This window comes from Streptomyces sp. NPDC053474, from assembly GCF_044544845.1.
Taxonomy (GTDB): Bacteria; Actinomycetota; Actinomycetes; order Streptomycetales; family Streptomycetaceae; genus Streptomyces.
Map to the genome: position 1 here is coordinate 1 of NZ_JBITXV010000019.1, position 57002 is coordinate 57002.

Consider the following 57002-nt stretch of genomic DNA (forward strand, 5'->3'; position numbering starts at 1 on the left):
ACGCCCGGTTACATTCCGAACCCGGAAGCTAAGCCTTACAGCGCCGATGGTACTGCAGGGGGGACCCTGTGGGAGAGTAGGACGCCGCCGAACAATCTTTGGAGGACCCTTGGTCCCAGCGTTCACGCTGGGACCAAGGGTCCTTTTTGTTTTGCCGAAGGGCGCAGACTACGCGGCTGCGTCAGAATGACTGCGGTACCGAAGACTAGGAGTCACCGATGTCCACCAACTCTCCCGACGAGCGACCGGAGCGCGAGCAGCGCCGCCGGGACGGTGGTGACCGGGGCGGCTACCGAAGCGGACCGCGTCGCGACAACGACCGTGGCGGGTTCCGCCGCGATGACCGTGACCGTGGCGACCGTGGTGGCTTCCGCCGTGACGGAGACCGCCCGGCCTTCCGCCGCGATGACCGTCGTGACGATCGCCGCGATGACCGTCGTGATGACCGTGACCGTGGTGATCGCGGTGGGTTCCGTCGTGATGACAGCCGTGGTGGCGACCGGGACCGTGGGTTCCGTCGTGACGGGGACCGTCCGGCCTTCCGCCGGGACGATCGCCGCGATGACCGTGGCGACCGTGGCGGCTTCCGCCAGGACGATCGCGGTGGCTTCCGGCGCGACGACCGGCGCGATGACCGTGACCGTGGCGACCGTGGTGGCTTCCGCCGTGACGGAGACCGCCCGGCCTTCCGCCGCGATGACCGTCGTGACGATCGCCGCGATGACCGTCGTGATGACCGTGACCGTGGTGATCGCGGTGGGTTCCGTCGTGATGACAGCCGTGGTGGCGACCGGGACCGTGGGTTCCGTCGTGACGGGGACCGTCCGGCCTTCCGCCGGGACGATCGCCGCGATGACCGTGGCGACCGTGGCGGGTTCCGCCGCGACGACAACCGTGGCGGCTTCCGCGGCCGCGACGACCGGCGCGACGATCGCGATCGTGGCGGCTTCCGCCGCGATGACCGCCGTGATGACCGCGACCGTGGCGGCTTCCGCCAGGACGATCGCGGTGGCTTCCGCCGTGATGACCGTGACCGTGGCGGCTTCCGCCGCGACGGAGACCGCCCGGCCTTCCGCCGCGACGACCGCAGGGACGATCGCCGTGACGACCGGCGTGACGACCGCAGGGACGATCGCCGCGACGACCGCGACCGCGGTGACCGCGGTGGCTTCCGCCGCGACGACAACCGCGGCGGCTTCCGTGGGAACGGGCCCCGGCGCGAGGACGGCCGGGGACGTCCGGGCGGCGGCGGTTTCCGCGGCCGCGACGACCGGGGCGACCGCGGCGGCTTCCGCGGCCGTGACGACCGGCGCGATGACCGCCGTGACGACCGCGGCGACCGCGAGCCGGTCAAGCGGCTGCCGATCCCCGAGGACGTCACTGGCGAAGAGATCGACAAGGACGTGCGCCAGGAGCTCCAGAGCATGCCGAAGGGGCTCGCCGACGACGTCGCCAAGAACCTGGTGATGGTCGCCAGGCTCATCGACGAGGACCCCGAGCAGGCCTACGGCTACGCGAAGGTCGCCCTGCGGCTCGCCTCGCGCGTCGCGGCCGTACGCGAGGCCGCGGGCTTCGCCGCGTACGCGAACCAGAAGTTCAGCGAGGCGCTGGCGGAGTTCCGCACCGCCCGGCGGATGACCGGCAGCGTGGAGCTGTGGCCGGTCATGGCCGACTGCGAGCGCGGGCTCGGCAGGCCGGAGAAGGCCCTGGAGATGGCCGGTGCGCCCGAGGTGCACAAGCTGGACAAGGCCGGGCAGGTGGAAATGCGCCTCGTGGCCGCCGGAGCCCGGCGTGACATGGGGCAGCTCGACGCGGCGATCGTGACGCTGCAGAGCCCCGAGCTGGCCTCCAACTCGGTGCAGCCCTGGACTGCGCGGCTGCGGTACGCGTACGCCGACGCGCTGCTGGCCGCCGGGCGCGAGGACGAGGCGCGCGAATGGTTCGCGAAGGCCGTCGAGTCCGACAAGGACGGCAGCACCGACGCCTCCGACCGGCTCGCCGAGCTGGACGGCGTCGAGTTCGTCGACGCCCTCGTGACGGACGGCGAAGCCCCCGAGCAGCCGGTGGACGGCGACGGGCCGCAGGCCCCCGCCGAGGCCGAGGCCGACACCAAGGCCGACACCAAGGCCGACACCAAGGCCGACGTCGAGACCCCGGAGCGGGACGAGGACTGACGTCCAAGAGCAGCAAGAGCAGCACAAGAGCAGCAAGAGCAGTGAGCAACAGGGGCGGCCCTCCACACGGAGAGCCGCCCCTGCGGCGTAACGGTCGCGGCGCCCGCCGACGTCGGGCTAGAACGCCAGGTCGCGCAGGACCACGCCCGTCGCGGGCTTCGGGCCGAACGACGTCGACTTGCGGGGCATCGTGACGCCCTGCCGGGCCAGGTCGCGGACGACCTCCTCACGCACCGGGTGCATGAGGACCGCCGTGCCGCCCTCGCGCTCGGCCTTCTCGACCGTGGCCTCCGTGTGGTGGATGTACGCGATGTGCTCGGGCGCGTCCGGGATGCGCCAGATGTGGTCCAGGAGCGTGGCGTGCAGGACCGTCGCGTCGAGGGTGCGCCACGCCTCAGGACGGCCAAGGGGGACCGTCCGGGCGATCAGGTCCGGGGACGGGCGGTCGACCAGGTGGTACGAGCCGTCGCCCGCAAGGAGGAAGGCGTTGCCCTCCGAGGCGGCGTCCGCGAGAGAGTCCAGGGCCAGGCCGAGCGGGCACTCCAGGGTGCGTACCCGGAAGGAGCCGTCCAGGGCCGCCAGGGCGTCGGCGACCGGGAGGCGATGGAGGTAGCGGTGGATGGCGCGGACCCGCAGCGGATAGCGGACGGTGTCCACGAGCAGGACCAGACCGAAGTCCCACGGGCTCGGTGAGCCGTGCTCGCCGCGCAGCCGCAGATAGGTGGCCCAGCGGTGGTGGCCGTCGGCGATCAGGGCCTGGTGACGGGCCAGATCTGACCGGATCCCGGCGATCTCGGCCGGGTCGGTCACCGCCCACAGACGGTGGCTGAAACCGTCCTCCGTGGTCGTCGAGAGCAACGGCTTGTGGAGTATGGCGCGGTCTATGGCGGTGGCGGCGCCGCCCGGCGTTGCGCCGCCGCGGTAGGTCAGGAGCAGCGGTTCGAGGTTCGCCGCCGTCGCGCGCATCAGCGCTGCGCGGTCGTCGATCACGTGCGGCATGACGTCCTCGTGCGGCAGGACGACGCCTTGCGACGGCTCGGACAGGCGCAGGGCGCCGATGATGCCGCGTTGCAGGATGTCGCCGTCGTGCTGCTCGTACACGTACAGACTGGGCAGCGCGTCGGGGGCGAGGACGCCCTCGCTCAGCCACTCGTGCAGGGTGTCCGCGGCCTGCTGGTCGCGTGCGGCCTGGGTGGTGGCCTGCGGCAGGATGAGACGGACGATGTTGTGCGGGTCGGAGGACTCCAACTCCAGGAGCCCGTCGGGCCGTACCACCACGTCGTACGGAGGTGAGGTCACAGCGGCGAGACTGCCGACCTGCTGCGGGTCGTAGCGCACGCCCCGGAACGGAATCAGGTCGAGGCCTTGGACGTCCGTGTGACCCACTGTGTTCATTAGTGCATCGTAAGTGTGTCAGTGGCATGCGCGATGATCGGTGTAGTGGATCTCACGAGGAGCGATACGTAATGAGCCAGACCGGCGGTCAGAGCGTCCGGACCCGGCCCGCGGGCAGCGCGCGTGCCCTGAGCGAGGCGTACGACACGGCACTGCTCGACCTGGACGGGGTGGTGTACGCGGGCGGGCACGCGATCGCGCACGCCGTGGACTCGCTCGAAACGGCCCGCTCAGGCGGTATGCACCTCGCGTACGTGACGAACAACGCGCTGCGCACCCCGCAAGCGGTGGCGGAGCACCTGACCGAGCTCGGCATTCCCGCCGAGCCGTCGGACGTGATCACCTCGGCGCAGGCCGTGGCGCGGCTGATGAGTGACCAACTGCCCGCAGGGGCAAGGGTGTTGGTGGTCGGCGGGGAGGGCCTGAGGGTCGCTCTGCGTGAGCGCGGCCTGGAGCCCGTGGAGTCGGCGGACGACGCGCCGGTGGCGGTGGTGCAGGGGTTCGGCGGGCCCGAGCTGCCGTGGGGGCGGTTCGCGGAGGCCTGTTACGCGATCGCGCGCGGGGTGCCGTGGTTCGCCTCCAACACGGACCTGACGATCCCCAGCGCCCGGGGCATCGCGCCGGGGAACGGCGCCGCCGTGGAGGTGGTCCGCATCGCCACGGGAGCGGAGCCGCAGGTGGCGGGGAAGCCGCTGCCTCCCATGCACCGGGAGACGATCCTGCGGACCGGGGCGGAGCGGCCGCTGGTGGTGGGCGACCGGCTCGACACGGACATCGAGGGGGCGTTCAACGGCGGTGTGGACTCGCTGCTCGTCCTCACGGGCGTGACGGACGGGGCGGCGCTGCTTGCCGCGCGGCCCGAGCACCGGCCCACGTATGTCGACGCCGACCTGCGGGGGCTGCTGGGCGGGCAGCCCGAAGTGGAGCCTGCCGAGGGCGGGTTCGCGTGCGGGGGCTGGAGCGCGTCCGTGCGGGGCGACGCGCTGGCGGTGGAGGGCGAGGGGGCGGCGCTCGACGGGCTGCGGGCGCTGTGTGCGGTGGCCTGGAGCGAGGCGGGGGAGGGGACCTGCGGGCTCGACGGCGAGAAGGCGCTGGCCCGGCTGGGGTTGTGACGGGTCGCTCGCCTGCCCTCGGTGTCAGCGCTTGGGTTTCGTGGATGTGGTGACGGCCTCGGCCAGGGGTTCCAGGACCGGGGCGTGCGTGGTTCTTCTCTCAGCGGGCCAGCGGGGGGCGGAGTCAGAAGGGGTCAATGGGAGGGTAGGCTAACCTAACCTCGTGTTGGTCGACAGTCCCCCCGAACCCCGCGCGGAATCCCCGGCCGCGCCGCCCAACCGCCGCGCGCTACGCGGCATCGGGCTGCTCCTCTCCGCCGTCCTGCTGCTGGCCGTCGTGTTCGCCAGCATCGCCGTCGGCGCCAAACCGCTGTCCATGGACCAGGTCTGGCACGGCCTCTTCCAGGACTCGGGGACGTACGCCGACGTGGTCGTCGGCGAGCGGGTCGCGCGGACGCTGCTCGGAGTGCTCGCGGGACTCGCGCTCGGCCTCTCCGGGGCCGTCCTGCAAGCCCTCACCCGCAACCCGCTGGCCGACCCGGGACTGCTCGGCATCAACATGGGTGCCTCGGCCGCCGTCGTCACCGCCATCAGCTTCTTCGGCGTCACCTCGCTGAGCGGCTATGTGTGGTTCGCCTTCGCGGGGTCCGCGATCGTCGGTGTACTCGTGTACATGCTCGGCGGCACCCGCAACGCCACGCCCGTGCGGCTCGCGCTCGCCGGGACGGCCCTGACCGCGGCGCTCACCGGCTATCTCCAGGCCATGATGATCACCGACAACGCCGCGCTCGACAAGATGCGCTTCTGGACCGTGGGCTCGCTCGCCTCGGCCAAGACGGAGACCATCCAGCAGGTCCTGCCGTTCCTCGTCATTGGCGCTCTCATCGCGCTGGGCCTCGCCCGGCCGCTGAACGCGCTCGGCATGGGCGACGACACCGCCCGTGCCCTCGGCGCCCGGCTGAACCGGACCCGCGCGCTCTCCATGGCCGCCGCGACGCTGCTGTGCGGGGCCGCCACCGCCGTCTGCGGGCCCATCATGTTCGTCGGCCTGATGGTGCCGCACGTCGTGCGCTCCTTCACCGGGCCCGACATGCGCTGGATCATGCCGTACGCGGCGCTCCTCTCGCCCGTGCTGCTGCTCGGCGCGGACGTGCTCGGCCGCGTGGTGTCGCGCCCCGCGGAGCTCCAGGTCGGCATCGTCACCGCGGCCATCGGCGCCCCGGTCTTCATCTTCCTGGTACGACGGCAGAGGATGGCCCAGCTGTGAAGGCGATACGCACCAAGGGCGGGCTCTCCGTCCGCCTCGACGTCCGCACGGCCGCGGTCGTGGCGGCGCTCGTGGTCGCCGGGCTCGCCGCGAGCGTCGTGCTGATCGGCACCGGCGACTTCCCCATCCCGGCCGCCGACGTCATCCGCACGCTGCTCGGCGACGGCGACGCCGGGCAGGAGTTCATCATCAACGACCTGCGGCTGCCGCGGGTCCTCGTCGGCCTGCTCGTGGGCGCGTCCCTCGGGCTCGGCGGCGCCCTGTTCCAGTCCATCTCCCGCAATCCGCTGGGCAGCCCGGACGTGCTCGGCCTCGGGCAGGGTGCGACCGCGGGCGCGCTCCTGGTGATCGTCGTCTTCTCCGGCGGCGCGGCCCAGGTCGCGGCCGGAGCGCTCGTCGGCGGCCTCGTCACCGGCGCCGCGATGTACCTCCTCGCCTGGAAGCGGGGCGTGCACGGCTACCGGTTCGTCCTCGTGGGCATCGGCCTGAACGCCCTCGCCGTCGCCGTGAACGGCTATCTGCTCACCAAGGCCGACTTCGTCGACGCCGCGCGCGCCGTCGTGTGGATGACCGGCTCGCTCAACGGCCGCGACTGGGAGCAGGTGTGGCCCCTGTTCTGGCTGTGCGTCGTGCTGCTGCCGATCGTCGTCGCGCACGCGCGCCCGCTGCGGATGCTGGAGATGGGCGACGACGTCGCGTACGCGCTCGGCGTGCCCGTCGAGCGCACCCGCGTCGCCCTGATGGGCTCCGCCGTGCTGCTCACCGCCGCCGCGACGGCCGCCGCCGGGCCCGTCAGCTTCGTCGCCCTGACCGCGCCGCAGCTCGCCCGCCGCCTCACCCGCTCGCCGGGGCCGAACCTGCTGCCGTCGATGTGCATGGGCGCCACCCTGCTGATCGTCGCCGACTGGGCCTCGCAGCGGGCGTTCGGCGCCGACCAGCTGCCCGTCGGCGTCGTCACGGGCGTCATCGGCGGCGTCTATCTGCTGTGGCTCCTCGCCACCGAGCGCAAGGCGGGGCGCATATGAGCCGCACGGCGCGCGGCGGGGCCGCGCGGAGCCGTCCCGCGCGCGCCGGAACCGGGAAGAGCGGCACCGCGCGGACCGGCCCGCGCACCACCCCCTCGTACGAAGAAGCACACGACCAGGAGCGTGCCCCTGTGAACCGGCTCATCGCCGACGACGTGACCCTCGGCTACGACCAGCGCGTCATCGCGGAGGGGCTCTCCGTCGAGATCCCCGACAACTCCTTCACGGTCATCGTCGGCCCGAACGCCTGCGGCAAGTCCACGCTCCTGCGCGCCCTGTCCCGGATGCTCAAGCCGTCGGCCGGGCGGGTGCTCCTGGACGGCGACGTCATCCACTCGATGCCCGCCAAGAAGGTCGCGCGCACCCTGGGGCTGCTCCCGCAGTCCTCGATCGCGCCCGACGGGATCACCGTGGGCGACCTGGTGGCCCGCGGCCGCTACCCGCACCAGGGGCTGCTGCGCCAGTGGTCGGCCGACGACGAGCGGATCGTGCGCGAGTCGATGGAGTCCACCGGCGTCGCCGAACTCGCCGAGCGGTACGTCGACGAGCTCTCCGGCGGCCAGCGCCAGCGCGTGTGGATCGCGATGGCGCTCGCCCAGCAGACGCCGCTCCTGCTGCTCGACGAGCCCACCACCTTCCTCGACATCCAGCACCAGATCGACGTACTCGACCTGTGTGCCGAACTCCACGAGGAGCAGGGCCGCACGCTCGTCGCCGTGCTGCACGACCTCAACCACGCCGCCCGGTACGCCACGCACCTCATCGCGCTGCGCGACGGCAAGGTCATCGCGCAGGGCGCGCCCCGCGACATCGTTACGGCGGATCTCGTGGAGGCGGCCTTCGGTCTGTCCTGCCAGGTCATCGACGACCCCGAGACCGGGACGCCGCTCGTGGTGCCCGCGGCCCGGCGGGCGCGCGGGACCGCGGTGGCTACAGCAGCTTCCTGAGGCGCAGCAGATCGCGGAAGCCCGCCTCGACGCGGACGCGGCCCGCGGCCCAGGCCTTGGCGAAGTCCAGGCGGCCGGACACCAGGGCCACCAGGTCGTCGCCCGTCAGGGCGAGCCGGACCTCGGCCCGCTCGCGCGGCGGGCCCGGGTGGTGGCCCGCCACCTCGATCCGGCCGTTCTCGAGGCGGCCGGTGAAGGTGACGTCCAGATCCTTGATGTGGCAGCTCAGCGAGCGGTCGAGCGCCGCCGCACCGCGAACGTCGCCGTCGGCGGACGCCAGGGTCGCCGACAGCCCGTCCAGTGCGCTGCGGCACTCCGCCATGGTCGCCATCGTGATCGACAGTACCGCAGGGCTTCGATGTAGCGTCGGGGCATGAGCGACTCGACGCCGGGCCCCGAGCCCGAGGTCACAGAGGCGGACGTGCCCGTTCCGCAGCTGTCGGACGCGGCGGGGGAGGCCCTCGCCGAGCCCGTCGACCCGGCCGCGCCCGCCCCCCTGGGCGTGCCCCGCACCCCCACCGGCAACGCGGACGTGGACGCCGGACTCGACCGCCTCGGCGACGCCGACCACCTCGCCACGGATGGCCACATCGAGGTGTACGAGGATGTGCACCGGGGCCTGCGCGACGCGCTGACCGCGCTGGACGCACGCCCCGCGCCCCCGGCCCCCTCGGGGGCACCGACACCCGCGTACGACAACAGGAGCTGAACCGAACGTGGCAGGAGTGGCACGCCGCCGCCTCGACGCCGAGCTGGTGCGCCGGAAGCTCGCGCGCTCGCGCGAGCACGCGAGCCAGCTGATCGCCGCCGGTCGCGTGACCGTCGGCAAGACCGTCGCGACCAAGCCCGCGACCCAGGTGGAGACGGCCGCCGCGATCGTCGTCGCCCAGGACGACGGCGACCCCGACTACGTCTCGCGCGGCGGCCACAAGCTCGCCGGCGCCCTGAAGGCCTTCGTCCCCGAGGGCCTCGTGGTCGAGGGCCGACGCGCCCTCGACGCGGGCGCCTCCACCGGCGGCTTCACCGATGTGCTGCTGCGCTCCGGCGCCGGGCACGTCGTCGCCGTCGACGTCGGCTACGGCCAGCTCGCCTGGTCCCTGCAGAGTGACGACCGGGTCACCGTCAAGGACCGTACGAACGTACGCGAGTTGACGCTCGACCTCATCGACGGCGTCCCCGCCGACCTGGTGGTCGGTGATCTCTCCTTCATTCCGCTGGGGCTCGTGCTGCCCGCCCTGGTGCGCTGCGCGGCCCCGGACGCGGACCTCGTCCTGATGGTCAAGCCGCAGTTCGAGGTCGGCAAGGAGCGGCTGGGGACCGGCGGCGTGGTCCGCTCGCCCGAGCTGCGGGCCGAGGCCGTGCGCACCGTGGCGCACCAGGCCCACGAGCTCGGCCTCGGGGTGCGGGGCGTCACCGCGAGCCCGCTGCCCGGACCGTCCGGGAACGTCGAGTACTTTCTGTGGCTGCGCGCCGGGGCGCCGGAACTCGACCCGGCGGACGTCGACCGTGCCGTGGCGGAGGGGCCCCGTTGAGTCAGAGCCGAGCTCGTACTGTTTTTCTCCTTGCACACACCGGCCGTCCCGCGGCCATCCGCAGTGCCGAACTCGTCGTGCAGGGGCTGCTGCGCAGCGGCCTCGGCGTACGGGTCCTGGAGGCGGAGGCCGCCGACCTGCCGCTGCCGGACTCGGTGCAGACCGTCAAGGAGGCGACGCCCGCCTGCCTCGACGGGTGCGAGCTGCTCATCGTCCTCGGCGGTGACGGGACGCTGCTGCGGGGCGCGGAGTTCGCCCGCGCTTCCGGCGTGCCGATGCTCGGGGTGAACCTCGGCCGCGTCGGCTTCCTCGCCGAGGCCGAGCGCGACGACCTGGACAAGGTCGTCGACCGCGTCGTCACCAAGGCGTACGAGGTCGAGGAGCGCATGACCGTCGACGTCGTCGTGCACAGCAACGGCGATGTCGTCCACCGCGACTGGGCCCTCAACGAGGCCGCCGTGCAGAAGATGTCGGCCGAGCGGATGCTTGAGGTCGTCCTGGAGATCGACGGCCGTCCCGTCACCGGCTTCGGCTGCGACGGCATCGTGTGCGCGACCCCGACCGGCTCGACGGCCTACGCCTTCTCGGCGGGCGGGCCCGTGGTGTGGCCCGAGGTGGAGGCGCTGCTCATGGTGCCGATCAGCGCCCACGCCCTGTTCGCCAAGCCGCTGGTGACCTCGCCGGACTCGGTCCTCGCGGTCGAGGTGCAGCCGCACACACCGCACGGCGTGCTGTGGTGTGACGGGCGCCGGACCGTCGAACTGCCCGCCGGGGCGCGGGTGGAGGTGCGCCGGGGTGCGGTGCCCGTACGGCTTGCGCGGCTGCACCACGCCTCGTTCACGGACAGGCTCGTGGCGAAATTCGCCCTGCCCGTGTCCGGGTGGCGGGGAGCGCCGCACTGACGCTGCCGCTGGAGTCGCGGGGGCGGCGCGGCGGTCGCCTGCCGGTGCGCTGAGGTTGGTCGCGCCCGCGCGGCGGAGCCGCACATCGGCACGCCCCGCGTCCCTGAAGGGGCGCTCCGGCGGTGCGTGCGCGGATCAGGTGCCGTTCACCACCGCTATCGCGCGGCGGCGCAGCACCGAGGCGACCGGCAGGCCCGTGGCGGCCAGCGTCAGCAGGAGCGTGCCCGCCGCGATGCCCGCCACGACCGCACCCGGCAGATAGGGCACCGCCGAGCCGAACGCCGTACTCAGGATCGGCGCGAGCGTCGCGAGGGCTATCGCGCCGCCGACGAGCAGCGCCGTCCCGGCCACGACCACGGCCTCCCACGCCGCCATGGCCCGCACCTGGCGGCGCTGGGAGCCGACCACGCGCAGCAGCGCCAGGTCGCGTCGGCGCTCGAAGGAGATCATGGCCAGCGTGTTCGCCGAGGCTATGGCGGCGAAGCCCGCGTACAGGCCCGTGCCCAGATAGTCCAGCCAGACTTCGCCGGTGGTGCCCGCGGAGCCCGTGTGGTGCTCGGCGGTCGTATGCATCGCGATCTTGGTGACGCCGAAGCCGACGACGAGCAGCAGGGGCACCACCGCGGCCGAGAAGCGCCGGGGCTGGGAGCGGACGTTGACCATCGCGAGCCGGGCCGCGGCGCCGCCGAAGCGGCCGACCGCCGCCGACACCAGCCAGGCCGCGGGCCCGATGAGCCGCGGGCCGAGCAGCCCCGCACCCACGCAGAACAGGATCAGGACCAGGAAGGCGCCCTCGCTCGCCTCGGCCGCGTCCTGCCGGGAGAGCAGCACCGACAGGGCCACGGCACCGGCCACCGCGAGCAGCCCGAGCGGGGCCCGCAGCCAGCCGAGCCCGCGTCTCCCGGCCGTCGCCTCGGCCAGCGCGCGGGCGGGGCGCAGCAGCGAGAACCGCAGCGCCGACAGCACGGCGGCGAGCGCGGAGGTGACCACCGCGACGCCCACGCACACCGGCAGCGCCAGCCAGCTGAACCGGAAGGGCACCTCGGCCGGGACCAGGCCGTGCGCCACCATCCCCGTGAACCACACGCGGGCCAGCGCACCGCCGAGGACGAAGCCGACCAGGGCCGCCGGTATCGAGGCCGCCAGGGCCTGCCCGGCCACCGCACGGCGGACCTGCCGGGGCCTGGCGCCGATGGAGCGCACCAGGGCCAGCTCGCGGTGCTGCTGGACCACGGCCGTGCCCATGGTCGAGGCCACCACGAATATCGACATATAGATGGAGCCGATCAGGAGCACCGTGGCGATCTCGCCCACGCCGCTCTCCGTGAGGCGGTGGCGGGTCGCGGCCGGGAGCCCGGCCGTGCTCGTGCTGCGCAGCACCATCGTCGAAGCGCTCACCACCGTCGCGGCGAACAGCGCCGCCACGGCCGTGCCGATGAACGCGGGGCGGTGCGCCCGCAGCGCCGCCCGTGCCAGTCCCGTACTCATACGGACCATCGTGGGGTGCCAGGGCCACCGGCCACCATGAAGATCGCCCCAGGATTTCCTGGGGGATAACCCCACTCCCGTGGGTGACAGACGGTTCTGGGGCGGCACGCCGTGCCCGCGTCTTACCTGCGCCTTCACACAACGGCTACGCGATGACACCAGGGCACGTCGCACACCGCCGCCCTGACCTCGTATGGTCTTGTCCGTGTTGGAGGAGATGCGCATACGGTCGCTCGGAGTCATCGACGACGCCGTGGTCGAGCTGTCGCCCGGCTTCACCGCCGTGACCGGCGAGACCGGAGCGGGCAAGACGATGGTCGTCACGAGCCTCGGGCTGCTGCTCGGCGGGCGTGCCGACCCCGCGCTGGTGCGGATCGGCGCCAAGTCGGCGGTGGTGGAGGGGCGCCTCACCGTGCCCGCGGGCGCCGCCGCGGCCCTGCGCGCCGAGGAGGCCGGGGCCGAACTGGACGACGGCGCCCTCCTGATCAGCCGCACCGTCTCCGCCGAGGGCCGCTCCCGAGCCCACCTCGGCGGCCGGTCCGTGCCCGTCGGGCTGCTGGCCGAGCTCGCCGACGACCTCGTCGCCGTCCACGGCCAGAGCGACCAGCAGGGCCTGCTCAAGCCCGCCCGGCAGCGCGGCGCGCTCGACCGGTACGCGGGGGACGCCGTCGCCGGGCCGCTGGACAAGTACACGGCGGTGTACCGGCGGCTGCGGGCCGTCAACGCGGAGCTGGAGGAGATCACCACGCGCGCGCGAGAGCGTGCCCAGGAAGCCGACATGCTCCGCTTCGGCCTCGACGAGATCGCCGCCGTGGAGCCGCGCACCGGCGAGGACGTCGAACTCGCCGCCGAGGCCGAGCGGCTCGGCCACGCCGAGGCGCTCGCCTCGGCCGCCACCGCCGCGCACGCGGCGCTCGCGGGCAACCCCGAGGACCCGGAGGGCGTCGACGCCTCCACGCTCGTGGCGGGCGCGCACCGGGTCCTGGAGACCGTGCGGTCCCACGACTCCGCCCTCGCCTCCCTCGCCGAGCGCATCGGCGAGGTCGGCATCCTGCTCGCCGACGTGGCGGGCGAGCTCGCCGGGTACGCCGACGACCTGGACGCCGATCCGCTGCGGCTCGCCGCCGTCGAGGAGCGGCGGGCGGCGCTCACGCAGCTGACGCGCAAGTACGGCGAGGACGTCGGCGCCGTGCTCGCCTGGGCCGAGGCAGGGGCGGCGCGGCTCGCGGAGCTGGAGGGCGACGACGACCGGCTCGGCGACCTCACCGCCGAGCGGGACGCGCTGCGCACCGAACTCGCCGGGCTCGCGCGGGAGCTGACCGAGGCGCGCGCCGAGACGGCCGCGCGGTTCGCGGCCGCCGTCACCGAGGAGCTGGCCTCGCTGGCGATGCCGCACGCGCGCGTGACGATCGACGTACGGCAGACCGACGACTCCGACGGCGTGGAGATCGACGGGCGGACCGTCGCCTACGGCCCCTCCGGCGTCGACGAGGTCGAGCTGCTGCTCGCGCCCCACCCCGGGGCGCCGCCCCGGCCCATCGCCAAGGGCGCGTCCGGCGGTGAGCTGTCGCGCGTCATGCTCGCCGTGGAGGTCGTCTTCGCCGGGACGGACCCCGTGCCGACGTACCTCTTCGATGAGGTCGACGCGGGCGTCGGCGGCAAGGCGGCCGTCGAGATCGGCCGACGGCTCGCGAAGCTCGCGAAGTCCGCGCAGGTGGTGGTGGTCACCCACCTCCCGCAGGTGGCGGCGTTCGCGGACCGGCAGCTGCTGGTGGAGAAGACGCACGACGGGTCCGTGACGCGGTCCGGCGTACAGGTCCTCGAGGGCGAGGACCGGGTGCGCGAGCTGTCGCGGATGCTGGCGGGCCAGGAGGACTCCGAGACGGCACGGGCCCACGCGGAGGAGCTCCTCGCGGCGGCCCGGACGGACGGCTAGGGCCTGACCCATCGGACAGGCCCCAGCCCCCACGCGCCCCGGAGCCGCCCTCCAACACGCCCGGTGAGCACGTCGGATTCGTCAGAGGCTTCCGGTCGAGGGGGCGGTCTTGCGAAGATGCGGGGGCCGACGGGGGAGGGGGCGTGTGGTGGGTGGACGCCGGGGCCGGGGCGAGCGCGTGCTCATCCGTGAGAGTGATCCCTTACGCGGGGTTGTCCGGCTCCATCCGGAAGGGGGCCTTTCGGCTGTGCCGGAACGGCCGTACGGACTGGCATCCTTGGCGCGGTGACGGGCGGGGACCGACCGCCCGGACCGCCGGCGCCCACCCGTTCCGTCGGCGCGCCGCCCGCCGACCCGACCCAGGAGTCCCGGCCACGTGAGCCACGTGAGCACCCCTGTACCGCAGGGCCAGACGCCGCTGCACACCGTGCAAGTCCTGGGCGGCGGCAGCGCGGGAAGCAGCGCGCACGTCCGGTCGCTCGCCACCGGCCTCGCCGCGCGGGGCGTGCGCGTCACGGTGTGCGCCCCCGCCGAGGCCGACGAGGTCTACGACTTCGCGGGCACCGGCGCCCAGCACCTGGCGGTGCCGCGCCGCAGCGACCCCGCGTCCGTGGCCGCGCTCAGGGCGGCCTGCGCGGACGCCGACCTCGTGCACGCGCACGGGCTGCACGCCGGGCTGCGCGCCGCCATCGCCCTGACGGGGCGCCGGGTGCCGCTCGTGGTCACCTGGCATACCCGCGCCCACGCGTCCGGTCCCCGCGCCCAGGTCCTGCGCCTGCTTGAGCGGCGCGTCGCCAGGGCCGCGGCCGTGGTCCTCGGCACCTCGTCCGACCTGGTCGACCGCGCCCGCAGCCGGGGCGCGCGCGACGCCCGGCTCGCGCCGGTCGCGCTTCCCGCGCCCCGCGGCGCACGGGAAGCGGAGCATGAGCCCGAGCTGCCCCGGCACAAGGTCCGCGCCGAACTGGGTGCCGTGGACCGGCCGTTGCTGCTCGCCGTCGGGGCCCTCGAAGCGCACCGCGGCCACGACGTGCTCCTGGACGCCGCGCGGACCTGGAACGGGCTCGATCCGGTGCCGCTGCTCGTGGTCGCGGGGGAGGGCACGCGGCGGTCCGCGCTCCAGGCCCGCATCGACGCCGAGGAGCTGCCCGCGCGCCTGCTCGGGCGGCGTGACGACGTACCCGAACTGCTCGCGGCGGCCGACCTCGCGCTGCTGCCGAGCAGTTGGGAGTCGCGCTCGCTGCTCGCCCAGGAGGCCCTCCACGCGCGCGTGCCGCTCGTGGCGACCGCGGTGGGTGGCATCCCCGAGCTGGTGGGCGACGCCGCCGAGCTCGTCCCCTACGGCGACGCCCAGGCCCTCGCCGACGCCGTCGTACGGCTGCTCACCGACGACGCGCGCCGCCGGGAGCTGAGGGACCTGGGCGCGGCCCAGGCGGCCTCCTGGCCCACCGAGGACGAGACGGTCACCCAGGTCCTCAGCGTCTACGACGAGCTGACGCAGCCCCTCACGTCGTACTGAAGCCCGCGGCCCCTCAGGCCGTGCCGACCGGCGTCCCCGGCACGTGTCTGCGGGCGCGCAGGGCCAGGCTCAGGGCCAGGACCGTCTGCGGGTCGTCGAGGTCGGTGCCCAGGAGCTCGCTGATGCGGGCGAGGCGGTTGTAAAGGGTCTGGCGGTTCAGATGGAGTTCGCGGGCGGTCTCCGCCTTGCGGCCCGCGTGGGCCAGATACGTCTCGAGCGTGGGCAGCAGCGGCGGCTTGGAGCGCTGGTCGTGGGCGCGCAGCGGGCCGATCGCGCGGTCGACGAACGCCGCCAGGTCGGGGTGGGCCCGCAGCCGCCACAGGAGCAGGTCGATGTCCAGGCGCCGCGCGTCGTACCAGGGGCGTTCCGGCAGGCCCTGGGCCGCCGTCGCCGTCTCGGCCGCGTGCCGCAGTCCCGCCGACGCCGCCGCCCAGCCGCCCGCGACGCCCACCACCACGACCGGAGGCGGCGCGTCCGCTCGCTGCATGCCCGCGCGCTCCACCCCGGCTCGAAGGGCGGCGGCGACCCGGTCCGCGACCGTGGCGCGCTCCGCCTCGGACCGCAGGCCGAGCAGGAGCGGAACCCTGCCCTCTACGGGGCGCACGCCGAGCAGCACCGGCACGCCGACGGCCGTCAGCTCCTCCGCGACCGCGCGCGCGAGCACCGCCCAGCCGCTGCCGGACGGCGCCCCGGCGGCTCCGGCCAGGCGCATCACGACCGGCAGGAGCGGGCCGCGGCCCGGTTTGAAGCCGAGCACGCGGGCCTGCGCGGGCGCGTCGTCGGCGGTGATGCGGCCCTCGGCGAGGTCGGTGAGGAAGTCGCCCCGGCCGCGCGCGGCGAGCTCCTCGTCCTGGCGCGCCTGCATCAGGACCACCGCGAGACTGCCCGCGGCGCGCTCGGCCGCGATCCGGTGCACGGGAAGCAGCGCGGACTCGACGGCGAGCAGCACGAGCCGGGCCCGCACCGAGCCCGCCCCGGGGCCGCCGCCCGGCACGTCGACGAGCACCGCGCCCGCGGGCGGCTCGTCCCGGTCGGCCTGCCGCCCGCGCAGGCCCTCCCACACCTGGAGCGGGTCCGCGCACGCGCCGCCCGCCCCGGCGGCGTACAGGAGCTGTCCCTCGGCCGTCTCCAGGAAGACCGGGTTGCCGCTGAACTCCGCGAGGACGGACAAGACCTGGGGCACGCCACCGCCGCCGAGGAGCGCGTCGGTGCAGCGCCGGTGCACCTCCTCGGCGCGGCGCAGGAGCGCGTAGTGGCCGTTGACGATCTCCGTGTGCACCTCTTCGGTGACCGTCACGAACGGCACCTCGCGGTGCAGCTGCACGAGGGGCAGCCCCGCCGCGCGCGCCGTGTCCACGAGCGCGGCGGGCAGCCGGGAGAAGCGCGGCCCGAGCTCGACGACCAGGGCGGCGATGCCGCGCTCGGCCAGGTCGCGGACGAAGGCGCGCTGGTCGGCGGGGCGGGTGCCGAGGCCGAGGCCCGTGGTCAGGAGCAGCTCGCCGCCCTTGAGGAGCGAGGCGATGTTCGGCACCTCGCCCGCGTGCACCCAGCGCACCGTCCGGTGCAGCCGGTCGGCGCCCGCGAGGACCTCCGGAAGGCCGCCGCGCAGGCCCGGAAGCTCCAGTGCCCGCTGTACGGTGATGCCGCCCTGAGTGTCCTGGCTTTCCATGGGGCGGACGCTACCTGACCTGGGCCGGGGCATCGGCCGCCGTCCGGGGGCCGCGCGGGCGCCGTCCCGTCCTGTCCTGGCGGCCAGGACTTCACCCGGCCGCCATCTGCGCGTGCGGTGTCAGCCGCCGTACGCGCCCGACGCCGTGAGCCGCAGGGCCGTGTCGATGAGCGGCACGTGGCTGAACGCCTGCGGGAAGTTGCCCACTTGGCGCTTCAGGCGCGGGTCCCACTCCTCGGCGAGCAGCCCCAGGTCGTTGCGCAGGGCGAGCAGGCGCTCGAAGAGCTTGCGGGCCTCGTCCACGCGGCCGATCATCGCCAGGTCGTCGGCCATCCAGAACGAGCAGGCGAGGAACGCGCCCTCGTCGCCCTCCAGGCCGTCCACGCCCGCGTCGTCACCGGACGTCGGGTAGCGCAGGATGAACCCGTCCGGCGTGGACAGCTCGCGCTGGATGGCCTCGATGGTGCCGATGACGCGCTTGTCGTCCGGCGGCAGGAAGCCCACCTGGGGGATGAGCAGCAGGGACGCGTCCAGCTCCTTGGAGCCGTACGACTGCGTGAAGGTGTTGCGCTCCTTGTCGTAGCCCTTGTCGCAGACGTCCCGGTGGATGTCGTCGCGCAGCTCGCGCCAGCGCTCCAGGGGGCCGTCGGCGTCGCCGGACTCGATGAGCTTGATGGTGCGGTCGACGGCGACCCAGGCCATCACCTTGGAGTGCACGAAGTGGCGGCGGGGGCCGCGGACCTCCCAGATGCCCTCGTCCGGCTCGTTCCAGTGCGTCTCCAGGTAGCGGATCAGCTTGAGCTGGAGCAGCGAGGCGTAGTCGTTGCGGGCGAGGCCCGTCATGTGGGCCAGGTGCAGGGCCTCGGTGACCTCGCCGTAGACGTCGAGCTGGAGCTGGTGCGCCGCGCCGTTGCCCACGCGGACCGGGCCGGAGTTCTCGTAGCCCGGGAGCCAGTCGAGCTCGGCCTCGCCCAGCTCGCGCTCGCCCGCGATGCCGTACATGATCTGGAGGTTCTCCGGGTCGCCCGCGACGGCGCGCAGGAGCCACTCGCGCCAGGCGCGGGCCTCCTCGCGGTAGCCGGTGCGCAGGAGCGAGGAGAGGGTGATGGCCGCGTCGCGCAGCCAGGTGAAGCGGTAGTCCCAGTTGCGGGAGCCGCCGATGTCCTCCGGCAGGGAGGTGGTGGGGGCGGCGACGATGCCGCCGGTGGGCGCGTAGGTCAGGGCCTTGAGCGTGATCAGGGAGCGCACCACCGCCTCGCGGTACGGCCCGTGGTACGTACAGTGCTCGACCCATTCGCGCCAGAAGTCCTCGGTCGCCGTGAGGGCGGCCTCCGGCTCGGGGTGGGCGGGCGGCTGCTTGTGGGAGGGCTGCCAGGAGAGGGTGAAGGCGATGCGGTCGCCGGGCCCGACGGTGAAGTCCGAGTACGTCGTCAGGTCCTTGCCGAAGGTCTCGGCGGAGGTGTCGAGCCACACCGAGTCAGGACCGGCCACGGCGACCGTGCGGCCGTCGACCTTGTGCACCCAGGGCACGACGCGGCCGTAGCTGAAACGCATCCGCAGGGCCGAGCGCATCGGCACGCGGCCGCTGACGCCCTCCACGATCCGCACCAGCTGGGGGGCGTCGCTGTCCCGCGGAGGCATGAAGTCGATCACCCGGACCGTGCCGCGCGGGGTGTCCCACTCGGACTCCAGGACCAGTGAGTCCCCGCGGTAGGTCCGTCGGCTCGCGGCGTCGGGCCGCGCGCCCGCACCGTGCGCGGGGCCGAGGCGCCAGAAGCCGTGTTCCTCCGTGCCGAGGAGGCCCGCGAAGACGGCGTGGGAGTCGAAGCGGGGCAGACACAGCCAGTCGACCGTGCCGTCCCGGCAGACCAGCGCCGCGGTCTGCATGTCTCCGATCAGTGCGTAATCCTCGATGCGCCCGGCCACGTGCATCCCCATTCAAACGGCCACGTTCGCCCGCTCTCGGGGCGCTCGTTCTACGGTCAAGGGTTCGCTGCAAAGAACGAACTGCCGGGCCCGAGTGTTTCCGGTGGTCTCCAGAAATGGCGACGGGGGATGGTTCCGCCCGCGCGCGTGGGTCGGCAGTAAGTGTCCGAGCAACATACATCGGCGCCGCCGCAATCTGCCCCCTCGTCCAGCCAACGTGGCTAGGCCGAACGAGTTGCGGCACGCACATGTGTACGCGGTGAAGATCGTGTACGTGAGGTGAATGCGCGTGTCAAGGGGTGGCCGGAAGCAGGCCCCTCTTGACGCTGATACCCTGGTAGCCCGTGAGCCGGTGGTCATCGAACCCCCGAACCGCAGCGACGGCGCCTCCCTCCGAGCGGAGAAGCAAGCACGGAGCGGACGCCGGTACGCACCCCAGACCGCGACGCACGGGAGCCCCCTCTTGGCCATGCCACCCACATCCACGACGACCAAGCACATCTTCGTCACCGGGGGCGTCGCCTCCTCGCTCGGCAAGGGCCTGACGGCCTCGAGCCTGGGTGCGCTCCTCAAGGCCCGGGGCCTTCGGGTCACGATGCAGAAGCTCGACCCGTACCTGAACGTCGACCCGGGCACGATGAACCCCTTCCAGCACGGCGAGGTGTTCGTCACCAACGACGGCGCCGAGACCGACCTGGACATCGGGCACTACGAGCGCTTCCTCGACGTCGACCTCGACGGCTCGGCCAACGTCACCACCGGCCAGGTCTACTCGCAGGTCATCGCCAAGGAGCGGCGCGGCGAGTACCTCGGTGACACCGTGCAGGTCATCCCGCACATCACCAACGAGATCAAGCACCGCATCCGCCGCATGGCCACCGACGACGTCGACGTCGTCATCACGGAGGTCGGCGGCACGGTCGGCGACATCGAGTCGCTGCCCTTCCTGGAGACCGTCCGCCAGGTCCGCCACGAGGTCGGCCGCGACAACGTCTTCGTCGTGCACATCTCGCTGCTGCCCTACATCGGCCCCTCCGGCGAGCTGAAGACCAAGCCGACCCAGCACTCGGTCGCCGCCCTGCGCAACATCGGCATCCAGCCCGACGCGATCGTCCTGCGCGCCGACCGCGAGGTCCCGACCGCCATCAAGCGCAAGATCTCGCTGATGTGCGACGTCGACGAGGCCGCCGTCGTGGCCGCGATCGACGCCAAGTCGATCTACGACATCCCGAAGGTCCTGCACACCGAGGGCCTGGACGCCTACGTCGTGCGCAAGCTCGACCTGCCGTTCCGCGACGTGGACTGGTCGACCTGGGACGACCTGCTCGACCGCGTCCACAACCCCGACCACGAGGTCACGGTCGCGCTCGTCGGCAAGTACATCGACCTGCCCGACGCCTACCTCTCCATCACCGAGGCGATGCGCGCCGGCGGCTTCGCCAACCGGGCGCGCGTCAAGGTCAAGTGGGTCACCTCGGACGACTGCAAGACCCCGGCGGGCGCCAAGAAGCAGCTCGGCGACGTCGACGCGGTCCTGATCCCCGGCGGCTTCGGCGACCGCGGCGTCTCCGGCAAGGTCGGCGCGATCCAGTACGCCCGCGAGAACAAGATCCCGCTGCTCGGCATCTGCCTGGGCCTGCAGTGCATCGTGATCGAGGCCGCCCGCAACCTCGCGGACATCCCGGACGCCAACTCCACCGAGTTCGACGCCGCCACCGCCCACCCGGTCATCTCCACGATGGCCGAGCAGCTCGACATCGTCGCCGGTGAGGGCGACATGGGCGGCACGATGCGCCTGGGCATGTACCCGGCCAAGCTCGCCGAGGGCTCCATCGTGCGCGAGGTGTACGACGGCAAGGAGTACGTCGAGGAGCGCCACCGCCACCGCTACGAGGTGAACAACGCCTACCGCGCGGACCTGGAGAAGAACGCGGGCATCCAGTTCTCCGGCACCTCGCCGGACGGCAAGCTCGTCGAGTACGTCGAGTACCCGCGCGAGGTCCACCCGTACCTGGTCGCCACCCAGGCGCACCCGGAGCTGCGCTCGCGCCCGACGCGTCCGCACCCGCTCTTCGCGGGCCTGGTCAAGGCCGCGGTGGAGCGCAAGACGGGCAAGTAACACAAGAGAGATACGGTTGCCGGGGTACGGCCCTTCGGGGCGCGTGCCCCGGCTTTCGTATGGACGTGTGGAAGGGCAGGACGACATGACGATCAAGGACACCGCGGAGGAGTGGCGGATCACGGCGACGGCCACGCCGTTCGTCGGGAACAAGACCTCCGTGCGCACCGACGACGTCGTCATGCCCGACGGATCGGTCTCCCGCCGCGACTACCAGGTCCACCCCGGCTCCGTCGCCGTCCTGGCCCTCGACGACTCCGGCCGCGTCGTCCTGGTGCGCCAGTACCGCCACCCGGTGCGCCACAAGCTCTGGGAGATCCCCGCGGGCCTCCTCGACGTGCCCGGCGAGAACCCGCTGCACGCCGCCCAGCGCGAGCTCTACGAGGAAGCGCACATCAAGGCCGAGGACTGGCGGGTGCTCACCGACGTCTACACCACGCCCGGCGGCTGCGACGAGGCCGTGCGCGTCTTCCTCGCCCGCGATCTGTCCGAGGCCGAGGGCGAGCGCTTCGAGGTCGAGGAGGAGGAAGCCGACATGGAGATCGCGCGCGTGCCCCTCGACGACCTCGTCCGCGGGGTCCTGGCCGGTGAGCTGCACAACAACTGCCTGGTCGTGGGCGTCCTGTCGCTCGTGGCCGCGCAGCGCGGCGCTGGCTTGGACGGGCTTCGTCCTGCGGACGCGCCTTGGCCTGCGCGGCCCTTCGAGGTGTAGGAGGTTTGCCTGCGGGTTCGTTGTGGCTGGTCGCGCCCACGCGGCGGAGCCGCACATCGACACGGCCCCGCGCCCCTTTGGGGCGCAGCAGCGCGGGAACGTCCTACGGTGTGACCATCTCCTGATCCGATCGGGCGACTTCCGCGCGCCGTGGCACCGGGGTGGCGGCAGGGCCTGAACTAGGCTCTGCAAGCGTCCCGCCCGGAGTTCCGGCGGGCTCGTGCGCAGGCGGACGGGAGCGTTACCCGTGACGGATCAGGCGGTCGACACGGACGGTGCGGCGCGGGGTGCCGTGCCGCCGCCCACGAGCGCGGCGGCCGGTGCCGACGGGGCCCGGTTCGTGGGCCGCCACCGGGAGTTGAAGGAACTCCGCGCCGACATCGACCGCGCCGGGCTCGACACCCTCTCGGGCCGCAAGGCCCCCCGCGCCCGCGTCCTGCTCATCGCGGGCCGCCCCGGCTCGGGCCGCACCGCCCTCGCCGAGGAACTGGCCCGCCAGCTCGCCGACGCCTACCCCGACGGCATCCTGCGCGCCCGCCTCCGCGACCCCGACGGCACCCCCGTACCCACCGAGCGCACCGCCCGCGAACTCCTCGACGCGCTCGCCGTGCCCGCCCCCGCGGGCGCGGGCGAGGACGACCTGACCGCGACGCTGCGCGCGGCCCTCGCCGACCGCCGGGCGCTGCTGCTCCTGGACGACGTCGCGGAGACCGCCGCCCCGGCCCCCGCCAAGGGCGCCGACGAGAGCGGCGCCGACGCCGCCGAGGCCGCGGACGCCGCCGGAGCCGCACAGGTCGACCCGCTGCTCCCGGACACCCCCGACTGCCTGGTCGTCGCCGTGTCCGGCGGCCCCCTGACCGGCATCCCCGACGTGCGGCCCTGCACCCTCGGCGGCCTGGACACCAAGGCCGCGCTCGACCTGCTCACCCGCAGCGCGGGCTCGGTGCGCGTCACCGTCGACCCGCGCTCCGCCGAGAGCCTGGTCGAGGCCTGCGGCGGCCACCCGGCGGCCCTCGTGATCGCCGGGGGCTGGCTCGCCGCCCGGCCCAAGGCGGCCGTCGCCGACCTCGCCAAGCAGCTGCGCGAGCTCCCCGAGGACGGCGCGGCCGAATCGGGCCTCGCCCGCGTCTTCCGGCAGGCCTACGCCGGACTCCCCGGCCCCGCCGCGCGGATACTGCGCCTGCTGTGCCTCGCCCCCGCCGGGTACGTCGACCCGCACACCGCGTCCGCGCTCGCGGGCTGTTCGGTGAGCGCGGCGCGCGCCGCGCTCGACGACTTCGTCGCGCTCGGCCTGCTGCGCACCGTGGACTCGCCGCTGCCGCAGTACGACGTGCCGGGCTGTCTGGTGCCGCTGCTCCGGAAACTGATGGAGGCGCAGGACCGGCCCGGGGAGGTGCAGTTGGCGCGCGCCCGGATGCTGGAGCGGACCGTGCGGCTGCTCCAGTCCTGCCGTGCGATCACCGAGCCCGGCGACTCGGCCGCGCGCAAGAAGCTGGCCGGACTGCCCCGCGCCCTGCGCTTCCCGAACCCGCGCGCGGCCGCCGACTGGCTGCGCGTCCGCAGGCCCGCGCTGCTCGCCGCGGCCCGGCTCGCGGTCGCGGACGGCGAGCTCGACACGCTCGCGCGGCGGCTGATGTCGGCCCTGACCCGGGCGCTCGCCGCGCACTGGGGCACCGAGGCCGCGGCCCCCGACCTGTACGGCATCCACCAGCTCGTCCTCGACGTGGCCGAGCGCCGGGACCTGCCGCGCGAGCAGGCGGCCGCGCTGCTCAACCTCGCGGACCTGGACGCGCGCACCGGCCGTACGCACGAGGCCCTGGCCCGCTACCGCGCCGCCCTCGACTGCGCCCGGGCGGCGGGCGACCCTTACGCGACCGGGCGCGCGATGGAATCCGTAGGCGGCGCCTACCAGGAGCTGGGGGACTACCCCCGGGCCGCCGACTGGTACGGCAGGGCCCTCGCCGAGCGCCAGGCCCGGGACGAGCGGGCGGACGCCGCCCGGCTGCACGGCCGCATCGCCACCGCCCACACCTACGCGGGCCGCTACGGCGAGGCCCTGCGCAACTGGCGCTCGGCCGTCGCGGGCCACCGCAGGACCGGGGACCTCCCGGCCCGGGCGCGGGCCCTCGGCGAGCTGGCGCGGGTCCAGGAGTACGCGGGGCGGCCCGAGGACTGCCTGCGCACCTGCCAGGAGGCGATCGACCTGGCCCGGCAGGCGGCGGACACCCGGCTGCTCGCGGCGCTCCAGCTGCGGCTCGCGGACACCCTGGACCGGCTCGGCGACCCGGCCGCGGCCCGGCTGCACCGCGCGGCCGCCGAGCGCATGCTGGGAAGTGAGCTGAGCGGTGAGTCCGCCGAGGTCGGGAGCCCTGCCCCGGTGGATGGAGCCCCGGCCTCCGCCTACGAAATCCGTAGTGCATCCGGTCGAGATTGATGCTTTGAAAGGCTAGACAGCGAGAACTCCTTCATTAGAATGGCTCCGCCGCGTGTCTACGTGGTGTCTTCCGATGCGCTCATATGCGTACCGGTATGTAACGCTTTGCCCTAAATCCCCCTGAGCCAAGGACCGTGATCGACGTGAAGGTCGGCATCCCCCGCGAGGTCAAGAACAACGAGTTCCGGGTGGCCATCACCCCCGCCGGCGTGCACGAGCTGGTGCGCCACGGCCACCAGGTCGTCATCGAGCGCAACGCCGGTGTCGGCTCGTCGATCACGGACGAGGAGTACGTCGCCGCGGGCGCCGAGATCCTCGAGACCGCCGACGAGGTCTGGGCCTCGGCCGACCTGCTCCTGAAGGTCAAGGAGCCGATCGCGGAGGAGTACCACCGCCTCCGCAAGGACCAGACGCTCTTCACCTACCTGCACCTGGCCGCCTCCAAGGAGTGCACGGACGCGCTCCTGGAGTCGGGCACCACGGCCATCGCGTACGAGACGGTGGAGCTGCCCAGCCGCGCCCTGCCGCTGCTCGCCCCGATGTCCGAGGTCGCGGGCCGCCTCGCCCCGCAGGTCGGCGCCTACCACCTGATGCGCGCGGTCGGCGGCCGCGGCGTGCTGCCCGGCGGCGTCCCGGGCGTGGCGGCGGGCAAGGCCGTCGTCATCGGCGGTGGCGTCTCCGGTTGGAACGCCGCGCAGATCGCCATCGGCATGGGCTTCCACGTCACCCTGCTCGACCGTGACATCAACAAGCTCAGGGAGGCCGACAAGGTCTTCGGCACGAAGATCCAGACCGTCGTCTCCAACGCCTTCGAGCTGGAGAAGGCCTGCCTGGAGGCCGACCTCGTCATCGGCGCCGTCCTCATCCCGGGCGCCAAGGCCCCCAAGCTCGTCACCAACGAGCTGGTCTCGCGCATGAAGCCCGGAAGTGTTCTTGTCGACATCGCGATCGACCAGGGCGGCTGCTTCGAGGACTCGCGCCCGACCACGCACGCCGAGCCGACCTTCCCGGTGCACAACTCGGTCTTCTACTGCGTGGCCAACATGCCCGGCGCGGTGCCCAACACCTCCACGTACGCGCTGACCAACGCGACGATGCCGTACATCGTCTCGCTGGCCAACAACGGCTGGGTCGAGGCCCTGCGCCGCGACCCGGCGCTGGCCCTCGGTCTCAACACGCATGACGGCAAGGTCGTTTACAAGGAGGTCGCCGAGGCCCACGGCTACGAGCACCTGGAGCTCGCCTCCCTGCTCGGCTGATCTCGGCGAACGTCAACAAAAGTCGTCAATCTCACGCCAGCGGCCGGACCTTGCGAGGGGTCCGGCCGCCGCCGGTTCGGCGCGAACACGGTCAACTCGCCGGGAAACTTACCCTTTAACCGTTTCGCGCACCCCGGAATCGTGCCGACGAAGCGGCATACGCCCTTGACACCGGGGTGTTCCGTTGCCGACACATCGGGCCGGGTCCGGCGGATTGTGTTGCTGCGGAGCGGTGACACGCCATAGAGTCGCCAACCGTCGGCATGGTGCCACGCTGACCTATCTAGAAATTTCCTGGTCACCAAGGAGGTAAGACGACTTGTGAATGAGTCGACATTTGCTCCCGGGGGTGGTCAACCAGGAATGTCTGGACGGGGCCAGGGTCCCGTCGGGCTCGAGGCTGTCGGCTCCGTCGCTGTCCGCACCTTCGAAGCCCGCCAGAGTCCGACACCGTCAGCACCCCAGAGCATGGATGGCCAACACGTGAACGCCATGGCCGGCGACCGGAGTGGCGACAACACCACCCCTACCCCCCTCGCCGACTACGAGGAACTGCCCCAGGGTCATTTCTACGACCCCGACGCGGAGTACGAGCCCGACCCCGAGTACGCGGCCACGCTCGCCCCCGACGCCGCGCGCCAGCGCCGCGAGCGCATCGGCCCGACCGGGCGTCCGCTGCCGTACTTCCCGATCCCGGGACCCCTGACCGACCACGGCCCCGCGAAGATCATCGCGATGTGCAACCAGAAGGGCGGCGTCGGCAAGACCACGTCGACCATCAACCTGGGTGCCGCGCTCGCGGAGTACGGACGCCGGGTCCTGCTCGTCGACTTCGACCCGCAGGGCGCGCTCTCGGTCGGCCTCGGCGTGAACCCGATGGAGCTCGACCTCACGGTCTACAACCTGCTCATGGAGCGGGGCATGTCCGCCGACGAGGTGCTCCTGAAGACCGCGGTCCCCAACATGGACCTGCTGCCGAGCAACATCGACCTGTCCGCCGCCGAGGTGCAGCTCGTCAGCGAGGTCGCGCGCGAGTCCACGCTCCAGCGCGCCCTGAAGCCGCTCATGGCCGACTACGACTACATCGTGATCGACTGTCAGCCCTCGCTCGGCCTGCTCACGGTCAACGCGCTCACCGCGGCGCACAAGGTCATCGTGCCGCTGGAGTGCGAGTTCTTCGCGCTGCGCGGTGTGGCGCTGCTCACCGAGACCATCGAGAAGGTCCAGGAGCGGCTCAACCCCGACCTGGAGCTCGACGGCATCCTCGCGACGATGTACGACTCGCGCACGGTGCACAGCCGCGAGGTCCTCGCGCGCGTGGTCGAGGCGTTCGACGACCACGTCTACCACACGGTGATCGGCCGGACGGTGCGCTTCCCGGAGACCACGGTCGCCGGTGAGCCGATCACCACGTACGCCTCGAACTCGGTCGGTGCGGCCGCCTATCGCCAGCTCGCCAGGGAGGTGCTCGCCCGGTGTCACGCCGAGTGAGTCTGCCCGGGGCCGACGAACTGTTCCGTACGACCGGGGGCATGGCGCTGCAGGCCTCGACGCCGCGGCGGCAGACGAATGGCGAGGCGAGGGTGCCCGCGCCCGCGGGCGAGAGCGACGAGGCCGCCGCGGAGGAGTCGCACGCCTCCGCCGCCGCGCAGGGTGACGGCGAGTCCGCCGAGCACCCCGCGGGCGAGGCGGAGCCGGGCGGCGCACGCGGCGACGACGCCGCGCGGGGACGCCCGGCGCAGGAAGGTTCTACCAGCTCCGGCACGGGCAAGAACGCGGCCTCGACGGCCACCCAGACGCGCAAGCGCGGCCGGGCGGCCAACCGGCGCCCCAGCGGGCGCGAGCGGCACGACGAGAAGATCACCGTGTACGTCTCCGCCGAGGAACTGATGGACCTGGAGCACGCGCGGCTCGTCCTGCGCGGGGAGCACGGGCTCGCGGTGGACCGCGGGCGCATCGTGCGCGAGGCCGTCGCCGTCGTCCTCGCCGACCTGGAATCGCGGGGGGACGCGAGCATCCTCGTACGACGGCTGCGCGGGCGGTAGCGGTACCTTTCCGCGTAATGTCCACCACCTCGACGAGCAGCACGTCCGCGCCGCCGCCCGCCCGCCGACGCGCCCTGGGCCGAGGGCCGGGGACGGAGGCCGTCCCGAGCCCGCCCCCTGCCGAGAGCGGGAGCGAGCCCCCGCGCCCGCCGGACGGGCCCGCCGAGGCGCCGCAGGACGGGCCCGCCGAGGCCCCGGCGGACCCCGCGCCCGACGACGGGCGGTTCACGGTCCGGCTCGCCAACTTCGAGGGCCCCTTCGACCTGCTGCTCCAGCTCATCGCCAAGCACAAGCTGGACGTCACCGAGGTCGCGCTCTCCAAGGTGACCGACGAGTTCATGGCGCACATCCGGGCCATGGGTCCTGACTGGGACCTGGACCAGACGACCGAGTTCCTGGTGGTCGCCGCCACCCTGCTCGACCTGAAGGCCGCGCGGCTGCTGCCCGCCGCCGAGGTCGAGGACGAGGCCGACCTGGCCCTGCTCGAAGCGCGCGACCTGCTGTTCGCGCGGCTGCTCCAGTACCGCGCGTACAAGCAGATCGCCGACATCTTCAGCGGCCGCCTCGACGACGAGGCGCGCCGCTATCCGCGGACCGTCGGGCTCGAACCGCACCACGCCGAGCTGCTGCCCGAGGTCGTCATCAGCATCGGCGCCGAGGGGTTCGCCAAGCTCGCCGTCAAGGCGATGCAGCCCAGGGCCGAGCCGCAGGTGTACGTCGACCACATCCACGCGCCGCTGGTCTCCGTGCGGGAACAGGCCGCCGTGGTCGTGGCGCGGCTGCGGGAGCGCGGCGAGGCCAGCTTCCGCGGCCTGATCGAGGAGCTTGGGCCCGACGACACCCTGACCGTCGTCGCGCGCTTCCTGGCGCTCCTGGAGCTGTACCGGGAGAAGGCCGTCGCCCTGGAGCAGGAGGACGCGCTCGGCGATCTTGTGGTGCGCTGGACCGGCGGGGACGGCGACGGCGAGCCGACCGTCACCGACGAGTTCGACCGGCCCCCCGAGCCGCAGGAGGAGAAGCGTTGAGCAGCATGGAGAGCCCGGTCGGCGAGCTGCGGTCCGAGGTCGCCGAGCTCGACCTCAAGCCCGCCCTTGAGGCCGTCCTGATGGTCGTCGACGAGCCCGCCACCGAGGAGCACCTGGCGAAGGTCCTCCAGCGGCCCCGGCGGGCCGTCGCGGAGGCGCTGCGCGAGCTCGCCGACGAGTACACCGCCCAGGGCCGGGGCTTCGAGCTGCGCCTGGTGGCGGGCGGCTGGCGGTACTACACGCGGCCCGCGTACGCCCCCGCCGTGGAGGGCTTCGTGCTCGACGGGCAGCACGCCCGGCTCACCCAGGCGGCCCTGGAGACGCTCGCCGTGGTCGCCTACCGCCAGCCGGTCAGCCGCTCCCGGGTCTCCGCGGTGCGCGGAGTGAACTGCGACGGGGTCATGCGCACCCTGCTCCAGCGGGGTCTGGTGGCGGAGGCGGGCGCGGAACCCGAAACAGGTGCGATCCTGTACAGGACGACGAACTACTTCCTGGAGCGGATGGGCCTGCGCGGCCTGGACGAGCTCCCGGAGCTCGCGCCCTTCCTCCCGGAGGCGGAGGCGATCGAGGCCGAGACGCAGGAAGGACTTCCGTCGTTCGATCCGGACGCGCCCGACGCCCCGGACGAGAAGACGCAGACGACCTAAGACGGAATTTTGATGCGAAGCAGCAGCGGCAGGAACAGCAGCGGAAACAACGGCGGGAGCCGTGGTGGCAACAGCGGCGGCCGCGGCAGCAGCGGCGGCCGCCCCGGCGGTGGCGGCCGTGGCAACAGCGGTGGCCGCCCCACCGGCGGTGGCCGCGGCAGCGGCGGTGGCGGTGGCCGCGGCGACTACCGGAGTGCCAGTGGCGGTCGCGACGACCGGCAGGGCAGCGGCCGCCCCAGCAAGCCCCGCCCCGAGGAGCGCCGCTACGACGTGGGCCCGGGCGCCTCGCAGGACGGCCCGAAGTCGGGCCGCGGCGCCTCGGCGCGCGGTGGCGCCAAGGGCGGCCCCAAGCGCTCCCAGGACCAGCGCGCGCGCGGCCGCACGGCCCCCGCGCGCTCGCGCGAGTACGAGGCGCGGACGGAGGAGCGCAACCGCGACCGGTACGCGGGCAAGAAGGAGGTCAAGCTCCCCAAGACCTTCCCGGGCGCCGAGCAGGAGGGCGAGCGCCTGCAGAAGGTCCTGGCGCGCGCGGGCTACGGCTCCCGGCGCGCCTGCGAGGAGCTGATCGAGCAGGCCCGCGTCGAGGTCAACGGCGAGATCGTCCTGGAGCAGGGCCTGCGCGTGGAGCCCGAGAAGGACGAGATCAAGGTCGACGGCCTGACCGTGGCCACGCAGTCGTACCAGTTCTTCGCGCTGAACAAGCCCGCCGGTGTCGTCTCCACCATGGAGGACAACGAGGGGCGCCAGTGCCTGGGCGACTACACGAACAACCGCGAGACGCGGCTGTTCCACGTGGGGCGGCTCGACACCGAGACCGAGGGCGTCATCCTGCTCACCAACCACGGTGAGCTGGCCCACCGCCTGACGCACCCCAAGTACGGCGTGAAGAAGGTCTACCTCGCGCACATCGTCGGCCCGATCCCGCGCGACCTGGGCAAGCAGCTGAAGGACGGCATCCAGCTGGAGGACGGGTACGCGAAGGCGGATCACTTCCGGGTCGTCGAGCAGACCGGCAAGAACTACCTGGTCGAGGTCACGCTGCACGAGGGCCGCAAGCACATCGTGCGCCGCATGCTCGCCGAGGCCGGGTTCCCCGTCGACAAGCTGGTGCGGGTCGCCTTCGGCCCGATCACGCTCGGCGACCAGAAGTCGGGCTGGCTGCGCCGCCTGTCCAACACCGAGGTCGGCATGCTGATGAAGGAAGTCGACCTCTAGACCGCGCACCCCACACCGGACACGACGACGGCCGCCCCCGCCTTCCCGCGCGGGCGGCCGTCGCCGTCAGCCGCCGTTCACAGGGTGAGTTTCTCGCGTCCGGTGCGCTCTGGGATCCTTGGGGGATGACTGTGGATCTTGGGCTCGGCGGCGGCAGCGTTCCCAGGGCGGGCCTCGGCGTCGACCTCGGGTCCGTCGTGGCCGAGCAGCCCGACCCGCTGCTGTTCGCGACGGTCTCCGGGGCGCATCTGTACGGGTTCCCGTCGCGGGACTCGGACGTGGACCTGCGCGGGGTGCACCTGCTGCCGGTGGCGGGGCTCGTCGGGCTGCGGGAGCCGGAGGAGACCCGGTCGAGGATGTCCGTGCGTGACGGGGTCGAGATGGACCTCGTCACGCACGACCTGCGGAAGTTCGCCCGGCTCATGCTGCGGCACAACGGCTACGTCCTGGAGCAGCTGCTCTCGCCGCTGGTCGTGCACACCACGGACGCCCACGCCGAGCTGAGCGCGCTCGCGCCCTCCGTCCTGACCAGCCACCACGCCCACCACTACCGGGGGTTCGCCGCCACGCAGTGGCGCCTCTTCGAGAAGAACGGCGAGCTGAAGCCGCTGCTCTACACCTTCCGGGTGCTGCTCACCGGGATCCTTCTGATGCGTGGCGGTGGCGTCGTCGCGCATCTGCCCACGCTGGCGGACGAGGTCGCCGAGGCGCCCGGCTATCTGTCCGACCTCGTCGAGGCCAAGCGTGAGGCCGAGCACGGCGGCGCCGACGTGGACCGGCGGCGGGTGAGCGCCGACGTCGAGCGGCTGCGCGCCGTGCTGGACGAGGCGCGGGCGGACTCAGCCCTGCCGGGTGCGCACACCGCGTACGGCGCTCTGCACGACCTGGTCGTCCGCGTACGCCTGGGCGGCTGACGTCCGGCGGGCGCGGTACAGGAAGTCCTCGACGCGGCGGTGGTCCGGCTCCGGGGGAAGCGGGGTGCGGGCCGTCGCGGCGTCGCACTCCGCGGCGAGGCGGGCCATCCGGGACTCCACCTCGGGCCAGGGCACCTCGCCGCGCTTGACCGCGAGCAGGGGCTCGCGCAGGTCGCCCACGTCGACCGTCAGCTCGCCGGTGCGCAGCAGGTCGCGGCAGCTGCTCAGGAGCCGCAGCAGGTGCATGGCGTGCTTCCAGCGCGGGGCGCCGTAGGCGCGGACGTCCGCGTCGAGCTTCTTGCGCTGGCCGAGGGCGTAGGCGGCGAAGGTCTCGTGCGCCCGGCGGGACAGGAACGCCCCGCGCAGCGCGAGCAGCTCGCGGCCGGTGTCCGTGACGTGCTCGACGAGGGGGGAGTGCAGGCACTCCAGGATGTTCGGGTTGGCGCGCAGCGCGAGGGCGCAGAAGCGCTCGAGCTCCCAGCTGAACTGTTCGTCCGCCGGTCCTTCCACATGCGTGGGCGGCTTCTCGAAGCGCCAGTACAGCGGGGTCGGCGCGAGGAAGACGCCCCTGCGGTCGGTGTCGCTGTCGTCCGTGGCCAGGCCGAAGGCGCGCGAGCCCATGACGCAGGCGTAGATGGTGTGGTCGCGGACCAGGTCCTGGGGGTTGTCCATCTCCGGAGCGTACGGGGTGGGTCAGGTGAGCCTGATCGCTTTTCCCGTGGCGTCGATGGAGCGTGGGGCCAGCGGGCGCGGGGCCGGTCCTTCCGCCACCGAGGCGTCCGCCACCCGGTACTTGCTGCCGTGGCACGGGCAGTTGATCGTGCCGCCGGACACGTCACGGACCGTGCAGCCCTGGTGCGTGCAGACCGCGGAGAACGCCTTGAACTCCCCCTCCTCGGGCTGGGTGACCACCACCTTCTCCTTCTCGAAGACCTTGCCGCCGCCGACCGGGATCTCCGACTTCTCGGCCAGGGGCGGCGCCTTGGACGGCCGCGCGCCGGAGGGCCCGGAGGACGGGGGCGTGGACTCCGGCGGGTCCGGCTCCGCGCCCTCGTCGCCGTACTTGTCGCACGCGGTCAGGGCAGCGGCCGCGCCCGCCAGCAGGGCCGTGCGCCGCGTGGGGCCCGGCGCGGGCCCGCCGCCGCTCACGTCGTCACCCCGACCGTACGGAAGAACCACAGCGCCGACGTCACCCACACCAGGGTGAGCACCGCGAAGACCAGGCCGCCCACCAGCGGCAGGAGCCAGCCGGGCAGCCGGTCCGAGCGGAGCAACAGCATCTTGGCGCTGAACGCGCCGAAGAAGAAGCAGCCGAGGAAGGAGTGCCACAGCACGCGCGTCGAGTACGTCTGGTAGCCGAGCGCGTAGAGGCAGTGCACCGCGACCGGCACGGCCACCAGGAACGCGATCCGGCCCGACCAGCGGTGCAGCGCCGCCGACCAGGAGGGCCCGGGCAGCCTGCCGTAGACCATGAGGGCGGAGCCGACCTGGACAAGCGCGAAGCCGAACGCGGTGGTGGCGAGCCAGGACTTCACGGCGCTGGTGGAGCTGAAGCCCGCGAGGTTGAACGCGGTGCCCTCCGGGTCATGGACCTTTCCGTACGCCCCCAGGCCCACGGCGACGGCAGCAGCGACCAGGGCGGGCACCAGATAGCGGGCGGGGCGCTCACGGCGCGGGCCCGCGGGGAACCCGGCTCCTTGAGTGGGGGCGTTGGGGTCGACGCTCACGGGACCTCCCGGGGCGGGCGCGGATGGGTGCGGCCGGGTGCTCAGGGCACGACGGGCCGGGCGGTGAGACGGCCGCCGCCGGGCAGCCGGACGGCACCGGTGGCGGGGTCCAGGCGGGGGGCCTCGGCGGGCCTCCCGTCGCGGCTGAGGACGCCGACCTGGCTGCCGTCGGGCTGCACGATCCAGCCGCCGTCCAGGCGCTCGCCGCGCACCTCGGCCCGCGCGCGGTACAGCCCCGCCTGCTGCTTCTTCGCCCGGGGGGCGGTGAAGGGCCGGGGCCCGCCGCGGACGGAGACCGTGCCGCGGACCGTGTCGCCCTTGACGCGCCCGTCGAGCTTCGCGCCGCCCTTGCCGGTCAGGCGCAGCGAGCCGTCGTCCTCGACGTCGCCCTTCAGCCAGGACTCCGTGGCCCTGCCGTCGCAGAAGTACGCCGTGGCCCTGCCGTCGCGCAGCGTGATGGCCACGGAGGCGGTGTCGTCGTCCGTGCGGCCCGTGTACCTGCCGTCGGCGGGCGGCCGCGGCTTCTTCGAGGGGGACGGCTGCGCCGACGGGCTCGCGCTCGCGGTGGGCGGCGGCGCGGGCTTCGCCGCGCCGGACGAGGAGTCGCCGTACGACGAACTGCCCGACCCCGTGGTCGCGTTGAGCGTCAGCATGAACAGGGCGAGCAGCAGCCCCCCGAGCAGCGTGAACAAAGGTCCTGAAGCCTTCATGCGTCCCCCCGAGGCGCGCGGCCTGCCCTTCCATGCAAGCCGACCCGCGCCCCGGCGTCCAGGGGCGCACGGGGGCTGTGCGCCCGTGATGCGGAAGGGGTCCGCGCCGGTCGCTCCGAGTGGCGGGGCGCCGCGGTCCGGGTGACATTGGCAGGGTCCGGGGCCCCTGGCCCGCGGGGCGGGGCCCGGCCATCGAAGCGAAAGGCACGACCATGGCGGGTAACGATCTGGGCGGCCTCCTGGGCGGCCTCCTCGGAGGCGGCAAGGAGGGCACGGGTCCGTCCGGCGGCGGCGCCAACATCCTCGGCTCCCTGCTCGGCGCGCTGATGAGCAAGGGCGGCGGCGGGAACAACCCGCTGGGCGGCCTCCTCGACGGGCTGACCAAGGCCGGGCTCGCCGACCAGGCCCAGTCGTGGGTCGGCTCCGGCGAGAACCAGCCGGTCTCCGGCGCGCAGGTCAAGGAGGCCCTGCCCGACGACACGCTCCAGCAGGTGGCCAAGGACGCCGGGGTCTCGCCCGAGCAGGCCGCCGACGAGATCGCGCAGCAGCTGCCGCAGGTCGTCGACAAGCTGACCCCGAGCGGACAGGTGCCGAGCGGCTCCCTGGAGGACATCATCAGGCAGCAGCAGCTCTGAGGCCCCCGCGGCCGGTGCGCGGCGCCCGTCTCGGCAGCCGGGCGCCGCGCACCCGTGTCACGGGCGGTGACTAGGCTGTGCGTACATCACGACCCGATCGGCCCGGCCCGGTCACCCATGACCCGATGTACAGCAGCACGGAAAACTACGGGGACATCGCCCAGTGAGAACAGCCCTCGTCATCGGCACCGGCCTGATCGGCACCTCCGCCGCCCTGGCCCTGGCCCGCCGCGGCGTCGCCGTCCACCTCGCCGACCACGACACCGAGCAGGCCCGCACGGCCGCCGCGCTCGGCGCCGGGACCGCGGCGGAGCCCGAGGGCCCCGTCGACCTGTGCGTGGTCGCGGTGCCGCCCGCGCACGTCGCCGCCACCCTCGCCGACGCCATGCGCCGCGGCCGTGCCCGCGGCTATCTCGACGTGGCGAGCGTCAAGGGCGGCCCGCGCCGCGAGCTGGAGTCGCTCGGCCTCGACCTGACGCCGTACATCGGCACGCACCCCATGTCGGGGCGCGAGCGCAGCGGCCCCCTGGCCGCGTCCGCCGACCTCTTCGAGGGCCGTCCCTGGGTGCTCACGCCCACCCGGGACACCGACACCGAGGTGCTGAACCTCGCCCTGGAGCTGGTCGCCCAGTGCCGGGCCGTGCCCGTCGTCATGGACGCCGACGCCCACGACCGGGCCGTCGCCCTCGTCTCGCACATGCCGCACCTGGTCTCCAGCATGGTCGCGGCCCGCCTGGAGAACGCCGAGGAGTCGGCGGTCCGGCTGTGCGGCCAGGGCATCCGCGACGTCACGCGCATCGCCGCGTCCGACCCGCGGATGTGGATCGACATCCTGTCCGCCAACCCGGGCCCGGTCGCCGACCTGCTCGCCGACGTCGCCGCCGACCTCCAGGAGACCGTCGCCGCGCTGCGGGGCCTGGCCTCGGCCGACGAGGGCAAGCGGCACGAAGGCGCCACGGGCGTCGCGAGCGTGCTGCGGCGCGGCAACGCGGGCCAGGCCCGGGTGCCCGGCAAGCACGGCTCCGCCCCGTCCGCGTACGAGGTCGTGGCGGTGCTCATCAACGACCAGCCCGGACAGCTGGCCCGCATCTTCGCCGACGCCGAGCGCGCCGGGGTCAACGTCGAGGACGTCCGCATCGAGCACGCCACCGGCCAGCAGGCCGGTCTGGTCCAGCTCATGGTGGAGCCCGCGGCGGCGGCCCCGCTGGCCGCGGCGCTGCGGGAGCGGGGCTGGTCGCTGCGGCCGTAGCGCACGGCAGCGGCTGCGGGCGGGTGGCCAGGCGAGGGCCGGGACGGGAGCCAGTAACCTTGTGCGGGGCGTCGCATGCGTCCCGCACCCGACCCGCGCCCCGAGAAAGGCACCCGCAGCCCGTGGAAACCCTGGAAAACAGCGCTGCCGCAGGCACCGTGATCGTCGCCATCGACGGGCCGTCCGGCACGGGCAAGTCCAGCACGTCCAAGGCCGTCGCCGCGCAGCTCGGCCTGAGCTACCTGGACACCGGCGCCCAGTACCGGGCGATCACGTGGTGGATGGTCAGCAACGGCATCGACCTCACCGACCCCGGCGCGATCGCCGCCGCGGCCGGCAAGCCCGAGATCGTCTCCGGCACGGACCCGGCCGCCCCGACGATCACGGTCGACGGCACGGACGTGGCGGGCCCGATCCGCACGCAGGAGGTCACCTCCAAGGTCAGCGCGGTCAGCGCCGTCCCCGAGGTGCGCACCCGGATCACCGAGCTGCAGCGCTCCATCGCCCTCGGCGCGGAGCAGGGCATCGTCGTCGAGGGCCGGGACATCGGCACCACCGTCCTCCCCGACGCCGACCTGAAGATCTTCCTCACGGCGTCCCCGGAGGCCCGTGCCGCCCGCCGCTCCGGCGAGCTCAAGGGCGCCGACGTGAACGCCACCCGCGAGGCCCTGATCAAGCGCGACGCCGCCGACTCCAGCCGCAAGACGTCGCCGCTCGCCAAGGCCGACGACGCCGTCGAGGTCGACACCACCGAGCTCTCGCTCCAGCAGGTCATCGAGTGCGTCGTCACCCTCGTTGAGGAGAAGCGGGCCGGGAAGTGACCTCCGGGGCATCCGAGCGCGGGGCCGAGGTCGGGCGGCGCATCGGCGTCGGTCTGATGTACGGCCTGTGGAAGCCCCGCGTGCTCGGCGCCTGGCGGGTGCCCGCGAGCGGCCCGGTCATCCTGGCCGTCAACCACTCGCACAACGTCGACGGCCCGATGGTCATGGGCGTGGCGCCCCGGCCGACGCACTTCCTGATCAAGAAGGAGGCGTTCGTCGGCCCGCTCGGCACGTTCCTGGGCGCCATCGGCCAGGTCAAGGTCGACCGCTCGACGGCCGACCGCACGGCGATCACCGACGCGCTCGGCGTCCTGGCGCGGGGCGGCGTCCTCGGGATCTTCCCGGAGGGCACCCGGGGCGACGGCGACTTCGCCTCGCTGCGCGCGGGCCTCGCGTACTTCGCCGTGCGCTCCGGGGCGCCGATCGTCCCGGTCGCCGTCCTGGGCAGCACGGAGCGGCGCGGCCGTCTGATACGGCAGCTGCCGCCGCTGCGCAGCCGCGTCGACGTGGTCTTCGGAGACCCCTTCGAGGCGGGCGACAGCAGCGGGCGGCGTACGCGCAAGGCGCTCGACGAGGCGACCGTGCGCATCCAGGGGAAGCTGACCGACCACCTGGAAAACGCCAGGCGCCTGACCGGGCGCTGAGTAAGACTTTCAGTAGTGACCCGCCGTACGGAGGGGTCACCGATCACCACGATGAACGACGAGGTACGGACTTCATGAACGACCAGATCCAGCCCGAGGGCGAGCCGACGGAGCACGTCGAGCACGACCATGGGGCACTTGGCGACGCCGAGTACGCGGAGTTCATGGAGCTCGCCGCCGTAGAGGGCTTCGACGTCGAGGACGTCGAGGGCGCCATCGAGGCGGCCGGGCACGGCCCGCTGCCGGTCCTCGCCGTCGTCGGCCGTCCGAACGTCGGCAAGTCGACGCTCGTGAACCGCATCATCGGCCGCCGCGAGGCCGTCGTCGAGGACAAGCCGGGCGTGACCCGCGACCGCGTCACCTACGAGGCCGAGTGGGCGGGCCGCCGCTTCAAGGTCGTCGACACCGGCGGCTGGGAGCAGGACGTCCTCGGCATCGACGCGTCGGTGGCCGCGCAGGCCGAGTACGCGATCGAGACCGCCGACGCCGTCGTGTTCGTCGTCGACTCCACGGTCGGCGTCACCGACACCGACGAGGCCGTCGTCCGGCTCCTCCGCAAGGCCAACAAGCCCGTGGTGCTCTGCGCCAACAAGGTCGACGGCCAGAGCGGCGAGGCCGACGCCACCGCCCTGTGGTCCCTCGGCATCGGCGAGCCGCACCCGGTCTCCTCGCTGCACGGCCGCGGCACCGGCGACATGCTCGACGCGGTCCTGGACGTCCTGCCGGAGGCGCCCGCGCAGACCTTCGGCACGGCCGTCGGCGGCCCGCGCCGCATCGCGCTCATCGGCCGTCCGAACGTGGGCAAGTCCTCCCTCCTGAACAAGGTGGCGGGCGAGGAGCGCGTCGTCGTCAACGAACTCGCGGGCACCACCCGCGACCCGGTCGACGAGCTCATCGAACTGGGCGGCGTCACCTGGAAGTTCGTCGACACGGCGGGCATCCGCAAGCGCGTCCACCTCCAGCAGGGCGCCGACTACTACGCCTCGCTGCGCACGGCGGCCGCCGTGGAGAAGGCGGAGGTCGCGGTCATCCTGATCGACGCCAGCGAATCGATCAGCATCCAGGACCAGCGCATCGTCACGATGGCGGTGGAGGCGGGCCGCGCCGTCGTCCTCGCGTACAACAAGTGGGACACCCTCGACGAGGAGCGCCGCTACTACCTGGAGCGGGAGATCGAGACGGAGCTCGCGCAGGTCGCGTGGGCGCCGCGGGTGAACGTGTCGGCGCGCACGGGGCGGCACATGGAGAAGCTCGTCCCGGCGATCGAGACGGCCATCGCGGGCTGGGAGACGCGGGTGCCGACGGGCCGCCTTAACGCGTTCCTCGGCGAGCTGGTGGCCGCCCATCCGCACCCGGTCCGGGGCGGCAAGCAGCCGCGCATCCTCTTCGGCACCCAGGCGGGCACCAAGCCGCCGCGGTTCGTCCTGTTCGCCTCGGGCTTCATCGAGCACGGCTACCGCCGCTTCGTGGAGCGCAGGCTGCGCGAGGAGTTCGGCTTCGAGGGCACGCCGATCCACATCTCGGTGCGGGTGCGCGAGAAGCGCGGGCAGAAGACCCAGAAGAAGAAGTAGCCGCGGCGTTCGCGGTCCGTACGTGCCGATGCCCGGCCCTCCACGCGGAGGGCCGGGCATCGGCATATCGGCATGAGGAGGGGCGGGTGGTCAGCCCCGGCGCGGGCCCGGGGGGAGGGCGGCCGGGAAGAGGTGGCCGTAGCCGTGGTGGTCGACCTGGGTGGGCTGGCCGTAGCGGGCGACGTTGAAGGCGTGGTGCCGGGGGTCGTGGCGCGGGTCGTGCCGGGGGGTGTGGCGCGGGTCGTGCCGCATGGCGCCGTGCTGCCCGGCGTTGCCGTACGGCCCGGGGCCGAAGCCGGTGAACCTCAGCTCCTCCTCGCCGGTCCGGTCGCCGGGCAGGGCCCGGAACGCCCTGAGGTACTCGGAGTACAGGGCGTCGTAGATCGGCGTGGCAGAGAAGGCGGCCGCGGTGTCCTGCGCGCCGCGCATGGACGGGATCGGCCCGGCGTACGGCCGGTGGTGTGTGGCGTCGTATACGTGCACGTCTGGGCCAACGACCTGGGGGGTTGTCGGGATGCGGGGCCCGGGCCCCCAATGTGGCTCAGGTGCCCGCGAGCGGCATCGCGCACGCGACCAGCTGGCCCTGGGAGGCCGCACGGTCGAGCGCGCCACGCAGCAGGTCCTCGCGGGGCTGGCGGCCGACGGTGCCCGACGGGGTCGCGTACAGCAGGACGGACTGGAGCTTGTTGGCCGCCGCGCGCCAGCCGTCGGTGACCTGGAGCGGCTGGTGGGCCTGCCACCAGGCGACGGGGGAGCTCCCGCCGGTGCCGGGCTGGAGGATGGCGTGCAGCTGGCCCACGGCGAGCAGCACCGACCAGCCGTGCAGCGTCGGGGGCACGCCCGCCAGCGAGGTCACGGGCATGAAGCCGTGCTCGATCAGGAGCGGCAGGAAGTCGTCGCCGCCGCCGGGCGCCGCGCCGGGGCGGGCGATGGGGCCGGTCGGCTCGACGACGAGCGCGGGGTGCAGCTCGCCCTCGATGAGGACGAGGCCGCTGGTCACGCCCAGCACGGCCTGTTCGGGGGCGCCGTCCGCCGGGCGCTGGGACGGCACGGTGTCCTCGCCGGTGATGGACCGTACGGCGCCCTGGAGCTGCTCCTCGGAGACCTCGACGATCTGGGACGGCAGGCAGGAGGCGTGGGCGAAGGCGAGCACGGCGGTCTCGTCGCCGACGAACAGGACCGTGCTGGTGCGCTCGCGCTCGGAGTCGCCCGGGGTGCGGCAGGACGTGCAGTCGTAGGCGCCCGGGGCGTTCTCCCCGGCGAGCAGGCGGTCGGCTTCTTCGTCGCCGATCTCGGCGCGTACCTCGTCGCTGAGGTCGAGCATGCGCGGCACGGTGACTCCTCGGAATCGATGCGTGGGGTGTCCGGGTGGTGCCCGGCTCATGAAGGAGACAACGGGCGATCAGTGGCCCAAGTCACGCACGGGAGGCGCGGAATTGAACTAACCGAAGCAGAGGGTGAGTTGACGGTCGGAATTTGTCACTCCGCGCCAACACCTGGTGCGTACACGGAAGTTGCCCCGGTGAGGTGAGTCACAGATCGCCGAGAGGGGAGCATGGTAAATGCTCGTATACAAGCATAAAAGGGGTGTCCGAAAGTCGACGATACTCCAGGTAACCAGCAACTGGCCTGGAATGACGAGGAGTCGGTTGATAGCGGGGCGAGGGGGCTCCTAGATTCCACCGCCGTGTGCAGCGAGCACCGCTCGGGCAAGTCCGTCGGCCGCGCCGACCCGTTCGATCAGCAAGATCAGCAAGGCGCGGCGGAGCAAGGCAGAACAGCACCACCCCGACGGACGGGGCTCGGCGGGACCCCGGCGCCGGACGCGTACGGGGCCCGCGGAGCCTGGGGAAGCCCGGGTCCTCCGAGAGGGAAATCCATGTCCGAACGTCCCAGGAACATTCGCAAGACGGCAGTGCTCGGCGGAGCCGCGCTCCTCGCGCCGCTGGCACTGCTCGCCGCGACCGGGCAGGCCGCGGCGGACGGCGGAGTGTGGGACCGGATCGCCCGCTGCGAGAGCGGCGGCAACTGGCAGATCAACACCGGCAACGGCTACTACGGCGGACTCCAGTTCTCCGCCGGGACCTGGCGGGCCTACGGCGGCACGGCCTACGCGCCGACCGCCGACCGGGCCTCCCGGGCCCAGCAGATCGCCGTCGCGGCGAAGGTCCAGCGCGCTCAGGGGTGGGGCGCCTGGCCGTCGTGCTCGGCACGGGCGGGTGCCTCCGGGCCCGCTCCAGGGGCGGCCGCGCCACAGGCCGCGCCCAGGCCCGCTCCCAAGGCGGCGCCACAGGCCGCACCGAAGACCGTCAAGCAGCGGCCCGCGTACCGCGCGCCCGGTCACGCCGACCGGGGCACCACGCGCGGCTCCGGCGGCTACGTCGTCCGCCAGGGCGACACGCTCAGCCGCATCGCGGCCGCGCACGGCATCGGCTGGCAGCGGCTCTACGCCGTCAACCAGGGCGTCATCGGCGGCGATCCGAACCTGATCGTGCCCGGGCAGCGCCTGGCGATCTGACGGTCCCGGCCGTCCCCTCCGGCGAGCCGGAACCCACGAGCGGCCCCGCCCTGTCCGCTGACCGGGTGGGGCCGCGCACCCGGCGGCGCGGCACGGCGGGCCCCGGGGCGGGACCTGCGTAACGTGGCCCGATGCACTCGACGCACCCGATGTCGAACAGACGTCCAAGGTTCGTGACGTCGCTCGCCGCCGCGGCCCTGGCGCTCGCGGCGCCCCTGACCGCCCCGGCCGCCGCGGTGGCCGCGCCCCCGCCGCCGCGGCCGGGCCCGGCCGTCACCACGTACCTCTACGACTGCTCCCGCACCGAAGGTCCGTGGAACTGTCTCGCCGAGTGCGAGAGCAGCGGCCGGTGGCACATCAACACCGGCAACAACTACTACGGAGGCCTGCAGTTCAAGCAGACCACCTGGGAGGAGCACGGCGGGCTCGCCTACGCCCCGCGCGCGGACCTCGCCACCCGGGAGGAGCAGATCGCGGTCGCCCGCAAGGTGCTCCTCAACCAGGGCTGGCAGGCCTGGCCCGTCTGCTCGAAGAAGGTCAAGGAGGCCGACCTCGACCACCTCGCGCTGCTGCCGAGCGAGCACACGCACGTCGTCAAGCGCGGCGAGACCCTCAGCTCCCTGGCCCGGCGGTACCAGGTCAAGGGCGGCTGGAAGGCCCTCTACCAGGCCAACCGGCACATCGTGGGGCCGCGCCCCGACCGCCTCGCGATCGGTACGGTCCTCCTCATCCCGGAGCGGGCGAAGGCCTGACACCGCCGTCCGGCGGCCGCCCGAGCTCCGTGAGCTCGCCGCTGAACACCACCTCGCCGCGGCGCAGCTCGTACGCCACCGCCGCCCGGCCCGCGCGCCCGCGCAGACCGGGCGGCGGCCGCTGCTCGGCGAGGACCACGCACGCCTGGAGGTCCCCGAGCAGTGCGTACGTACGGGAGGCGACGGCCGGGGACATGCCCTGGGTCGGCTCGTCGGCGAGGACCACGCGCGCCCGGGAGAGCAGGGCCCGTGACAGCGCGAGCATGCGCTGCTCGCCGCCGGACAGCAGGCCCGCGCGGCGGGCCAGGAGCGGGCGCAGCTCCGGGTAGGCCGCCAGGGCGGGTGTCACGTCACCCCCGGCGAGGTCCAGGTTCTCGCGGACAGTGAGGCCGCCGAAGACGGCCTGCCGGTCCGGTACGAAGCACAGGCCCCGGCGGGCGCGCTCGTGCGCCGTGAGCCGGGTGACGTCCGTGCCGTCCCAGACGACGGCGCCCCCGGACAGCGGGACGGTCCCGGCGAGCGCCCGCAGCGCGGTGGTGCGGCCCGAGCCGTTGCGGCCGAGCAGGACGGTCAGGCCGGGGGCGGGGGCGGCGACGCTCACGCCGTGCAGGGCTTCCAGGGGGCCGTAGCGGACGCGGGCGCCGCGCAGTTCGAGGGTGCCGGGGCGCGCGGCCGGGCTCATGGCGCACCGCCGTCGAGCACCTCGTCCGCCGGGCCCGACGAGACGATCCGGCCCGCCGTCAGCACGTGCACCGTGTCGGCGAGGCCCGCGACCAGGTCCAGGTCGTGCTCGACCACGAGGAGCGCGGTGCCGTCGGCGGCGAGGGCGCGCAGGACCCGGGCGAGCGCGGCCACCTCGCCGGTGTCCAGGCCCGCGGCGGGCTCGTCCAGGAGCAGCACGTACGGGTCGCCCGCGAGCGCGCGGGCCAGCTCGACGCGGCGCAGCGTGCCCGTCGGCAGGCCCGCGGCGGGGCGGTCGCGCACGGACGTGAGGTCGAACAGGCGCAGCGCCCGGTCGAGCGCCGCCGGGTTCCGGACCCGGCCCTGTTCGGCGCCCACGCGCACGTTCTCGGCGACGGTCAGCGTCGGGAAGACCGCCAGCTGCTGGAACGTACGCGCCACGCCCGCGCGGGTGCGAACGTGCGCGGGCAGCCGGGTGAGGTCCCGCCCCCCGAAGGCCACCCGCCCCCGATCGGGCCGCACCGTCCCGGCCAGACAGTGGAAGAGACTGCTCTTGCCCGCCCCGTTGGGCCCGACGACAGCGGTCACCCGCCCGGGCACGACACTGAGCGACACCCCACGCAACACGGCGAAGCCGCCGTACGAGAGGAACAGCCCATCGGCGGCAAGCACATCCCGCTCCTCGCTGTGGGCAATCGTCCCGCAGGGCGAGTGGGGTCTCCCCTGCTCGAGCGCAGCCGAGAGCTTGGGGAAGGGTGGGCACAGCGCCGGGCGCCCAGCACTGTTTGCCGGGGCCGGGGCCGGGGCCGGGGCCGGAGCTGGAGCGAGGGCGCCCCGCACCCGGGCTCCGAGGGGCGTGAGCCGAGGCCGCCGCCGAAGCCACCGCGTAGCCGCACGCAGTGCCTCGTACGGCCCCCCGGGAAAGCGCCCGATCAGTATCGCGAGCACCCCGACCACCGCCGCGGCCACCCCGCCCCGGGCCCCCGCGTCGAGCCCCACCAACAGCGCCGCCGCCACCAGCGCGCCCAGCAGACTGTCCGCGCCGAGCACGACCACCGCCGCGAACCACAGCAGCCCCCGCACCGGGTCGTACGCCGCGGGGTCGAACGCCCGCAGCCCCATCCCGAGCATCCCGCCCCCCAGGGCGGCGAGCGCCGCGCCGGTCACGAACGCCGCGAGCTTCAGGCCGCGCACGGGGACCCCGGCCGCCGCCGCCCCGGCCTCGTGGTCGCGCATCGCCGCGAGCGCCCGCCCCGCGCGGCCCCGGCGAAGCGCCGCGACGCATCCGAGCGCGCCGCCGAGCAGGACCAGTTCGAACAGGTAGTACGCGCGGTCGCCGGTGAGGCCCGCGGGCCGCTCCAGGGTGAGGCCCGAGGTCGCGTACGGCTGCGCGAACACGAAGCGGCTGACGCCGACGCCGACCGCGAGGGTGGCGAGGGCGAGGGCCAGGCCGTGGCGGCTGATGGCGGGCCAGCCGGTGAGCAGGCCGAGCGGTGCGACGAGCAGCACGGCGACCGCGAGGGCGGGCAGCGCGGGCAGCTCGGGCAGGCCGGGGAAGCGGCCGCTGGTGAGCAGCGCGGTGAACAGCGCGCCCAGGCCCGCGTACGCCGCCTGGCCCAGGGAGATCTGGCCGCCCCTGCCGGTGACGACGACGAGGGAGAGCAGGATGACGCCGAGGGCGGGGACCTGCACGGACGTGGTGAGGTCCGAGCCCGCGAAGCCGAGCGGGAGCAGGAAGAGGACCACGGCCACTATCCAGGCGCCGGGCGGGGTGGGGACGCGGGCGGTGGCCGTGCGGGGCAGCGCGTCCCCGGTGCCCACGCCGGGCAGGACGAGCGCGGCGATCAGCAGGGCCACGACGAAGAGGTTCGCGCCGACCGCCTGGAGCAGGGGCTCGCCCCACCCGGAGGGGTGCAGGCGCGTGAGCTGGCTCTGCGCGACGCCGATGCCGAGCGCCACCACGACCGCCACCGGCAGGTTCCGCATCCGGGCCGCCACGGCGACGGCCATCACCTCCATGACGAGCAGGGGCAGGCCGTACGGGTCGAGGCGGACGTAGGGGGCGAGGAGCACGCCGGTCAGGCCCGCCGTGAAGGAGCCGAAGGCCCAGCCCGCCGCGGCCACCCGGTCCGCGTCGATCCCGGCGAGCACCGCGAGGCGGCGGTCGTCGACCACCGCGCGCAGCTGCCCGCCGAAGCGGGTGAAGCGGGTGAGGGCCCACACGGCGAGCGCCAGCGCCACCGCGATGCCGAGCTGGCCCCAGGGGTCGGCCGAGACGAGCGTCGGCGCGTCCGCCCGCGCGCCCTGCCCCCAGATCAGCGCCGCCGCGCCGACGAGCAGGACGAAGACGCCGATCGAGGCCACCAGGGTCTGCGCCGGGTCGCCGCCCTGGACGGCGAGCGGGCGGAAGACGGCGCGTTCGAGGGCCAGGCCGATGGCGGGGGCCACCACCAGGAGCGTCACCGCCGCGGCGAGCGGCAGCGGCCAGGCCCACTCGACGGTGAGCTGGCGCAGCAGATAGGCGCAGACCATCGCGATGGCGCCGTGCGCGAAGTTGAGCACGCCGGTCGCGCGGTGGGTGACGACGAGGCCGATGCCGGTGAGGGCCGCCGCGCTGCCGACGGAGAGCCCGGCCAGGGTCAGGTCGTAGCTCAGCGAGGCCACCGGGTCAGTCCTCCGGGGACTCGTGCGGCCGGGGCCCTGGCGGTGCGCAGATCGGGCACGGGGTCAGGCCGCCCGCCGCCGGGGCCGCCGCGTCGACGGCGACGGCCTCGGGCCTGCCCGCGACCAGGGGGCAGTCCGCGCGGTGCCACAGCGTGCCGTCGGGCACGGCGCGCAGGGCGTCGCTCGTCGCCACCGGGGCCTTCGCCCGTTCGGCCCCCGCGGCCGCCGGGTCCTGGTCCTCGACGGCCACGAGCAGGCCGTACAGCTCCTCGACGCGCGCCGCGGCGAGCGCGCCCCGGCCGTGCGCGAGGAGCACCGCGCCCGCGACGATCAGGGCGGCGCCCGGCACCGTGCAGGACGCGAGGTAGGGCAACTGCCGCTCGGCGAAGCGCTCTCCGGAGATCCCGTACCAGCCGATCACGCACAGGACCGCGCCGGTCGCGAGCGCGGCGAAGGCCGCCCACAGCATCGGGTGGACCGCCCGCAGCCGGGCCGCGCGCGAGGCGGCCCGCGCCGCCGCGGGAGTGCTCCCGTCCGTCCTTGCCGCCCGCATCGAGGCCCCCCGGGTGCCTGGTGGGTCTGTTCATGGAAGCCAATGGATTGCACTATGCCTTCTACAAGCCGACCCTGAAAGCACCGGGCGCTCTTCGTCCGGTCCGATACCCGGTGGTGAGCCAGATGGTGCTCTGGACAGGACCCAGGCGGGGGAGCGAGCTACGACGGGGGCGGGTGCGGAGCCCGGCCCTCGCGGCCGCCGCGGTCCTGCTGTTCGTCCCGGCCGTCGCGGCCTGCGGCGACGACAGCGGTGACGAGGGCGGGAGCCCGCCGCCGCAGCCGTCCGTGGAGGCGACCAGCAAGGCCGGTGACGCCGCCGAGCCCGCGGACCCCAAGGCCGCCGAGGACGAGGTCCGGGCGAACTGGCAGAAGTTCTTCGACCCGGCGGTGTCCCTGAAGGACAAGGAGGCCGTCCTGGAGAACGGCGCCGAGATGCGCCAGGTGCTGCAGAGCTTCAGCGGGGACGAGCGCGGCAAGCAGGTCCGGGCCCGGGTCGCGAAGGTCGAGTTCACGTCGGCGAAGGACGCGGACGTGACGTACGCGCTGACCCTGAAGGGCGCGACCGCGCTGCCGAGCGCGAGCGGCACCGCCGTCGACCAGGACGGCACCTGGAAGGTGTCCGTCAAGACGCTGTGCGCGCTGGTGCGGCTGAGCGGCAACAAGTCGCCCGGCCCGGGCTGCTGAGACTTGGCCCGCCGACGGGCCCTCGTGGCCGCGCTCGCCGTGGCGGCGCTCCTGGGGAGCGCGGCCTGCGGCAGCCGGCTGCCGGAGAGCGACTTCGAGCGGCGCGCGCCGTCGGGAGGGGTGCCGCCGTCCGGCGGCCCGCCCGTGCGGGTCGGCGTCATCACCAGCGCCACCAGCCCCGTCGGCGGGTCCGCCTTCACCGGGCCGCGCGACGGCGCCAAGGCCTACTTCGAGCGGCTCAACGACCGCGGCGGGATCGCCGGACGCGAGGTCGAGGTGCGCACCTGCGACGACGGCGGCAGCGGGGTCGGCAACAACGACTGCGTGCACAAGCTGCTCGACGAGCAGAAGGTCGTCGCCCTGGTGGCCACCACCGCCCTGGACTACGCGGGCGCGCCCCGGGTCTCCGAGGCGGGCGTGCCCGACATCGGCGGACAGCCGATCGGCTCCGCCTACGACACCTATCCGCACCTGTACGGGATCTACGGCAGCCTCGCGCCGCGCAAGGGCAAGCCGGGCTGGGGCGGCGAGCTGTACGGCGGCACCGAGGTCTACCGCTACTTCAAGCGCGAGCAGGGTGCCCGCACGGCCGCGGTGGTCTCCTACAACCAGGCCGCGTCGGCGGCGTACGCGCGCCTGGTGAAGCGCGGTCTGGAGGCCGAGGGCTACAAGGTCGTCACCGAGCAGGTCGACTTCGCGCTGCCGAACTTCCGCGCCGCCGCGGCCGACCTCAAGGACCAGGGCGCCGATCTGGTCTTCGACGCGATGGACACGCACGGCAACGCGCGCCTGTGCGAGGCCATGGACGACGTGGGCGCGAAGGTCACCGCGAAGGTCACGAACGTACAGAATTGGTCAGCCAGCGTCGCCGACGACTACAAGGACGCGCCGCGCTGCCGCAACGCCCTGTGGGCGACCGGTTCCAGCCGCAACTACGAGGACACCGGCCACCCGGCCGTGCGGGAGTTCCGCGACGGCATGAAGAAGGCGGGCACGGCGGCGGACGCGCTCTCGCAGTGGCAGCTGGAGGGCTGGGCCGCCGCCCTGTGGTTCACGGCCGCGGCCCGCTCCTGCGCGGCCTCGGGCGGGGACGTCACCCGCGCCTGCGTGGACCGTTTCATGAGCCGGGGCAAGCCCTACGACGCCGACGGCCTGCTGCTGCCGGTGACGTACGAGCGGCGGGCCGAGCCGCCGAGGACGCGCCGGACGTGTGTGTCCGTGGCCCGCTGGAAGGACGATGAGGGCTGGGTCACACAAGGCGATATGAACGCCAACTGCTTCGAGGTACCGCAGCTCTCCTACCAGCCATGACCGCTGTACCACTCATGGAGTTCCCTGTTCCGCATTGCGATCGCGCATCCGTTGAGGAACAAGGCGGGATCTCGACCCAACCCTTGGCCTGAGATTCCCGTCTAACCCCTCGGTAGGCGGACGAGACGCACTGGCCACGGGTAAACGCGGAATACGGGTACGTATGCATATCTCTTTCCTGATTCACAACGCGTACGGGATCGGAGGGACGATCCGAACCACGTACAACCTGGCGAACACCCTCGCGGAGCAGCACGACGTGGAGATCGTCTCGGTGCTGCGCCACCGCGACGAGCCGGTCTTCGCGCCGGACCCGCGGATCCGGCTCAGCCACCTCGTGGACATCAGGAAGGACAGCCCCGGATACGAGGGCGACAGCGCGGCCCACACCATCCCGGCCCGCGTCTTCCCCAGCGCCGAGGGCCGCTACGCGCAGTACAGCGCCCTCACCGACCAGCGCATCGAGGCCCACCTCAAGTCCTTGCGGTCCGACGTCGTCATCGGCACCAGGCCCGGCCTGAACGTGCACGTCGCCCGGCAGACCCGGCGCGGCGTGCTGCGCGTCGGCCAGGAGCACCTCACGCTCGACAGCCACTCCGCCGAACTGCGCCTCCAGCTGCGCAGCGTCTACCCCCGCCTCGACGTCCTCACCACCACCACCGAGGCCGACGCACGGGACTACCGCAGGCGGATGCGGCTGCCCGGCGTGCACGTCCAGGCCGTGCCGAACCCGGTGCCCGCGCCCGGCATCGAGCCCGCCGACGGCTCCCACAAGTGGGTCGTCGCCGCCGGGCGGCTCGCCCCCGTCAAGCGGTACGACCTGCTGATCCGCGCCTTCGACAAGGTGCGCAGGGAGCGCCCCGACTGGCGCCTGCGGATCTACGGCGGCGGCCGCCAGAAGGAGAAGCTGCGCCGCCTGATCGACGACCTCGGCCTGTACAACCACGTCTTCCTCATGGGCCCCGCCCACCCCATCGAGCCCGAGTGGGCCAAGGGCTCCATCGCGGCCGTCAGCTCCAGCCTGGAGTCCTTCGGCATGACCATCGTCGAGGCCATGCGCTGCGGCCTCCCGGTCGTCTCCACCGACTGCCCGCACGGCCCCGGCGAGATCATCGAGAACGGCGTCGACGGCCGTCTCGTCGAGGTCGGCAACGCCGACGCCATGGCGGGCGGCCTGCTCGAACTCATCAACGACGACGCGCTGCGCCACCGGATGGCGGACGCCGCGCTTGAGGACTCCGAACGCTTCGACCCGGCCCGCATCGCCGAGCGCTACGAGGTGATGTTCCACGGCATGCTCCAGCGCGGCGGCTCGCTGGGCGGCCGGGTGCGCGGCACGATGCACCGCGCCAGGGGAGCGCTGCTCGGCGGCGCGTACGCCGTTCGGGACGCCGGAAGAACCGCACCGACGAAGGGGCGCTTGGCATGACGGCCGTGTCCACCCAGGACACCATCGGATCCAGTGACGACGCGAGAGGGCCCGGGCAGGTGCCCCCGCCCCGAGCGGACTGCATCGCCGACTCCGCGGGCGGTCTGACCTTCGACGTCACCGACCCCGGCGAGGCGGGCACCGCGCATCTGCTGCTGCGCCGCAGGGACTCCGACCCCGTCGCCGAGGTGCGGCTGCCCCTCACCCCCGCGGGTGACGGGCGGCTGCGCGCCGCGCTGCCCAGCAGCGTCGAGCTCGCCGAGGGCCGCTGGAACGCGTACGCCCTGGTGGACGGCGGGGAGCCGCGCCGGCTCATGCCCGGCGTGAACGACCTGCGCTCGCTCGTGGACCGCGCGCCCAGCGGCAGCCGCGGCCACGTCTCGGTGCGCATCCCGTACGCCACCAAGCAGGGCAACCTCTCGGTGCGCGCCTGGGTGCGGGCGCCGCACGCGGAGGCCGGTGAGCTGCGCATCACCGACACCGGGGTCACTGCGCGCGGCCGCGTGTACGGCACGGAGCTCGCCGCGGGGGCGCGGGTCGAGGCGGTGTTCCGCAAGGAGCCCGAGCGGGTCGTGCGCGTCGATGTCACGGCGCGGGGGCCGGAGTTCGACGTCACGCTGCGGTACGAGGACCTCGCCGCCGGGCACGGCCCCTGGGACCTGTGGCTGCTGCCCGGGGGCGACGAGGGGCCGCGGGTGCGCCTGGCCCGGCTGCTCGACGACGTGGCGGACAAGAAGCCGATCTTCACCTACCCCGTGACGGTCATCGAAGGCCCGGACGGGCCGGTCGAGGCCGGTCCGTACTACACCAACGACAACGACCTGGCGGTGCGCGTCCGGGCGGTGGCCGTCGGCGACTGAGGGCACGTGCCGGGAGCAGGCCCCGCCCTCGCGGACCGTAGTTGTCCGCGAGGGGCGGCAGAATCGGCCGCATGTTGGAGACCTCCGCACGACTGCTCCGCCTGCTCTCGCTGTTGCAGGCCCACCGGGAATGGTCGGGCGCGGACCTCGCCGAGCGCCTCGGCGTGACCGCGCGCACCATCCGCAGGGACGTGGACCGGCTGCGCGAGCTCGGCTACCCCGTCAACGCGAGCCCCGGCACCGGCGGCGGCTACCAGCTGGGCGCGGGCGCCCAGCTGCCCCCGCTGCTGCTCGACGACGACGAGGCGGTCGCCGTCGCCGTGGGCCTGCGCACCGCCGCGGGAGGGGGCATCGAGGGCATCGGCGAGAGCTCGGTACGGGCCCTCGGCAAGCTCGAACAGGTCCTGCCCAGCAGGCTGCGGCGGCGGGTCGGCGCCCTGAACGCCGTCACGGTGCCGATGCTGCACGCGCCCCGGCAGCAGGCCGTCGACGCCTCCGTCCTCACCGACCTCGCCGCCGTCTGCCGGGACTCCGAACGCCTGCGCTTCGACTACCTGGACCACGGCGGCAGTTCGAGCCGCCGCACCGTCGAGCCGCACCGCCTGGTGTGCACCGAGCGCCGCTGGTACCTCGTCGCCTGGGACCTGGACCGGCAGGACTGGCGCACGTTCCGCGTGGACCGGATCACGCCCCGGCCGCCGCACGGTCCGCGCTGCGCGCCCCGCACCCCGCCCGCCGACGACCTGGCCGCCTACGTCTCCCGGGGCGTGTCGACCAGCGCCTACGCCGAGCGGTCCACGGTCCGCCTCCTCGTGTCCCTGGAGGAGGCCACGCAGCGGGTGAGGCCGCTGGACGGCACCCTGGAGGCGGAGACCGAGCACACCTGTCTGCTGCGCACGGGGGCGGCCAGCCTGGAGTTCCTGGTCTTCCACGTGATGTTCCTGGGCTTCGAGTTCGAGGTGGTCGAGCCCGTGGCGGCGCTCGACCGGATCCGCTCCCTCAGGGACGTGCTCAGCCGGGCCCTGGACCGGGGTGCCGCACCTGGTCGTCCGGCGCCCGGAACGCCGCGTACTCCGGATGGTGCAGATCGAACGCCGGGGACTCGGAGCGGATCCGGGGGAGCGTGACGAAGTTGTGCCGGGGCGGCGGGCAGGACGTCGCCCACTCCAGGGAGCGGCCGAAGCCCCAGGGGTCGTCGACGTCCACCTTCTCGCCGTACTTGGCCGTCTTCCAGAGGTTGTAGAGGAACGGCAGCGTGGACATGCCGAGCAGGAAGGCGCCGATGGACGAGAGGGTGTTGAGCACCGTGAAGCCGTCCGCGTCCAGGTAGTCGGCGTACCGCCGGGGCATGCCCTCCGCGCCCAGCCAGTGCTGGACCAGGAACGTGGTGTGGAAGCCCACGAACAGCGTCCAGAAGTGGATCTTGCCGAGCCGCTCGTCGAGCATCTTGCCGGTGAACTTCGGCCACCAGAAGTAGAAGCCGCCGAAGGTCGCGAAGACGACCGTGCCGAACACCACGTAGTGGAAGTGCGCCACGACGAAGTACGAGTCGGTGACGTGGAAGTCGATCGGCGGGGAGGCGAGCAGGACGCCCGTGAGCCCGCCGAACAGGAACGACACCAGGAAGCCGACCGCCCACAGCATCGGCGTCTCGAAGGACAGCGAGCCCTTGAGCATCGTGCCGGTCCAGTTGAAGAACTTCACCCCGGTGGGCACCGCGATCAGGAACGACATGAACGAGAAGAACGGCAGGAGCACCGCGCCCGTCGCGAACATGTGGTGCGCCCACACGACCACCGACAGACCGGTGATCGCCATCGTCGCGCCGACCAGCGGCAGATAGCCGAAGATCGGCTTCCGGCTGAACACGGGGATGATCTCGGTGATGATGCCGAAGAACGGCAGCGCGATGATGTAGACCTCCGGATGCCCGAAGAACCAGAAGAGGTGCTGCCACAGCAGCGCACCGCCGAACTGGGCGTCGAAGACCACGGAGTGGAAGCGCCGGTCCGCCTCCAGGACGAGCAGCGCGGCCGCGAGCACCGGGAACGCGATCAGCACCAGGACCGAGGTGAACAGGACGTTCCAGGTGAAGACGGGCAGCCGGAACATCGTCATCCCGGGCGCCCGCATCCCGATGATGGTGGTCAGGAAGTTCACCGAGCCGAGGATCGTGCCGAACCCGGAGAGCGCAAGGCCCATGATCCACAGGTCGGCCCCGATGCCGGGCGACCGCTCCAGGCTGTTGAGCGGCGCGTACGCGAACCAGCCGAAGGCCGCCGGACCGCTCGGCACGAGCAGCGAGCCGAGCACCATCAGACCGCCGAAGAGGAACAGCCAGTACGAGAGCATGTTCAGCCGCGGGAACGCCACGTCGGGCGAGCCGATCTGGAGCGGCATGATCTCGTTGGCGAAGCCCGCGAACGTCGGCGTCGCGAACAGCAGCAGCATGATCGTGCCGTGCATCGTGAAGAGCTGGTTGAACTCCTCGTTGGTCAGCATCTGGAGCCCGGGGCGGGCGAGCTCGGCCCGCATCAGGAGCGCCATCACCCCGGCGATCAGGAAGAAGATGAACGACGTGATCAGATAGAGGTGGCCGATCTTCTTGTGGTCGGTGGTGGTGAGCCAGTCGACGAGGATCGCGCCCCGCGTCCGCCGTCGCGCCGGGCGCTCCGCCGCCGTCCCCACCGTCTGCGTCCCCATGCTTGCCCCTTCGCTGTCGCGTCCTGGGCTGCCCGAAGCACAGGCCATGATGCTCGCGTGCCCCCGACTCCGACAGAGGGCGTACGGCACTCCGGCGCCGGACCGCGCTCCGGCTCGCGGGAGCGCGGGGGCGGGAACGGCGCGGGGAAGGGGCGGTGAGCGGGCGCGGGACGCGCGGCGAGCGGGAGAGGAATCATGAATTCCCCGCACTCCGTTACCTTCCGCGCGGCGCCCGGGAATCCGGATTGCGGAGGATCGGTAGAAGGTTTCGGAAAGTATTCGCGCGAGGTTTCGGACGCTCCCCGGGCGGGGTCGGGCGGGATTTTCCGACGGTGCCTCAAGAAGGCCGCAAGAGCTTCGGAGTTCGGCCGGAATTCCGCCGTAGCGAGGGTGGAACCGCTCGTACGTGTGACGGAGTTAGGGCGAAACGCGCGTCGTGATCCTGTGACAAAAGCGTGACCGGAGGGGGATCCGTGCCGCATGGTCCCGCGCCGTGGCCTTCCCCCGCGGGAATCAGCCGCCTAACGTGGCCGGTATGGCACCCATCCCGACCCCGCCCGCCGAGCCCCAGGACACCCCGGACTCCTATGTCGGCCTCGACGCCGCCGAAGCGGAGAGCCGGGCACGCGCCCGCGGATGGTCCACCGTCAGGTCGCTGCCGCCGGGCACGTTCATCACCCTGGAGTACCTCGCGGGGCGGCTGAACTTCGAGGTCGAGGGCGGCCGGGTGAAGCGCTGCTGGAAGGGCTGAGCCCGGCGTCCCGTTCGCGGGCCGTCCCGTACGAAGGCCCCGGCTCCGTGGCGGAGCCGGGGCCTTCGCGGTGCGGGAGTCAGTTGTGCGTACCGGTCCCGCGGTCTGGGGGGTGGGTCAGGCGCCGGTGACGGGCCGGGCCGACGCGCCGCGCACCCGGTCCGCGTGCGGCGGGCGGCGGGGGCCCGCGGGGGTCACCGGGGTGCGCTCGCAGCGGGCCGTGTGCGGGCCGGGGGCGAGATAGGCCGGGGTGCGGGTCCGGCCCGCGGCGACGGGCTCGCGCACCGGCGGCTGCTCACCGGAGCCCTTGCCGGAGGCCGGGGCCGCGCCCGGCGTCGACCGCTGCGGCACGAGCGCCGGGGCCGGGCCGACGGCGACCGGGGGCCGGGCCCGCAGGCGGTGCCAGAGGCCGAGCGCGAACGGCTCGACCCGGGCGACGAGCGGCTCGAACCAGGGCAGCGCGAGCAGGATGAGCAGGCCCGCGGCCCAGCCGAGGAAGACGTCGCTCAGCCAGTGCGTACCCAGGTAGACGGTGGTGAGGCCGACGCTCAGGGAGACCACGGCGGACAGCGCCGACAGATAGCGGCGGGTCACCGGCGTCGAGGCCAGATAGGCGAGGATTCCCCAGGTCACGACGGCGTTGGCGGTGTGGCCCGAAGGGAATATATCGCCGCCCTGCCCCATCTCGTTCGAGCCAATCACGGTGGCGTAGTGCGGGCCGAGGCGGCCCATGCCGAGCTTGGCGGCGCCCACCGTGGCGTTGAGGAGCAGCAGGGCCGTACCGAACATCAGGAGCGGGCGGAGCGTGTGCTGCCGCCAGGAGCGCCAGCCCAGCCAGGCCGCGACCATCACGGCGGTGGGGCCGCGCTGGCCGAGCACGACCCAGTAGTCGAGGAAGCCGTGGATCTCGGGCCACTGCTGGTAGGGCCGGAAGAACATGACCTGCCAGTCGAACCGCACGAGCCAGGAGGTGGCCAGGACGGCGACCACGATGGCGAGGTAGAACGCCAGGGTCGCGCTGAAGAGCACGACTCTGTGCCGGCTCATCCTCGGCACATCGAGGTGAACCGGCCGTTCCGGCTCACGGTCAAGACGGGCGAAGAGCCGGTCCAGACGGGTCAGGTTTCGTTCGGTACGCACCCAATCGACGTTACAGCGAGTGAGCGCCGTTCCCGGTCGAATCGGTGGGGTTGTGATGACGATGTGATGTGGCATTGCTCTCAGGCCCCGGCGTATTCCCGCCGTAATGCCTTTTCCATCAGGGCCCTTATACCCAATTCGTTGATCGTCGCTCCCCGGGTTTTAGGGCGCTTATGAATTCGTTCACCGGGATCTGGTGCGGAATTCTCCGGGTGCTCACCGGGCGGCCCTGAGGGGGCGCCCGGATAAATGATCTTGGCGTGATCAGGGTGGCCCCGAGCCGTTCAGCCAGAACGCCCCGTACACCGCTCCGGCCACGGCCACACCACTGATGACCAGCACCGATCGCGAAGTCCGCAGCCGCGCGAGCGCCACCGCGAGGGGCAGCAGCAGGGGGAAGGCGGGCATCAGCAGGCGCGGTTTGGAGCCGAAGTAGCCCGCGGCGCACAGGGCGAGCACCAGGACGACCCCGGTGTAGACGAGCAGCGGCAGCGGCTGGCGCTGCCGGACCCCGGCGACGTAAAGGCGGATCAGCAGCGCGACGCCGACGATCAGGCCGAGCCCGGCGAGCGCGCCCGGCACGGAGGTGAACTTGGCGCCGATGAACCGCGCGAAGGCGTAGCCGCCGTCGAAGCCGTTGCCCCAGCCCTCCTGCACGTCGAGGTAGCCGAGGAGGCCGCCGCCCGTGCGGTGCCCGACCCACAGGACGTAGGCGGCCGCCCCGAGCGGGGCGAGCAGCGCGCCGAGCGCGACGCGCGCGTCGACCCGTCCCCGGCGGCGCACTTCGAGGACCGCCGCCGCCCACAGCGCGAGGACCACGGCCCCGCCCACCGGCCGGGTCAGGCCCGCGAGACAGGCCAGGAGCCCCGCCGTCACCCAGCGTCCCGTGAGCACCGCGTACAGCGACCAGGCGGCGAGCGCCGTGAACAGCGACTCGCTGTACGCCATCGACTGCACGATGCCGACGGGCAGCACCGCCCACAGCGCCACGGCGCACACGCCCGCCCGGCGCCCGTACACGTGGTCCGCGACGGCGAAGATGCCGCCCGCCGCGCACAGCGAGGCGACCGCGCTCACCAGCAGGCCCGCGTCCGCGTGACCCAGCGGACCGACCGCCGCCACCAGCCGCTCCAGCCACGGCAGCAGCGGGAAGAACGCGAGGTTGGAGTGCACGCTGCCGTCCGGCAGGGTCACCTCCCAGCCGTAGCCGTGCTCGGCCACGCGTACGTACCAGAGGGAGTCCCAGCGGGCGGAGAGCAGCGTGTGCGGGCTCTTGCCCGTGCCCGCGCACCACGCGGCCAAGGCCGCGAGGCCCAGGGCGCGTACCCCCGCGTACGCGAGCAGCGCGGTCGCTGCCGCGTGGCGCCTTTCGGTGGCCTTCCCCGCGGGGGGCATTTCATGATCGGTCACCGGGTGATTATCCCCGTCCCCCTTCGTCCCTCCCTGTCGCCTCCCAGGTGTCCCGTGCGGATGGGGCTGCGCCCCTTTCCCCCCTTGTTGGCGCTTCGCGCCTCGTCCTCAAACGCCGGACGGGCTTTTCGCTGTGGCGTATGCCACATGCCTGCGGGGCAACCGTGAGAGGTCCGCCACGCGCGGCGCGCGTGGACTCGCGTACGCTGACGGCCACTCGCTGTTCACAGCCGCCACAGCCGGACGACCTGATCCCGTTGGGTCCCACGGGATCCCGCTGGGCCGCATTTCGCGAGGTATCACTGGGAGGTACGCACATGTCCGGGACGACCACGGCCGCCGCTCCATCCGGCCGTCGGCCCCCCGGCGCGGGCGCCAACCGCTGGGTCGTGCTCGTCGTCCTCTGCGTCAGCCTGCTGCTCGTCGCCGTCGACGCCACCGTCCTGCACGTCGCCGTGCCCGCCGTCACCGAGGACCTCACGCCCGGCGCGATCGAGCTGCTGTGGATCGTGGACATCTATCCGCTGGTCTGCGCCTCGCTGCTCATCCTGTTCGGCACGCTCGGCGACCGCGTCGGGCGCAGACGCGTGCTGCTGCTCGGCTACGGCCTGTTCGGCGTGGCCTCGGCGGTCGCGGCGCTCGCGGACACCGCGCAGGTCCTCATCGTCGCCCGGGCGCTGCTCGGCGTCGGCGGCGCCATGATCATGCCCGCGACCCTCTCGATCCTGCGCCAGGTCTTCCCCGACCGGCGCGAGCGGGCGCTGGCCATCGGCATCTGGAGCGCGGTGGCCGCCGTGGGCGCGGCCGTCGGGCCCCTGCTCGGCGGCTTCCTGCTCGAACACTTCTGGTGGGGCTCGGTCTTCCTCATCAACATCCCGCTGATGCTCGTCAGCCTGCCCGTCGGCCGCTGGCTGCTGCCCGAGTCCACCGGCGAGCGCGACGGACCGTGGGACGTCGTCGGCGCGCTGATGGCGGCGGGCGGGCTCTT

The 57002-nt window shown here is 73.4% G+C and carries 51 protein-coding genes and 1 rRNA gene (1 of these 52 running past the window's edge); 35 read left to right on the forward strand and 17 right to left on the reverse strand.

From position 1 onward, the window contains the following. A 5S ribosomal RNA gene (gene rrf / locus ACIG3E_RS34365) occupies window positions 1-93 on the forward strand; the annotation flags it as partial. Between the two features lie 1310 nt (window positions 94-1403). After that, window positions 1404-2174, forward strand: coding sequence for a tetratricopeptide repeat protein (locus ACIG3E_RS34370; RefSeq protein WP_399623747.1), 771 nt, complete (start codon window positions 1404-1406; stop codon window positions 2172-2174). Between the two features lie 117 nt (window positions 2175-2291). Here the strand turns inward: ACIG3E_RS34370 and ACIG3E_RS34375 are convergent, their stop codons facing one another. Then, window positions 2292-3569: a DUF1015 family protein gene (locus tag ACIG3E_RS34375; RefSeq protein ID WP_399623749.1), complete on the reverse strand. Its 1278-nt coding sequence runs from the start codon at window positions 3567-3569 to the stop codon at window positions 2292-2294. Between the two features lie 71 nt (window positions 3570-3640). Here ACIG3E_RS34375 and ACIG3E_RS34380 point away from each other — a divergent pair, with 71 nt between their 5' ends. The 4 genes from ACIG3E_RS34380 to ACIG3E_RS34395 all read left to right on the forward strand — a co-directional run bounded on the left by ACIG3E_RS34380 (window position 3641) and on the right by ACIG3E_RS34395 (window position 7860). Then, entirely contained in the window at window positions 3641-4681 is a 1041-nt protein-coding gene (locus ACIG3E_RS34380; RefSeq protein ID WP_399623751.1) for an HAD-IIA family hydrolase, read from the forward strand. A 163-nt stretch (window positions 4682-4844) separates the two neighbouring features. Further along, window positions 4845-5888: a FecCD family ABC transporter permease gene (locus tag ACIG3E_RS34385; RefSeq protein WP_399623753.1), complete on the forward strand. Its 1044-nt coding sequence runs from the start codon at window positions 4845-4847 to the stop codon at window positions 5886-5888. Continuing rightward, entirely contained in the window at window positions 5885-6913 is a 1029-nt protein-coding gene (locus ACIG3E_RS34390; protein ID WP_399623755.1) for a FecCD family ABC transporter permease, read from the forward strand. The genes ACIG3E_RS34385 and ACIG3E_RS34390 overlap by 4 nt, the downstream gene beginning before the upstream one ends. Beyond that, window positions 6910-7860 (forward strand): ABC transporter ATP-binding protein, encoded by a 951-nt coding sequence (locus ACIG3E_RS34395; protein WP_399623757.1) that lies wholly within the window; start codon window positions 6910-6912, stop codon window positions 7858-7860. The genes ACIG3E_RS34390 and ACIG3E_RS34395 overlap by 4 nt, the downstream gene beginning before the upstream one ends. Here the strand turns inward: ACIG3E_RS34395 and ACIG3E_RS34400 are convergent. Then, entirely contained in the window at window positions 7844-8191 is a 348-nt protein-coding gene (locus ACIG3E_RS34400; protein WP_399623759.1) for an SCP2 sterol-binding domain-containing protein, read from the reverse strand. The two genes, ACIG3E_RS34395 and ACIG3E_RS34400, sit on opposite strands and share 17 nt — an antisense overlap. A gap of 42 nt (window positions 8192-8233) precedes the next feature. Here ACIG3E_RS34400 and ACIG3E_RS34405 point away from each other — a divergent pair, with 42 nt between their 5' ends. The 3 genes from ACIG3E_RS34405 to ACIG3E_RS34415 are packed head-to-tail and all read left to right on the forward strand — an operon-like array spanning window position 8234 to window position 10294. Then, window positions 8234-8569, forward strand: coding sequence for a hypothetical protein (locus tag ACIG3E_RS34405; RefSeq protein WP_399623761.1), 336 nt, complete (start codon window positions 8234-8236; stop codon window positions 8567-8569). A 7-nt stretch (window positions 8570-8576) separates the two neighbouring features. Beyond that, window positions 8577-9392, forward strand: a complete 816-nt coding sequence (locus tag ACIG3E_RS34410) for a TlyA family RNA methyltransferase (RefSeq protein ID WP_399623763.1) — start codon at window positions 8577-8579, stop codon at window positions 9390-9392. Further along, complete coding sequence (locus tag ACIG3E_RS34415) at window positions 9389-10294, forward strand: NAD kinase (protein ID WP_138958898.1); 906 nt, start codon at window positions 9389-9391, stop codon at window positions 10292-10294. Before ACIG3E_RS34410 ends, ACIG3E_RS34415 begins: the two co-directional genes overlap by 4 nt. Before the next feature lie 135 nt (window positions 10295-10429). Here the strand turns inward: ACIG3E_RS34415 and ACIG3E_RS34420 are convergent, their stop codons facing one another. After that, on the reverse strand, window positions 10430-11782 hold the full coding sequence (locus ACIG3E_RS34420) for an FtsX-like permease family protein (RefSeq protein WP_399623765.1): 1353 nt from the start codon (window positions 11780-11782) through the stop codon (window positions 10430-10432). Window positions 11783-11975: 193 nt separating this feature from the next. On the opposite strand from ACIG3E_RS34420, the gene recN reads away from it, so the two are divergent. Together recN and ACIG3E_RS34430 are read left to right on the forward strand one after the other, a co-directional pair. Next, window positions 11976-13718 (forward strand): DNA repair protein RecN, encoded by a 1743-nt coding sequence (gene recN / locus ACIG3E_RS34425; RefSeq protein WP_399623767.1) that lies wholly within the window; start codon window positions 11976-11978, stop codon window positions 13716-13718. Between the two features lie 376 nt (window positions 13719-14094). Beyond that, window positions 14095-15234, forward strand: a complete 1140-nt coding sequence (locus tag ACIG3E_RS34430; RefSeq protein ID WP_399623769.1) for a glycosyltransferase family 4 protein — start codon at window positions 14095-14097, stop codon at window positions 15232-15234. A gap of 13 nt (window positions 15235-15247) precedes the next feature. Here the strand turns inward: ACIG3E_RS34430 and ACIG3E_RS34435 are convergent, their stop codons facing one another. Then, a complete protein-coding gene (locus ACIG3E_RS34435; RefSeq protein WP_399623771.1) occupies window positions 15248-16903 on the reverse strand; it encodes a PucR family transcriptional regulator in 1656 nt (551 codons plus the stop codon). Between the two features lie 120 nt (window positions 16904-17023). After that, window positions 17024-18835, reverse strand: coding sequence for a glycoside hydrolase family 15 protein (locus tag ACIG3E_RS34440; RefSeq protein ID WP_399624007.1), 1812 nt, complete (start codon window positions 18833-18835; stop codon window positions 17024-17026). A 463-nt stretch (window positions 18836-19298) separates the two neighbouring features. On the opposite strand from ACIG3E_RS34440, the gene ACIG3E_RS34445 reads away from it, so the two are divergent. The 10 genes from ACIG3E_RS34445 to ACIG3E_RS34490 all read left to right on the forward strand — a co-directional run bounded on the left by ACIG3E_RS34445 (window position 19299) and on the right by ACIG3E_RS34490 (window position 31199). Then, entirely contained in the window at window positions 19299-20948 is a 1650-nt protein-coding gene (locus tag ACIG3E_RS34445; RefSeq protein ID WP_399623773.1) for a CTP synthase, read from the forward strand. A gap of 85 nt (window positions 20949-21033) precedes the next feature. After that, the gene (locus tag ACIG3E_RS34450) at window positions 21034-21660 is read left to right on the forward strand and encodes an NUDIX domain-containing protein (protein WP_399623775.1); all 627 of its coding nucleotides are present in this window, start codon (window positions 21034-21036) and stop codon (window positions 21658-21660) included. 247 nt (window positions 21661-21907) lie between these two features. Then, a complete protein-coding gene (locus ACIG3E_RS34455; RefSeq protein WP_399623777.1) occupies window positions 21908-24094 on the forward strand; it encodes a tetratricopeptide repeat protein in 2187 nt (728 codons plus the stop codon). Between the two features lie 134 nt (window positions 24095-24228). Further along, on the forward strand, window positions 24229-25353 hold the full coding sequence (ald, locus tag ACIG3E_RS34460; protein ID WP_399623779.1) for an alanine dehydrogenase: 1125 nt from the start codon (window positions 24229-24231) through the stop codon (window positions 25351-25353). 363 nt (window positions 25354-25716) lie between these two features. Then, window positions 25717-26844: a ParA family protein gene (locus tag ACIG3E_RS34465; protein WP_138958888.1), complete on the forward strand. Its 1128-nt coding sequence runs from the start codon at window positions 25717-25719 to the stop codon at window positions 26842-26844. Further along, window positions 26829-27398 (forward strand): hypothetical protein, encoded by a 570-nt coding sequence (locus ACIG3E_RS34470; RefSeq protein WP_399623781.1) that lies wholly within the window; start codon window positions 26829-26831, stop codon window positions 27396-27398. The genes ACIG3E_RS34465 and ACIG3E_RS34470 overlap by 16 nt, the downstream gene beginning before the upstream one ends. Before the next feature lie 17 nt (window positions 27399-27415). Next, window positions 27416-28423 carry a segregation/condensation protein A gene (locus tag ACIG3E_RS34475; protein ID WP_399623783.1) on the forward strand — a complete coding sequence of 336 codons (1008 nt, stop codon included), beginning with the start codon at window positions 27416-27418 and terminating at the stop codon, window positions 28421-28423. 5 nt (window positions 28424-28428) lie between these two features. Continuing rightward, complete coding sequence (scpB, locus tag ACIG3E_RS34480) at window positions 28429-29070, forward strand: SMC-Scp complex subunit ScpB (protein ID WP_399624009.1); 642 nt, start codon at window positions 28429-28431, stop codon at window positions 29068-29070. 12 nt (window positions 29071-29082) lie between these two features. Next, window positions 29083-30285, forward strand: a complete 1203-nt coding sequence (locus ACIG3E_RS34485; protein WP_399623786.1) for a pseudouridine synthase — start codon at window positions 29083-29085, stop codon at window positions 30283-30285. A gap of 125 nt (window positions 30286-30410) precedes the next feature. Beyond that, window positions 30411-31199: a DNA polymerase beta superfamily protein gene (locus ACIG3E_RS34490; protein WP_399623788.1), complete on the forward strand. Its 789-nt coding sequence runs from the start codon at window positions 30411-30413 to the stop codon at window positions 31197-31199. Here ACIG3E_RS34490 and ACIG3E_RS34495 read toward each other — a convergent pair. Genes ACIG3E_RS34495 through ACIG3E_RS34510 form a run of 4 tightly spaced genes read right to left on the reverse strand, consistent with a single transcriptional unit; the run spans window position 31125 to window position 33636 of the window. Beyond that, window positions 31125-31871 (reverse strand): DNA polymerase beta superfamily protein, encoded by a 747-nt coding sequence (locus ACIG3E_RS34495; RefSeq protein WP_399623790.1) that lies wholly within the window; start codon window positions 31869-31871, stop codon window positions 31125-31127. The genes ACIG3E_RS34490 and ACIG3E_RS34495 overlap by 75 nt on opposite strands. A 21-nt stretch (window positions 31872-31892) precedes the next feature. After that, complete coding sequence (locus ACIG3E_RS34500; RefSeq protein ID WP_399623792.1) at window positions 31893-32348, reverse strand: Rieske (2Fe-2S) protein; 456 nt, start codon at window positions 32346-32348, stop codon at window positions 31893-31895. Beyond that, window positions 32345-32926: a DUF6529 family protein gene (locus ACIG3E_RS34505; protein WP_399623794.1), complete on the reverse strand. Its 582-nt coding sequence runs from the start codon at window positions 32924-32926 to the stop codon at window positions 32345-32347. The genes ACIG3E_RS34500 and ACIG3E_RS34505 overlap by 4 nt, the downstream gene beginning before the upstream one ends. 41 nt (window positions 32927-32967) lie before the next feature. Then, window positions 32968-33636, reverse strand: a complete 669-nt coding sequence (locus tag ACIG3E_RS34510) for a hypothetical protein (protein ID WP_399623796.1) — start codon at window positions 33634-33636, stop codon at window positions 32968-32970. A 191-nt stretch (window positions 33637-33827) separates the two neighbouring features. Here ACIG3E_RS34510 and ACIG3E_RS34515 point away from each other — a divergent pair, with 191 nt between their 5' ends. The 5 genes from ACIG3E_RS34515 to der all read left to right on the forward strand — a co-directional run bounded on the left by ACIG3E_RS34515 (window position 33828) and on the right by der (window position 38556). Beyond that, on the forward strand, window positions 33828-34271 hold the full coding sequence (locus ACIG3E_RS34515; protein ID WP_399624011.1) for a YidB family protein: 444 nt from the start codon (window positions 33828-33830) through the stop codon (window positions 34269-34271). A gap of 163 nt (window positions 34272-34434) precedes the next feature. Beyond that, window positions 34435-35520, forward strand: coding sequence for a prephenate dehydrogenase (locus ACIG3E_RS34520; RefSeq protein ID WP_399623799.1), 1086 nt, complete (start codon window positions 34435-34437; stop codon window positions 35518-35520). Between the two features lie 131 nt (window positions 35521-35651). Then, a complete protein-coding gene (gene cmk, locus ACIG3E_RS34525) occupies window positions 35652-36341 on the forward strand; it encodes a (d)CMP kinase (protein WP_399624013.1) in 690 nt (229 codons plus the stop codon). A 56-nt stretch (window positions 36342-36397) separates the two neighbouring features. Further along, window positions 36398-36985, forward strand: a complete 588-nt coding sequence (locus ACIG3E_RS34530) for a lysophospholipid acyltransferase family protein (RefSeq protein ID WP_399624016.1) — start codon at window positions 36398-36400, stop codon at window positions 36983-36985. A gap of 74 nt (window positions 36986-37059) precedes the next feature. Then, window positions 37060-38556, forward strand: a complete 1497-nt coding sequence (gene der, locus ACIG3E_RS34535) for a ribosome biogenesis GTPase Der (RefSeq protein ID WP_399623802.1) — start codon at window positions 37060-37062, stop codon at window positions 38554-38556. Window positions 38557-38646: 90 nt separating this feature from the next. On the opposite strand, the gene ACIG3E_RS34540 is transcribed toward der, so the two are convergent. Together ACIG3E_RS34540 and ACIG3E_RS34545 are read right to left on the reverse strand one after the other, a co-directional pair. Then, entirely contained in the window at window positions 38647-38985 is a 339-nt protein-coding gene (locus ACIG3E_RS34540; protein ID WP_399623804.1) for a hypothetical protein, read from the reverse strand. A gap of 112 nt (window positions 38986-39097) precedes the next feature. Next, window positions 39098-39889: a hypothetical protein gene (locus tag ACIG3E_RS34545; protein ID WP_399623807.1), complete on the reverse strand. Its 792-nt coding sequence runs from the start codon at window positions 39887-39889 to the stop codon at window positions 39098-39100. 546 nt (window positions 39890-40435) lie between these two features. On the opposite strand from ACIG3E_RS34545, the gene ACIG3E_RS34550 reads away from it, so the two are divergent. After that, the gene (locus tag ACIG3E_RS34550) at window positions 40436-41074 is read left to right on the forward strand and encodes a transglycosylase family protein (protein ID WP_399623810.1); all 639 of its coding nucleotides are present in this window, start codon (window positions 40436-40438) and stop codon (window positions 41072-41074) included. A gap of 131 nt (window positions 41075-41205) precedes the next feature. Further along, a complete protein-coding gene (locus ACIG3E_RS34555; RefSeq protein WP_399623812.1) occupies window positions 41206-41826 on the forward strand; it encodes a transglycosylase family protein in 621 nt (206 codons plus the stop codon). Here the strand turns inward: ACIG3E_RS34555 and ACIG3E_RS34560 are convergent. Genes ACIG3E_RS34560 through ACIG3E_RS34570 form a run of 3 tightly spaced genes read right to left on the reverse strand, consistent with a single transcriptional unit; the run spans window position 41801 to window position 45724 of the window. Further along, window positions 41801-42508 carry an ATP-binding cassette domain-containing protein gene (locus ACIG3E_RS34560; protein ID WP_399623814.1) on the reverse strand — a complete coding sequence of 236 codons (708 nt, stop codon included), beginning with the start codon at window positions 42506-42508 and terminating at the stop codon, window positions 41801-41803. The genes ACIG3E_RS34555 and ACIG3E_RS34560 overlap by 26 nt on opposite strands. Beyond that, entirely contained in the window at window positions 42505-45171 is a 2667-nt protein-coding gene (locus ACIG3E_RS34565) for an ATP-binding cassette domain-containing protein (RefSeq protein WP_399623815.1), read from the reverse strand. Before ACIG3E_RS34565 ends, ACIG3E_RS34560 begins: the two co-directional genes overlap by 4 nt. Before the next feature lie 4 nt (window positions 45172-45175). Then, a complete protein-coding gene (locus tag ACIG3E_RS34570) occupies window positions 45176-45724 on the reverse strand; it encodes a hypothetical protein (RefSeq protein WP_399623817.1) in 549 nt (182 codons plus the stop codon). Between the two features lie 125 nt (window positions 45725-45849). On the opposite strand from ACIG3E_RS34570, the gene ACIG3E_RS34575 reads away from it, so the two are divergent. From ACIG3E_RS34575 to ACIG3E_RS34595, 5 genes are all read left to right on the forward strand, one after another. Continuing rightward, window positions 45850-46410 (forward strand): hypothetical protein, encoded by a 561-nt coding sequence (locus tag ACIG3E_RS34575; RefSeq protein ID WP_399623819.1) that lies wholly within the window; start codon window positions 45850-45852, stop codon window positions 46408-46410. 3 nt (window positions 46411-46413) lie between these two features. Then, window positions 46414-47721 carry an ABC transporter substrate-binding protein gene (locus ACIG3E_RS34580; RefSeq protein ID WP_399623821.1) on the forward strand — a complete coding sequence of 436 codons (1308 nt, stop codon included), beginning with the start codon at window positions 46414-46416 and terminating at the stop codon, window positions 47719-47721. Window positions 47722-47884: 163 nt separating this feature from the next. Further along, window positions 47885-49150, forward strand: a complete 1266-nt coding sequence (locus tag ACIG3E_RS34585; RefSeq protein ID WP_399623823.1) for a glycosyltransferase family 4 protein — start codon at window positions 47885-47887, stop codon at window positions 49148-49150. Continuing rightward, window positions 49147-50010: a hypothetical protein gene (locus ACIG3E_RS34590; protein ID WP_399623825.1), complete on the forward strand. Its 864-nt coding sequence runs from the start codon at window positions 49147-49149 to the stop codon at window positions 50008-50010. The genes ACIG3E_RS34585 and ACIG3E_RS34590 overlap by 4 nt, the downstream gene beginning before the upstream one ends. 71 nt (window positions 50011-50081) lie before the next feature. Then, the gene (locus ACIG3E_RS34595; protein ID WP_399623827.1) at window positions 50082-51137 is read left to right on the forward strand and encodes a helix-turn-helix transcriptional regulator; all 1056 of its coding nucleotides are present in this window, start codon (window positions 50082-50084) and stop codon (window positions 51135-51137) included. On the opposite strand, the gene ctaD is transcribed toward ACIG3E_RS34595, so the two are convergent. Beyond that, on the reverse strand, window positions 51022-52713 hold the full coding sequence (gene ctaD, locus ACIG3E_RS34600) for a cytochrome c oxidase subunit I (RefSeq protein WP_399623830.1): 1692 nt from the start codon (window positions 52711-52713) through the stop codon (window positions 51022-51024). The two genes, ACIG3E_RS34595 and ctaD, sit on opposite strands and share 116 nt — an antisense overlap. A gap of 535 nt (window positions 52714-53248) precedes the next feature. Here ctaD and ACIG3E_RS34605 point away from each other — a divergent pair. After that, window positions 53249-53464 (forward strand): I78 family peptidase inhibitor, encoded by a 216-nt coding sequence (locus ACIG3E_RS34605; RefSeq protein WP_399623832.1) that lies wholly within the window; start codon window positions 53249-53251, stop codon window positions 53462-53464. A gap of 117 nt (window positions 53465-53581) precedes the next feature. Here ACIG3E_RS34605 and ACIG3E_RS34610 read toward each other — a convergent pair whose 3' ends face one another. Together ACIG3E_RS34610 and ACIG3E_RS34615 are read right to left on the reverse strand one after the other, a co-directional pair. Further along, window positions 53582-54604 (reverse strand): phosphatase PAP2 family protein, encoded by a 1023-nt coding sequence (locus ACIG3E_RS34610; protein ID WP_399623834.1) that lies wholly within the window; start codon window positions 54602-54604, stop codon window positions 53582-53584. A 264-nt stretch (window positions 54605-54868) separates the two neighbouring features. After that, entirely contained in the window at window positions 54869-56014 is a 1146-nt protein-coding gene (locus tag ACIG3E_RS34615) for a glycosyltransferase family 39 protein (RefSeq protein WP_399623836.1), read from the reverse strand. A gap of 317 nt (window positions 56015-56331) precedes the next feature. Between ACIG3E_RS34615 and ACIG3E_RS34620 the strand changes: the two genes are divergently transcribed. Continuing rightward, window positions 56332-57002: the 5' portion of an MFS transporter gene (locus ACIG3E_RS34620; protein WP_399623838.1), read on the forward strand. Its footprint extends 949 nt past the window's final position; only the first 671 of its 1620 coding nucleotides appear in the window; its start codon is at window positions 56332-56334; the stop codon falls past the right edge of the window.

Bases quoted from the DNA above. Each gene is read 5' to 3' on its own strand.
- ACIG3E_RS34375 (WP_399623749.1), bottom strand. From the start codon at position 3,569: ATGAACACAGTGGGTCACACGGACGTCCAAGGCCTCGACCTGATTCCG.
- ACIG3E_RS34380 (WP_399623751.1), top strand. From the start codon at position 3,641: ATGAGCCAGACCGGCGGTCAGAGCGTCCGGACCCGGCCCGCGGGCAGC.
- ACIG3E_RS34395 (WP_399623757.1), top strand. From the start codon at position 6,910: ATGAGCCGCACGGCGCGCGGCGGGGCCGCGCGGAGCCGTCCCGCGCGC.
- ACIG3E_RS34400 (WP_399623759.1), bottom strand. From the start codon at position 8,191: ATGGCGACCATGGCGGAGTGCCGCAGCGCACTGGACGGGCTGTCGGCG.
- ACIG3E_RS34405 (WP_399623761.1), top strand. From the start codon at position 8,234: ATGAGCGACTCGACGCCGGGCCCCGAGCCCGAGGTCACAGAGGCGGAC.
- ACIG3E_RS34420 (WP_399623765.1), bottom strand. From the start codon at position 11,782: ATGAGTACGGGACTGGCACGGGCGGCGCTGCGGGCGCACCGCCCCGCG.
- recN (WP_399623767.1), top strand. From the start codon at position 11,976: ATGGTCTTGTCCGTGTTGGAGGAGATGCGCATACGGTCGCTCGGAGTC.
- ACIG3E_RS34435 (WP_399623771.1), bottom strand. From the start codon at position 16,903: ATGGAAAGCCAGGACACTCAGGGCGGCATCACCGTACAGCGGGCACTG.
- ACIG3E_RS34440 (WP_399624007.1), bottom strand. From the start codon at position 18,835: ATGCACGTGGCCGGGCGCATCGAGGATTACGCACTGATCGGAGACATG.
- ACIG3E_RS34445 (WP_399623773.1), top strand. From the start codon at position 19,299: ATGCCACCCACATCCACGACGACCAAGCACATCTTCGTCACCGGGGGC.
- ACIG3E_RS34450 (WP_399623775.1), top strand. From the start codon at position 21,034: ATGACGATCAAGGACACCGCGGAGGAGTGGCGGATCACGGCGACGGCC.
- ACIG3E_RS34465 (WP_138958888.1), top strand. From the start codon at position 25,717: ATGTCTGGACGGGGCCAGGGTCCCGTCGGGCTCGAGGCTGTCGGCTCC.
- ACIG3E_RS34475 (WP_399623783.1), top strand. From the start codon at position 27,416: ATGTCCACCACCTCGACGAGCAGCACGTCCGCGCCGCCGCCCGCCCGC.
- scpB (WP_399624009.1), top strand. From the start codon at position 28,429: ATGGAGAGCCCGGTCGGCGAGCTGCGGTCCGAGGTCGCCGAGCTCGAC.
- ACIG3E_RS34485 (WP_399623786.1), top strand. From the start codon at position 29,083: ATGCGAAGCAGCAGCGGCAGGAACAGCAGCGGAAACAACGGCGGGAGC.
- ACIG3E_RS34490 (WP_399623788.1), top strand. From the start codon at position 30,411: ATGACTGTGGATCTTGGGCTCGGCGGCGGCAGCGTTCCCAGGGCGGGC.
- ACIG3E_RS34495 (WP_399623790.1), bottom strand. From the start codon at position 31,871: ATGGACAACCCCCAGGACCTGGTCCGCGACCACACCATCTACGCCTGC.
- ACIG3E_RS34510 (WP_399623796.1), bottom strand. From the start codon at position 33,636: ATGAAGGCTTCAGGACCTTTGTTCACGCTGCTCGGGGGGCTGCTGCTC.
- ACIG3E_RS34530 (WP_399624016.1), top strand. From the start codon at position 36,398: ATGTACGGCCTGTGGAAGCCCCGCGTGCTCGGCGCCTGGCGGGTGCCC.
- der (WP_399623802.1), top strand. From the start codon at position 37,060: ATGAACGACCAGATCCAGCCCGAGGGCGAGCCGACGGAGCACGTCGAG.
- ACIG3E_RS34540 (WP_399623804.1), bottom strand. From the start codon at position 38,985: ATGCGCGGCGCGCAGGACACCGCGGCCGCCTTCTCTGCCACGCCGATC.
- ACIG3E_RS34550 (WP_399623810.1), top strand. From the start codon at position 40,436: ATGTCCGAACGTCCCAGGAACATTCGCAAGACGGCAGTGCTCGGCGGA.
- ACIG3E_RS34555 (WP_399623812.1), top strand. From the start codon at position 41,206: ATGCACTCGACGCACCCGATGTCGAACAGACGTCCAAGGTTCGTGACG.
- ACIG3E_RS34560 (WP_399623814.1), bottom strand. From the start codon at position 42,508: ATGAGCCCGGCCGCGCGCCCCGGCACCCTCGAACTGCGCGGCGCCCGC.
- ACIG3E_RS34570 (WP_399623817.1), bottom strand. From the start codon at position 45,724: ATGCGGGCGGCAAGGACGGACGGGAGCACTCCCGCGGCGGCGCGGGCC.
- ACIG3E_RS34575 (WP_399623819.1), top strand. From the start codon at position 45,850: ATGGTGCTCTGGACAGGACCCAGGCGGGGGAGCGAGCTACGACGGGGG.
- ACIG3E_RS34585 (WP_399623823.1), top strand. From the start codon at position 47,885: ATGCATATCTCTTTCCTGATTCACAACGCGTACGGGATCGGAGGGACG.
- ACIG3E_RS34590 (WP_399623825.1), top strand. From the start codon at position 49,147: ATGACGGCCGTGTCCACCCAGGACACCATCGGATCCAGTGACGACGCG.
- ACIG3E_RS34595 (WP_399623827.1), top strand. From the start codon at position 50,082: ATGTTGGAGACCTCCGCACGACTGCTCCGCCTGCTCTCGCTGTTGCAG.
- ctaD (WP_399623830.1), bottom strand. From the start codon at position 52,713: ATGGGGACGCAGACGGTGGGGACGGCGGCGGAGCGCCCGGCGCGACGG.
- ACIG3E_RS34605 (WP_399623832.1), top strand. From the start codon at position 53,249: ATGGCACCCATCCCGACCCCGCCCGCCGAGCCCCAGGACACCCCGGAC.